The organism is Streptomyces sp. NPDC050263, assembly GCF_040655955.1.
In the GTDB taxonomy this organism is placed as follows: Bacteria; Actinomycetota; Actinomycetes; order Streptomycetales; family Streptomycetaceae; genus Streptomyces.
This window is the reverse complement of sequence record NZ_JBFAKW010000044.1, coordinates 1-57,671: the sequence shown is the minus strand read 5'-3', so window position 1 is coordinate 57,671 and position 57,671 is coordinate 1. Positions and strand designations below refer to the sequence as shown.

At 70.9% G+C, this 57,671-nt stretch carries 37 protein-coding genes (1 of these 37 running past the window's edge); 19 read left to right on the top strand and 18 right to left on the bottom strand.

Going from position 1 to position 57,671, the window contains the following annotated elements; translation table 11 throughout:
* The 3 genes from AB0J04_RS21070 to AB0J04_RS21060 all read right to left on the bottom strand — a co-directional run.
* A protein-coding gene (locus tag AB0J04_RS21070; RefSeq protein WP_363170044.1) for a TlrC/CarA/OleB/SrmB family ABC-F type ribosomal protection protein crosses the window boundary here: on the bottom strand, positions 1-394 show its 5' portion. Its footprint begins 1,319 nt before the window's first position; the window shows 394 of its 1,713 coding nt (coding positions 1-394); its start codon is at positions 392-394; its stop codon lies beyond the left edge, outside the window.
* A 482-nt stretch (positions 395-876) separates the two neighbouring features.
* Positions 877-1,941, bottom strand: coding sequence for a lytic polysaccharide monooxygenase (locus tag AB0J04_RS21065; RefSeq protein WP_363170043.1), 1,065 nt, complete (start codon positions 1,939-1,941; stop codon positions 877-879).
* Between the two features lie 142 nt (positions 1,942-2,083).
* Positions 2,084-2,488 (bottom strand): hypothetical protein, encoded by a 405-nt coding sequence (locus AB0J04_RS21060; protein WP_363170042.1) that lies wholly within the window; start codon positions 2,486-2,488, stop codon positions 2,084-2,086.
* A 140-nt stretch (positions 2,489-2,628) separates the two neighbouring features.
* Here AB0J04_RS21060 and AB0J04_RS21055 point away from each other — a divergent pair, with 140 nt between their 5' ends.
* The 3 genes from AB0J04_RS21055 to AB0J04_RS21045 all read left to right on the top strand — a co-directional run bounded on the left by AB0J04_RS21055 (position 2,629) and on the right by AB0J04_RS21045 (position 8,635).
* Complete coding sequence (locus AB0J04_RS21055; protein ID WP_363170041.1) at positions 2,629-3,372, top strand: methyltransferase domain-containing protein; 744 nt, start codon at positions 2,629-2,631, stop codon at positions 3,370-3,372.
* Positions 3,373-3,867: 495 nt separating this feature from the next.
* Positions 3,868-7,569, top strand: a complete 3,702-nt coding sequence (locus AB0J04_RS21050) for a S8 family serine peptidase (protein ID WP_363170040.1) — start codon at positions 3,868-3,870, stop codon at positions 7,567-7,569.
* Positions 7,570-7,633: 64 nt separating this feature from the next.
* Positions 7,634-8,635 (top strand): LuxR C-terminal-related transcriptional regulator, encoded by a 1,002-nt coding sequence (locus AB0J04_RS21045; protein WP_363170039.1) that lies wholly within the window; start codon positions 7,634-7,636, stop codon positions 8,633-8,635.
* A 79-nt stretch (positions 8,636-8,714) separates the two neighbouring features.
* On the opposite strand, the gene acnA is transcribed toward AB0J04_RS21045, so the two are convergent.
* Positions 8,715-11,429 (bottom strand): aconitate hydratase AcnA, encoded by a 2,715-nt coding sequence (gene acnA, locus AB0J04_RS21040; RefSeq protein WP_363170038.1) that lies wholly within the window; start codon positions 11,427-11,429, stop codon positions 8,715-8,717.
* Between the two features lie 437 nt (positions 11,430-11,866).
* On the opposite strand from acnA, the gene AB0J04_RS21035 reads away from it, so the two are divergent.
* The 8 genes from AB0J04_RS21035 (at position 11,867) to AB0J04_RS21000 (ending at position 30,343) form a co-directional block, all read left to right on the top strand.
* Positions 11,867-12,067 (top strand): DUF4236 domain-containing protein, encoded by a 201-nt coding sequence (locus AB0J04_RS21035; RefSeq protein ID WP_363170037.1) that lies wholly within the window; start codon positions 11,867-11,869, stop codon positions 12,065-12,067.
* Positions 12,068-12,131: 64 nt separating this feature from the next.
* The gene (locus AB0J04_RS21030) at positions 12,132-13,661 is read left to right on the top strand and encodes a UDP-N-acetylglucosamine 1-carboxyvinyltransferase (protein ID WP_363170036.1); all 1,530 of its coding nucleotides are present in this window, start codon (positions 12,132-12,134) and stop codon (positions 13,659-13,661) included.
* 842 nt (positions 13,662-14,503) lie between these two features.
* Positions 14,504-15,409 carry a sterol desaturase family protein gene (locus AB0J04_RS21025; protein ID WP_363170051.1) on the top strand — a complete coding sequence of 302 codons (906 nt, stop codon included), beginning with the start codon at positions 14,504-14,506 and terminating at the stop codon, positions 15,407-15,409.
* A 137-nt stretch (positions 15,410-15,546) separates the two neighbouring features.
* Positions 15,547-24,873, top strand: a complete 9,327-nt coding sequence (locus AB0J04_RS21020) for an amino acid adenylation domain-containing protein (RefSeq protein WP_363170035.1) — start codon at positions 15,547-15,549, stop codon at positions 24,871-24,873.
* Entirely contained in the window at positions 24,860-26,545 is a 1,686-nt protein-coding gene (locus AB0J04_RS21015) for an NAD(P)/FAD-dependent oxidoreductase (RefSeq protein ID WP_363170033.1), read from the top strand. Before AB0J04_RS21020 ends, AB0J04_RS21015 begins: the two co-directional genes overlap by 14 nt.
* 11 nt (positions 26,546-26,556) lie before the next feature.
* A complete protein-coding gene (locus AB0J04_RS21010) occupies positions 26,557-28,200 on the top strand; it encodes an NAD(P)/FAD-dependent oxidoreductase (RefSeq protein WP_363170050.1) in 1,644 nt (547 codons plus the stop codon).
* Positions 28,197-29,252, top strand: coding sequence for an NADP-dependent oxidoreductase (locus tag AB0J04_RS21005; protein ID WP_363170032.1), 1,056 nt, complete (start codon positions 28,197-28,199; stop codon positions 29,250-29,252). Before AB0J04_RS21010 ends, AB0J04_RS21005 begins: the two co-directional genes overlap by 4 nt.
* Positions 29,249-30,343: a Rieske 2Fe-2S domain-containing protein gene (locus tag AB0J04_RS21000; RefSeq protein ID WP_363170031.1), complete on the top strand. Its 1,095-nt coding sequence runs from the start codon at positions 29,249-29,251 to the stop codon at positions 30,341-30,343. Before AB0J04_RS21005 ends, AB0J04_RS21000 begins: the two co-directional genes overlap by 4 nt.
* 170 nt (positions 30,344-30,513) lie before the next feature.
* On the opposite strand, the gene AB0J04_RS20995 is transcribed toward AB0J04_RS21000, so the two are convergent.
* From AB0J04_RS20995 to AB0J04_RS20985, 3 genes are all read right to left on the bottom strand, one after another.
* Positions 30,514-30,684, bottom strand: a complete 171-nt coding sequence (locus tag AB0J04_RS20995) for a hypothetical protein (RefSeq protein WP_363170030.1) — start codon at positions 30,682-30,684, stop codon at positions 30,514-30,516.
* Positions 30,685-30,763: 79 nt separating this feature from the next.
* Positions 30,764-31,012 carry a hypothetical protein gene (locus AB0J04_RS20990; protein WP_363170029.1) on the bottom strand — a complete coding sequence of 83 codons (249 nt, stop codon included), beginning with the start codon at positions 31,010-31,012 and terminating at the stop codon, positions 30,764-30,766.
* A 1,237-nt stretch (positions 31,013-32,249) separates the two neighbouring features.
* Positions 32,250-33,023: a helix-turn-helix domain-containing protein gene (locus tag AB0J04_RS20985; protein ID WP_363170028.1), complete on the bottom strand. Its 774-nt coding sequence runs from the start codon at positions 33,021-33,023 to the stop codon at positions 32,250-32,252.
* A gap of 225 nt (positions 33,024-33,248) precedes the next feature.
* Between AB0J04_RS20985 and AB0J04_RS20980 the strand changes: the two genes are divergently transcribed.
* The 4 genes from AB0J04_RS20980 (at position 33,249) to AB0J04_RS20965 (ending at position 38,216) form a co-directional block, all read left to right on the top strand.
* Entirely contained in the window at positions 33,249-34,250 is a 1,002-nt protein-coding gene (locus AB0J04_RS20980) for a 4-hydroxy-3-methylbut-2-enyl diphosphate reductase (protein ID WP_363170027.1), read from the top strand.
* Positions 34,251-34,262: 12 nt separating this feature from the next.
* A complete protein-coding gene (locus tag AB0J04_RS20975; RefSeq protein WP_363170026.1) occupies positions 34,263-36,077 on the top strand; it encodes a 1-deoxy-D-xylulose-5-phosphate synthase in 1,815 nt (604 codons plus the stop codon).
* Positions 36,074-37,225 carry a flavodoxin-dependent (E)-4-hydroxy-3-methylbut-2-enyl-diphosphate synthase gene (gene ispG, locus AB0J04_RS20970; RefSeq protein ID WP_363170025.1) on the top strand — a complete coding sequence of 384 codons (1,152 nt, stop codon included), beginning with the start codon at positions 36,074-36,076 and terminating at the stop codon, positions 37,223-37,225. Before AB0J04_RS20975 ends, ispG begins: the two co-directional genes overlap by 4 nt.
* Positions 37,226-37,559: 334 nt before the next feature.
* Positions 37,560-38,216 (top strand): response regulator transcription factor, encoded by a 657-nt coding sequence (locus AB0J04_RS20965; RefSeq protein ID WP_363170024.1) that lies wholly within the window; start codon positions 37,560-37,562, stop codon positions 38,214-38,216.
* Here AB0J04_RS20965 and AB0J04_RS20960 read toward each other — a convergent pair.
* The 11 genes from AB0J04_RS20960 to AB0J04_RS20910 all read right to left on the bottom strand — a co-directional run bounded on the left by AB0J04_RS20960 (position 38,196) and on the right by AB0J04_RS20910 (position 52,430).
* Positions 38,196-38,981: a hypothetical protein gene (locus tag AB0J04_RS20960; protein WP_363170023.1), complete on the bottom strand. Its 786-nt coding sequence runs from the start codon at positions 38,979-38,981 to the stop codon at positions 38,196-38,198. The genes AB0J04_RS20965 and AB0J04_RS20960 overlap by 21 nt on opposite strands.
* A gap of 77 nt (positions 38,982-39,058) precedes the next feature.
* Positions 39,059-40,252, bottom strand: coding sequence for a hypothetical protein (locus AB0J04_RS20955; protein WP_363170021.1), 1,194 nt, complete (start codon positions 40,250-40,252; stop codon positions 39,059-39,061).
* A gap of 2 nt (positions 40,253-40,254) precedes the next feature.
* Positions 40,255-40,644, bottom strand: a complete 390-nt coding sequence (locus AB0J04_RS20950) for a limonene-1,2-epoxide hydrolase family protein (protein ID WP_363170019.1) — start codon at positions 40,642-40,644, stop codon at positions 40,255-40,257.
* A gap of 2 nt (positions 40,645-40,646) precedes the next feature.
* Positions 40,647-42,437, bottom strand: coding sequence for an FAD-dependent monooxygenase (locus AB0J04_RS20945; RefSeq protein WP_363170017.1), 1,791 nt, complete (start codon positions 42,435-42,437; stop codon positions 40,647-40,649).
* A gap of 42 nt (positions 42,438-42,479) precedes the next feature.
* On the bottom strand, positions 42,480-42,695 hold the full coding sequence (locus AB0J04_RS20940; RefSeq protein WP_363170016.1) for a ferredoxin: 216 nt from the start codon (positions 42,693-42,695) through the stop codon (positions 42,480-42,482).
* Between the two features lie 25 nt (positions 42,696-42,720).
* The gene (locus AB0J04_RS20935; RefSeq protein ID WP_363170015.1) at positions 42,721-43,890 is read right to left on the bottom strand and encodes a cytochrome P450; all 1,170 of its coding nucleotides are present in this window, start codon (positions 43,888-43,890) and stop codon (positions 42,721-42,723) included.
* A 37-nt stretch (positions 43,891-43,927) separates the two neighbouring features.
* Positions 43,928-45,382 carry an MFS transporter gene (locus AB0J04_RS20930; RefSeq protein ID WP_363170014.1) on the bottom strand — a complete coding sequence of 485 codons (1,455 nt, stop codon included), beginning with the start codon at positions 45,380-45,382 and terminating at the stop codon, positions 43,928-43,930.
* The gene (locus AB0J04_RS20925; protein ID WP_363170013.1) at positions 45,383-46,408 is read right to left on the bottom strand and encodes a polyprenyl synthetase family protein; all 1,026 of its coding nucleotides are present in this window, start codon (positions 46,406-46,408) and stop codon (positions 45,383-45,385) included.
* A gap of 127 nt (positions 46,409-46,535) precedes the next feature.
* On the bottom strand, positions 46,536-48,563 hold the full coding sequence (locus AB0J04_RS20920) for a tryptophan 2,3-dioxygenase family protein (protein ID WP_363170012.1): 2,028 nt from the start codon (positions 48,561-48,563) through the stop codon (positions 46,536-46,538).
* Between the two features lie 29 nt (positions 48,564-48,592).
* Positions 48,593-49,582, bottom strand: a complete 990-nt coding sequence (locus AB0J04_RS20915) for a polyprenyl synthetase family protein (protein ID WP_363170011.1) — start codon at positions 49,580-49,582, stop codon at positions 48,593-48,595.
* 112 nt (positions 49,583-49,694) lie between these two features.
* A complete protein-coding gene (locus tag AB0J04_RS20910) occupies positions 49,695-52,430 on the bottom strand; it encodes a LuxR C-terminal-related transcriptional regulator (protein WP_363170010.1) in 2,736 nt (911 codons plus the stop codon).
* 174 nt (positions 52,431-52,604) lie between these two features.
* Between AB0J04_RS20910 and AB0J04_RS20905 the strand changes: the two genes are divergently transcribed.
* The 4 genes from AB0J04_RS20905 to AB0J04_RS20890 all read left to right on the top strand — a co-directional run bounded on the left by AB0J04_RS20905 (position 52,605) and on the right by AB0J04_RS20890 (position 57,583).
* A complete protein-coding gene (locus AB0J04_RS20905) occupies positions 52,605-55,376 on the top strand; it encodes an AAA family ATPase (protein WP_363170009.1) in 2,772 nt (923 codons plus the stop codon).
* A 34-nt stretch (positions 55,377-55,410) separates the two neighbouring features.
* On the top strand, positions 55,411-55,566 hold the full coding sequence (locus AB0J04_RS20900) for a hypothetical protein (protein WP_363170008.1): 156 nt from the start codon (positions 55,411-55,413) through the stop codon (positions 55,564-55,566).
* Between the two features lie 936 nt (positions 55,567-56,502).
* Positions 56,503-57,021 (top strand): DUF5994 family protein, encoded by a 519-nt coding sequence (locus tag AB0J04_RS20895; protein WP_363170007.1) that lies wholly within the window; start codon positions 56,503-56,505, stop codon positions 57,019-57,021.
* 178 nt (positions 57,022-57,199) lie between these two features.
* On the top strand, positions 57,200-57,583 hold the full coding sequence (locus tag AB0J04_RS20890; protein WP_363170006.1) for a hypothetical protein: 384 nt from the start codon (positions 57,200-57,202) through the stop codon (positions 57,581-57,583).
* Positions 57,584-57,671: the final 88 nt, after the last annotated feature.

The window sequence follows — 57,671 nt, the reverse complement described above, 5'->3', positions numbered from 1 at the left end:
CCTCGGCGCGCCGCAGCTCCGCATCGAGCGCGCGCAGCTCGGAGAGCGCCAGGTCGACGGCGTCCTGGACCGTGGCCTCCGGGGGCAGGCCCAGAGTCTGGGCGAGGTAACCAGTTCCGCCCTGCGCGACCACGGCGACCTCCCCCGTGTCGGGATGCTCGTCGCCGGCGAGGAGACGGAGCAGCGTGGATTTTCCGGCCCCGTTGTCACCGATGACGCCGGCCTTCTCGCCGGGGGCGAGGTTGAAGGAGACCTGGTCGAGCACGGTGCGGTCGTCGTAGCGCTTGGTGACGCCGTGCAGGGCGAGCTGTGAGGAGTGGGAGGTGCGGGAGTGCGACGTCCGCCGGTCGGGCAGGGATCGGCTCGAGGACGACGAAGAGGTTGGCGCACGCATGTGGAAGCCCCTGTTCTCGGCCAGGCGAAGAAAGGCCGACGGAACGGATTCGAAAGGGAATCGGCGCGCCACGACGGCGGAGCGATGCTCTACAACTGCGCTGCGCGCTGTTGCTGTGCTCCACAGCTGTGCTGTGTGCAGCGGCGGAAACAGTGCGCGATGGCGGAGCCTTGCTCTACGCGGTCGGGCGGGGGGCGATCACAGAGTTCCCATGGGGAGGACGGTACGCGGCCGCGCGAGTACCGGGCAACGCGTTTTCGGCCGACCCTCGCCAACTCGGTTGGCCACTACACGGGTTGAGCCGATAGAGTCGGCACGCGACATCGAGACAACGTTGTCGCGCGTACGCACTCCCGACCCGTGGCACCGCCCGGGCGGGGACACCCCGGACCGCCCCACTCCCCCCTTGGGGCCGGCCCGGCTCGCGGACCCGGTGGGCACGCGGCTCGCTGCCCACCGGGTCCGCCCAGAGCGGCTGTCGCTCAACCGACCCTGCAGGGAAGGCTTGTGGCGCTGTCACCGCCCGAACCGGAGACGACGTATCCGAACGTCGCACTCTGGCCCGGACTCAACGAGCCGTTCCAGTCGGCGTTGTGGACCATCACCGCCTGCCCGTTGTACGTGGCGCTGCCGCTCCACAGACTGACCACGGACTGGCCGGTGGGCAGCGTCCAGTCGACCATCCAGCCGAGCATCGGGACGTCGCCGGAGTTGGTGACGGTCACTTCGGACTGGTACCCGCCGTTCCAGCTGTTGGTCGTCCTGCGCGTGGCGGTGCACGTGCCGGGGACGGGTTCGGTCGGGTTGCCCGGTTCATGGATACCGGTCACCTCTCCGTTTCCCCCGTCGAAGACGATGTCGGAGCAGGAGTAGAAGGTCTCGGCACTGTCAGAACGCTGCCAGACCATGTAGATGATGTGCCGCCCGGACTTGTTGGCCGGGAGTTGGCCGGTCCAGGAGTAGTTGGCCTCGACCGTGCCCGGACTGCCGTTGAGCGGCGGGTGGTCGACGGAGAGGAAGGGCTGGGCCTCCATGTCGTCCCAGGTGAGGGTCTGGGTCGGGTCGAAGCCGTCCTTGGTGACGTAGACGTAGAACCAACCCGGGTGCGCGGCCCAGGCGTTGTAGGAGAAGTCGACGGTCGCGCCCGAGGTGAGGTGGGTGAGCGGCCAGTCGCTGCGCGGCGCGTTGAAACCGGTGAAGTTGGTGTTTCCGCCACTGCACAGCTGTCCGTCCGGCACGAACCCGCGGGTGCGGCCCGCGCCGTCGGAGCGCAGCACGGAGAACCAGTTGTAGAACGGCGTGGTACCGCTTACCTGCTGCGCGTTCTTGCAGGCCGGGTTGACCGGCTTGATCTCACCGGTGTCGGTCAGCCCGTCCTGCCAGCACAGGAAGGTGCGGCTGCCGGGCTTCATGGGGGTGCCGTGAGCCTCGGCCTTGCCGCCGGTCGTGACGATCAGACCGAGGGCGGGGACCGTGGCCAGTAGGGCCAGGAGGACGAGGAGGAGGGCTCGGGTGCGTAACCTGGATTTCGGATCTGGCGTGATCATGACAGATGACATGGCGAATGAGTCCGCCTTCCGTGTACGGACCGTGCGTGCGTGGAGGCACTGCGGGTGCGGTTGCGGATGCGCGAAGCGGGAGCGTCCCCGGCCCGCACCCGACGGGTTCCGGTCCACCGGGCGCGAGTCGCTATGGGAGCGCTCCCACTTCACCTGTGGCGGAAGGTAGCGCCGTACGGCCCACTTGTAAACGGGCCAGGACCGTGTAGAGATTGTCGATCCGCTTGCCGTCGGTGGTGAGGCCGAAGAACTCCTCGGTGATGCCCTCGGTCGGCATCGCCCCGCCGGCCCCGCCGCCCGGTCCGCCGCTGGGCGCGCCGCGCGGGGAGGCGGAAGCGGTGGCGTCCGCCGTGGCGGTGGTGTCGTCGGCCATCGCGGCCCGGGCACCGGCGCCGCCCATGGTCGCGACGGCGGTGGCGCCGCCGGCGAGGAAGACCTTGCGCATGAAGTCTCGGCGGTCGGCGTGAGCGCGTCGGCCGGCGCCGGGCTGCGGTTCCGCCTGCGGTTCCATTTCCCCGGTGGTGGAATCGGTCATCTCCGCTGGCTCCCTTCGTCGTTGGCACGTCCGAGGCGGAGTGCCGGGCGGTGACGACTCTGCGAGCGAAAGCTGAGGGAAATCTGAAGACGTGCGCTCACCGAGGTGTGGTGAGGCGGCCGGTGCGCATACTCAGAGATATGGCCGTCTACGACGCGCTCGGTGGGACCTATGGCAGGACGCGGCGGCCCGACGCGCGGATCGCCGCGCGCATTCACGCCGCGCTCGCCGATGCCGTCGACGTGATCGACGTCGGGGCTGGAACCGGTTCCTACGAACCGCCAGGGACGGTCCTCGCCGTCGAGCCCAGCGAGGTGATGGTCGGACAGCGTCCGCCGGGGACCGCGCCCGTCGTGCGTGCGGTCGCCGAGCGGCTTCCGGTGCGCGACGACGCCGCCGACGCCGTCATGGCGGTGCTGACCGTTCATCACTGGACCGACCTGGAGACCGGACTCGCCGAGCTGCGTCGGGTGGCCCGGCGTCGGATCGTCGTCCTGACCTGGGACCAGTCGATCTACCGCGAGCGGTTCTGGCTCGTCCGTGAGTACGTTCCGCAGGCAGCCGCCCTCGACGACAGCCGCGCCGTTCCGATCGAACGGCTGGCCGCTCTCCTCGGCGGGGCACGGCAGGAGATCGTCCCGGTGCCGCACGACTGCGCCGACGGATTCGGTGCGGCCTACTGGCGGCGGCCCCACGCCTACCTCGACCCGCAGGTGCGGGCCGGGATCTCGATGCTCGCCCAGTCCGGCGAGGACGCCCTCGCGCCCGGTCTGGCCGCGCTGGCGGACGATCTGGCGACCGGCCGCTGGCATGAACGGCACGCCGACCTGCTCACTCTCGACGCGATCGACGTCGGCTACCGGCTCCTGGCAGCGGACGTCTGACGGCCACGGACAGCACTTCGGTGAGCGCGGGTTCGTCGTCGACGATCAGGACGCGAACGCGGTCGGATCGCAGCCCGTGGGTGCCAGTCATGTCCGGATTCTGTCCCGGTCGGCTGAGGGAACCCTGTGTTCCCACTGAGCCCAAGCCGTGGGACGTGGCGTGCGCGGCCCGACGGCACCCCACCCCCACGCGTACGGAAACCGTCGTCAACGCTTACGGAAACCCCCGATCGGCGCGTACGGAAACCACCGATCCACGCGTACGACACCGTCGATCCACGCGTACGACACCGTCGATCGAAGCGCCCCGACAGCGTCTGACACCTTGGCCGAAACAGCATCGCCGGCCGTCAACTGCCGTGGCCGATCCGGGCATTGGCACTCCCTGGCCACACGAATCCCTTGAGCCCCTTTCCGTGCAGCGCCCACTCTGATCACTGGCTTCCGCTTACCAGGCCGGAAGCGTTTTCAGCGTTCAGGGGAGGACGTCCACCCATGCGAAGACTCCATGCCCTCTGGGCCGTGGCAGGCGCGGCCGGGCTGGTCGCGGGCGCGGTCGCGCCCGCGACCGCCGGTTCCGTGTCCTCGGTCACCGAGCCGGGCGCCACCAGCCCGCAGAGTGTCACCACGCCCGACATACGGCAGGGCGCCACGAGCACCCAGACCGTCACTCTCATCACCGGCGACACCGTCTCCCTCACCAAGGGAGCAGACGGCAAGAATGCCGTCGACGTCCGGCGCGGCAAGGGCCGCGAGGCCGCCACCTTCCTGTCCAGCGAGAAGAACGGCGAGGTCAGCGTCCTGCCGGCGGACGCGATCCCGCTGATCCAGGCGGGCCGCCTGGACCCCGCCCTGTTCAACGTCACCCAGCTGGTGAGTCAGGGCTACTCGGACGCGAAGACCGGCGCCACCCCCGTGATCGCCACGTACAGCAAGGGCAGCGCGACCCCCGAGGGCGCGCGCCGGACGCTCGCGCTGCCCGGGATCGACGGCGCCGCGCTGAGCGCGAAGAAGTCGACCGCGTTCTGGGCGGACATCGCCCCTGCCCTCGGCACCGAGCCCACCGCGAAGGCCGCGAGGCAGCTCGGCGAGGGCATCGACAAGCTGTGGCTGGACGCCCAGGTGAAGGCGTCCCTCGATGTGAGCGTGCCGCAGATCGGCGCGCCCGAGGTGTGGCAGGCGGGCTACGACGGCAAGGGCGTCAAGGTCGCGGTCCTGGACACGGGCGTGGACGCCGGGCACCCGGACCTCGCGGGGAAGATCGCGGGGTCGACGAGCTTCGTACCGGACCAGGCGGTGCAGGACGGCCATGGCCACGGCACCCATGTGGCGTCCACGATCGTCGGTTCGGGCGCGGCCTCGGAAGGCAAGCGCAAGGGTGTGGCGCCGGGCGCGGAACTGCTGGTCGGCAAGGTGCTGGGCAACGACGGTAGCGGCCAGGCCTCCTGGATCATCGCGGGCATGGAGTGGGCGGCGCGCTCCGGTGCGAAGATCGTCTCCATGTCGCTGGGCGGTACGGCGACCGGCCCCTCCGACGTGCTCAGTGAGACCGTCGACGAGCTGTCCGCGTCCACGGGCGCCCTCTTCGTGATCGCGGCGGGCAACGCGGGACCGGGCGAGCAGACCTTGGGCACCCCGGGCATCGCCGACTCGGCGCTGACGGTGGGCGCGGTCGACAAGTCCGACAAGCTGGCCGCGTTCTCCAGCCGAGGCCCGCGCCCCGGTGACTTCGCGGTCAAGCCGGAGATCACCGCGCCGGGCGTGAGCATCACGGCGGCCCGTGCCGCGGGCACCACCATGGGCACGCCGGTCGACGCCAACTACACGACGGCGAACGGTACTTCGATGGCGACCCCGCATGTCGCGGGTGCGGCGGCGCTGGTCGCGCAGGCCCATCCGGACTGGACGGGCGAGCAGATCAAGCAGTCCCTGGCCAGCACAGCGAAGACGAACGCCGACAACTCCGTGTTCGAGCAGGGCGACGGCCGGGTCGATGTCGTCCGGGCGGTCGGGCAGAACGTCTTCGCGACCTCGGCGCTGAGCTTCGGCAAGTTCGAGGACGGCGACACCGGGGTCGTCACCAAGGACATCACCTACACCAACACCACTGACAAAGCAGTGGAGTTGAAGATCTCGTCGTCCCTCGCCGACGTCACGCTGGGCACCGGCGCGCTGACCGTGCCCGCGCGGGGCACCGCCACCGTCCCGGTCGGCGTCGACCCGGCGAAGGAGGCCGAGGGCCGGTACACGGGCCACATCACGGCGACCGCCGACGGCGTCCAGGTCACCACGGGCGTCGGCTTCAAGAAGGCCCCGAAGACGTTCGACCTCAAGGTCTCGCTCGTCGACCGGCAGGGCAGGCCGTCCACCGCCGCGTCGCTCTACACGCTCCAGGAGCTGAACGGCGCCTACCCCAACGACTACGGCTTCCTCGGCACCGGCTGGACCTGGCAGGTGCCGGCCGGCACCTACTCGATAGCGACCTGGATCCCGGACCGCGACGCGGGCGGGGCGACCGTCGGCACCTCGATCGTCGGCAACCCCGAGATCAAGGTCGACGGGGACACCGAGGTCGTTCTCGACGCCCGCAAGGCCGTGGAGATCAAGCCGAAGACGAAGCAGGACTCCGAGTTCCAGGGCTTCAGCACCAACTGGCACCGCGAGGGGCCGGGCAGCGCCTGGGGGCTCACCTACAGCCAGGGCTTCTGGACGGACCACGTCTATGTCGCGCCGACCGAGCAGGTCACCGAGGGCACCCTGGAGTTCTCCGCCAAGTTCCGGCTGTACGCGAAGGAGTTGACGGCGAGCGTCACCAGCCCGGAGAAGTCCGAGCTGTCCTCGCTCTACTACTCGCAGACGTACAACGACTTCCCGTTGAAGATCAGCGGTGACCACAAGGTCCAGGCGGTGGACGCGGGCGGCGGTACCGAGGCCGACTTCGCGGGGCTCGACGTCAAGGGCAAGGTCGCGGTGGTCAGGGTCGGCGCCACGGACCGCGCACAGAGCGCTCTGGACAACGCGACCAAGGCCGGGGCGGGTTACCTCATCGTGTACCGCGACAAGCCCGGTTTCTGGATCGAGGCCGTGGACCGCGCGACCACCGTCCCGGTGATGATCGCCACCGGCGAGGAGGGCGCGAAACTCACCGGCCTGCTGAAGACCGGCAAGAAGGTCACGCTGAAGCTGAGCGGCACGCCGGTCAGTCCGTACGTCTACAACCTGCTCGTCGCGCAGAGCGGTTCCATCTCCGCGGACCAGACGTACAGGCTGGACAAGACCAACACGGTGAAGCGACACGCCCGTTACTACGGGGCTACGGCCGGCGAGATCGGCGCGGACACCCTGTACACCTACCGTCCCTGGCAGCTCTTCGCCATCGAGAGCAGCGTGTACACACAGCTGGGCACGGAGCGCGACGAGTACTACTACGTCGACCCCGACACCCGTACCTGGCACGTCGTCTATCCCAACTGGAATACGTTCAGGGGCCAGTGGAGCCCGCTGCAGACCTTCACCAAGGCCGGCACGGAGAAGACCACGGAGAACTGGCTGCGCCAGGTCGTCCGCCCCGGAACCAGTGAGGAGTACGGCCTCTCCGAGCGCACCGGCGACAAACTCACCATGTCGGTGGCGGAGTTGACCGACTCCACACCGGGCCACTACGGGTACATCGACGGCGCCGACAACACCGCGAAGGGCAGGCTCTACGCGGACGGGCAGTTGGTCGGCGACTCGACGTTCGGCGGGTACGGCATCTTCGATGTCCCGGCGGGCAAGGCCTCGTACCGCTTCGAGCTGGATGTGCAGCGCCGGGCGGCCTGGGCGAAGTACTCCACCAGTACGCACTCCGAGTGGACCTTCGCCTCGGCGCGCACCGAGGCCTCGACGGCGCTGCCGCTGCTCACCGTCGGTATCGCCCCGAAGGGCCTCGACCTTCTCAACCGGGCCGAGCGCAAGGGGGAGTTGGAGGTCGCGCTGCCGGTCTCAGACCAGCTGGGGAGTGTGAAGGCGCGCAGCCTGAAGGCCTGGGTCTCCTACGACGACGGCGCCTCCTGGAAGGAAGTGAAGGTCAAGAACGGCACAGCGCGGTTCAAGGCCGCCAAGGGCGCCGAGACGGTGTCGCTGCGGGTGCGGGCCGCCGACCGGCACGGCAACGGGATCGACCAGACCGTGCTGCGGGCGTTCGGCCTGAAGTAACTACTGAAGCAACTCCCGTCGCCTGTGTCTCGGTCTTAACAAGGATCCTCTAGCGTGCCGAGTCATGGTTAACACGGCATATGGCACTGCGGGGCGGACCCCTGCCGCGAGCCCCTGGGCCGCGGTGGGGGTCTCCGCTTTCGACGAGGTGGTGTACCAGTCGGTCCTCCATCAACCCGATGCGGGCGCGGCCGGCTGGGCGCTGCTGACCGGCGCCGCTCCGGGCCGGGTCCGCGAGTCCTGCAACCGGCTGCTCGCGCTCGGTCTGCTGCAACCGCCGGACTCCATGGGCGGGTTACGCGCGGTCGACCCGCGGGTGGCGATCCGCGCGCTGATCCGGCAGCGGGAGACGGAGTCCGAACTGCTCGCCGCCACCGCCGAGGAGATGGCGACCTCGTACGAGGCGGGGCTGCTCAGAGAGGACCCGTCCCGGCTGGTCGAGGTGGTCTCCGGTGAGGGCGCCAACTCGGCCCGGCTGGAGGAGCTGTACGCGCGGGCCGAGCGCGAGGTGTGTGTGTTCGACACTCCCCCGTATCTGGCCCCGCGCACCCCGCAGTTGGACCTTCAGTCCGATCTGCTCAGCCGCGGGATCGTGTACCGCACGGTGTACGCGGCGACCGCCCTGGAGGATCCCGACGTCCTCTTCCACGCCTGGAAGATGGTCGAACTCGGCGAGCAGGCTCGGGTGTTGCCCTCGGTTCCGGTCAAGTTGCTGCTGGTCGACGGGCGTCGGGCGATGCTTCCGCTGACCTCGGTCGAGGCGGGCGGCTACTGCTCCGTGGTCGTCCGGCACTCGGCGGTGACCGATGCGCTGCAGAAGCTCTTCGACCTGGCCTGGCAGCAGGCGACGCCACTCGGCCAGGGCGTCGGCGAGGGGGAACTCTCCGAGGGCGAGCGGACGTTGGCGCGGCTGCTGGCGGCCGGGATGAAGGACGAGGCGGTGGCCCGGCATCTGGGGGTGAGCCTCAGGACGCTGCGGCGACGGGTGAGCGAGTTGCAGGACCGGCTGGGGGCGGCGAGCCGGTTCCAGCTGGGGGTGCGGGCCGCTCAGCTGGGCTGGGTGTAGCCGGGGTGTAGAGGTACGGGCACGCGAAGGGCCGCACCCCCGTCACCGGGAGTGCGGCCCGACTGCCGTACCGGATCGACTACTTGCGGATCAGGTTGCGCAGCACGTACTGCATGATGCCGCCGTTGCGGTAGTAGTCGGCCTCACCGGGGGTGTCGATGCGGACGACCGCGTCGAACTCGACGCCCGTGTCGGTGGTGACCTTGACGGTGCGCGGGGTGGTGCCGTCGTTGAGCTCGGTGACGCCCGTGATGGAGAAGGTCTCCTCGCCGGTGAGGCCGAGGGACTCGGCGTTCGCACCCTCCGGGTACTGGAGCGGGAGCACGCCCATGCCGATGAGGTTCGACCGGTGGATGCGCTCGTACGACTCGGTGATGACGGCCTTGACGCCGAGGAGGGCGGTGCCCTTGGCGGCCCAGTCGCGGGACGAGCCGGAGCCGTACTCCTTGCCGGCCAGGATGACCAGCGGGACGCCCTGCTCGATGTAGTTGCGCGAGGCGTCGTAGATGAACGACACGGGCGCGTCGGCCTGGGTGAAGTCGCGGGTGTAGCCGCCCTCGGTGCCCGGCGCGATCTGGTTGCGCAGGCGGATGTTGGCGAACGTACCGCGGATCATGACCTCGTGGTTGCCACGGCGGGAACCGTACGAGTTGAAGTCACGACGCTCGACACCGTGCTCGGTGAGGTACTTGCCACCGGGCGTGTCGGCCTTGATCGCACCGGCCGGGGAGATGTGGTCGGTGGTGACCGAGTCGCCCAGCTTGGCGAGGACGCGGGCGCCGGCGATGTCCGAGACCGGGGTGGTCTCCATCGTCATGCCGTCGAAGTACGGGGGCTTGCGGACGTACGTCGACTGCGGGTCCCACTCGAAGGTGTTGCCCTCGGGGATCGACAGGGCCTGCCACTGGGCGTCGCCCGCGAAGACGTCCTGGTAGGACTTGCTGAACATGTCCTCGCCGATGGCGTTCGCCACGACGTCGTTGACCTCGGCCTCGGAGGGCCAGATGTCGGCCAGGAAGACCGGCTTGCCCTCCTGGTCCGTGCCCAGGGCGTCGCGCGTGACGTCCACCTTCATGGAGCCCGCGAGGGCGTACGCGACGACCAGCGGCGGGGACGCCAGGTAGTTCATCTTGACGTCGGGGTTGATCCGGCCCTCGAAGTTGCGGTTGCCCGAGAGGACCGAGGTCACGGCCAGGTCGTGGTCGTTGACGGCCTTGGAGACCTCCTCCGGCAGCGGGCCGGAGTTGCCGATGCAGGTGGTGCAGCCGTAGCCGACGAGGTTGAAGCCGACCTTGTCGAGGTACGGGGTGAGTCCCGCCTTGTCGAAGTAATCGGTCACGACCTTCGAGCCCGGGGCGAGGGTGGTCTTGACCCAGGGCTTGCGGGTCAGGCCCTTCTCCACGGCCTTCTTCGCGACGAGCGCGGCGGCGACCATGACGTACGGGTTCGAGGTGTTGGTGCAGGAGGTGATGGCCGCGACCGTCACCGCACCGTGGTCGATCTCGTAGGTCGAGCCGTCGGGGGCCGTGACCGTGACCGGGTTGGTCGGGACACCGTTGCTGGCGGCCGGGGAGTCGGAGGCCGGGAAGGACTCCTTGCCCGCCTCGTCGTCGTCGGCGACGTAGTTGCGGACGTCGCTCTTGAACTGCTCGGCGGCGTTGGCGAGGACGATACGGTCCTGCGGACGCTTCGGGCCGGCGATCGACGGGACGACCGTCGACAGGTCCAGCTCCAGCTTCTCGGAGAAGTCCGGCTCGGCGGCCGGGTCCAGCCAGAGACCCTGCTCCTTGGCGTACGTCTCGACGAGCGCGAGCTGCTGCTCGGAGCGGCCGGTGAGCTTGAGGTACTTGATGGTCTCGCCGTCGATCGGGAAGACCGCGGCGGTGGAGCCGAACTCCGGCGACATGTTGCCGATGGTGGCGCGGTTGGCGAGGGAGGTTGCGGCCACGCCCTCGCCGTAGAACTCGACGAACTTGCCGACCACGCCGTGCTTGCGGAGCATCTCGGTGATCGTCAGCACGAGGTCGGTGGCGGTGGTGCCGGGGGTGAGCTCACCGGTGAGCTTGAAGCCGACGACGCGCGGAATGAGCATCGAAACCGGTTGCCCGAGCATCGCCGCCTCGGCCTCGATGCCGCCGACGCCCCAGCCGAGGACGCCGAGGCCGTTGACCATGGTGGTGTGCGAGTCGGTGCCGACGAGGGTGTCGGGGTACGCCTGGCCGCCTCGGACCATGACCGTGCGCGCCAGGTGCTCGATGTTGACCTGGTGGACGATGCCGGTGCCCGGCGGGACGACCTTGAAGTCGTCGAACGCGGTCTGACCCCAGCGCAGGAACTGGTAGCGCTCGCGGTTGCGGCCGTACTCCAGCTCGACGTTCTGCGCGAAGGCCTCGTGCGTGCCGAACTTGTCGGCGATGACGGAGTGGTCGATGACCATCTCGGCCGGCGAGAGCGGGTTGACCTTGTCCGGGTCGCCGCCGAGGGCCTTGACGGCCTCACGCATGGTGGCGAGGTCCACAACACAGGGAACGCCGGTGAAGTCCTGCATGATCACGCGGGCCGGCGTGAACTGGATCTCCTGGCTGGGCTGCGCCTGCGAGTCCCAGCCGCCGAGGGACCGGATGTGGTCGGCGGTGATGTTCGCGCCGTCCTCGGTACGGAGCAGGTTCTCCAGCAGCACCTTCAGGCTGTACGGAAGGCGAGCCGAGCCTTCCACCTTGTCCAGCCGGAAGATCTCGTACGACTCGTCGCCCACGCTGAGCGTGCTACGGGCGTCGAAGCTGTTCGCCGACACGACAGTCTCCTTCATTGATGTGCGCGTACCACCGCATCCTGCCGTCACACGGGCTTGGCCGATCCGCTGAGGTCAGGCTAAGTTAGGTAACCCTTACCGGGGTGGCGGCTGCGGTGCGCCTCGGCAGATATCTCGATGTCGAGATAACTCTAGTACACGAGGGCTGAATGGTCATGCCCGGGCTCGCTGCCACTCCCGGCGAAAGCCTGATTCCACGCTCCGTCCGGGACGGGCAAGCGTTCGCGATGAACCGCCGCGCGCTCACATCGGCGCGCCGTCCCGGTGTCATCCGGGGCGCCATGGACCCGCCGAGTCGGGGTAACCGAGACGAGAGCGGACGGGCTCACGTCGGCCGAAGAGTGTCGCCACTGCCGCTGGACACCTCGACGACGACCCGCCCGCGACTTCCCCCGACCCTCCCCGACGAAGGAAGCCCGATGCCTCTCACCTTCCGCAAGAGTTTCCGCATCCTCCCCGGCGTGCGGCTGAACATCGGCCGACGGTCATGGTCGATCACCACGGGCGGCGGACGGCACGGCCCGCGCCATACGCACAGCAGCACCGGACGTCGTACGACATCGGTCGATTTGCCCGGACCTTTCGGATGGCGTCGCACCCGTAACGCCAGGCGGCGTTGACGGGACGTCACCCGAACGGACCCCCCGAGAGGCGCAATCTCATATCTGAGATAACCTCAGCCTCATGGCAGACGACTACCTCGTACGCATCGGCAAGCTCATCCGTGACGCCCGACAGCATCGGGGCTGGACACAGGCGCAGCTGGCCGAGGCGCTCGGAACCAGCCAGAGCGCCGTCAACCGCATCGAGCGGGGCAACCAAAACATCAGCCTTGAGATGATCGCTCGAATCGGTGAAGCCCTGGACAGTGAAATCGTCTCTCTGGGGTACGCGGGACCGATGCACCTGCGTGTGGTGGGCGGCCGTCGGCTGTCCGGCGCGATCGACGTGAAGACCAGCAAGAACGCGTGCGTGGCCCTGCTGTGCGCCTCGCTGCTCAACCAGGGGCGCACGGTGCTGCGCCGGGTCGCCCGTATCGAGGAGGTCTACCGCCTGCTCGAGGTCCTCAACTCCATCGGCGTACGGACGCGTTGGATCAACGACGGCGTCGATCTGGAGATCGTGCCGCCGGCCGAGCTGGACATGGCGGCCATCGACGCCGAGGCCGCCGTGCGCACCCGTTCGATCATCATGTTCCTCGGTCCGCTGCTGCACCGCATGAACCACTTCAAGCTGCCGTACGCCGGCGGCTGCGACCTGGGCACGCGGACCATCGAGCCGCACATGATCGCGCTGCGCCGGTTCGGGCTCGAGGTCGCGGCGACGGAGGGGCAGTACCACGCCGTCGTCAACCGCGCCGTCCGCCCGGACCGGCCGATCGTGCTGACCGAGCGCGGGGACACGGTTACCGAAAACGCGCTGCTGGCGGCCGCCCGGTATGACGGTGTAACCGTCATCCGCAACGCGTCTTCCAACTACATGGTCCAGGACCTGTGTTTCTTCCTGGAGGCACTCGGGGTCCGGGTCGAGGGCATCGGCACCACCACGCTCACCGTGCACGGCGTGCGGAACATCGACGTCGACGTGGACTACTCGCCCTCCGAGGACCCGGTCGAGGCGATGAGCCTGCTGGCCGCCGCCGTCGTCACCGAGTCGGAGCTGACGGTGCGCCGGGTGCCCATCGAGTTCCTGGAGATCGAGCTGGCGGTCCTGGAGGAGATGGGCCTCGATCACGACCGCACGCCCGAGTACGCGGCCGACAACGGCCGCACCCGGCTGGTGGACCTCACGGTCCGGCCCTCCAAGCTGGAGGCGCCGATCGACAAGATCCACCCGATGCCGTTCCCCGGTCTGAACATCGACAACGTCCCGTTCTTCGCGGCCATCGCGGCCGTCGCACAGGGCAAGACCCTCATCCACGACTGGGTCTACGACAACCGCGCGATCTACCTGACGGACCTCAACCGGCTCGGCGGGCGGCTCCAACTCCTCGACCCGCACCGGGTGTTGGTCGAGGGCCCGACGCGCTGGCGGGCCGCCGAGATGATGTGCCCGCCGGCCCTGCGTCCCGCGGTGGTCGTGCTGCTGGCGATGATGGCGGCGGAGGGCACGTCGGTGCTGCGCAACGTGTACGTGATCAACCGCGGCTACGAGGACCTGGCGGAGCGGCTGAACTCGATCGGGGCGCAGATCGAGATCTTCCGGGACATCTGACGCAACAGCACCGCCGCACCCCCTCTGACGCGTAAATAGGTGCAGGTCAGGGCGGTGGTGGGCAGAGGGTGCGGCGCACCTGTGGGACCTCTGTGGGACTTTCGCGGGCTTTCTGGCCTCAGCAGCCCCGGCCGGGTCTCACCGAACACGGCGTCGATGGCGCCGCTACCGCGGGATCCGGCCCTGGGCAGGAAGTGGGCGTACTTTCTCACGGTAAACCCCGGGGCGGTGTGGCCGAGCCACCGCGTCAGGGAGAGCACCGATTCGCCGGCCTCCAGCTGCTCGGAGGCGTAGAAGTGTCGCAGGGCGTGAAACCCGTGCTCTCTGGACGGTTCCCACACGGGAGTCTCCGGCGGCCGGGGATCGTCCCTTGTTCGATCGCCTGCAACGTTGACGGGCCGCCAGGTTGGGTGGGCCTGTATACCCGGGCAATTCTCTCCTTGCGGGCTCCTGTGCGGTCCGGCCGCCCGAGTTGTACGGCTCGTGTTCCGCCCGTGGCCCCACACGCGCTGCCACGGGGCGATGGTTTCGGGCATATCCGCCGGGCCCGGGACCCCGCGGTCACCGCTCTCTACGCGGGTGGCGACCGGCATGGCCGGCGCCGCCCACGCGAGTGCGGAATCGTTACTTCCGGTCACTGGCACCCCGTGCCCTCCACCTCGCCCCACGGGCACCGAACAATGAAAAGAATTTCTTCTTATAAATTACCCTCGTGCGCCCCCCTTACCTCGCTGGCCAAAAAACGCCGTTCACTCATTCACGGCCCCTCACGTCCGCTGCTACTCTGCGAACTCCCTATTCGGATGTGATGGAGATATTCGGATGTGATGGAGATTCTCCGCATGGAAGATCGACCCGATACGGGGTCGCTGCCGGCGAATGCGTGGACCACCGGCGCGTGCGCCCGCGAGTGTCTCCGTTATGCCGCGTACCCGATTCTGCTCCTGTCCGCAGTCTGGCTCTTCACCTCGGTTCTGCGCTTCGACTGGGACCGGGGCCGGGCCGTCCAGCTCTTCCTGATCGGCACCATCGTCTATCTCGCGGCGCTGGAGCGGCTGATCCCGCACCGGACCGACTGGCACCCGAGCGGCCGGGAACTGTGCTGGTACGCAGCCTATTTCGGGTTCACCATGGCCGGCGCCGTGCTCGGCCAGTCGGTCGTCGCGGCCGTTCTGGCCGCGACCCCCGTCACGGGACCGGGGCTCGCGCTCGGGGCCGAGGTGCCCCTCGCACTGCTGGCCTCCTCACTGACCGGCTACCTCGCCCACCGCTGGGCGCATTCCAATCGGTGGCTGTGGAAGGTACACGGAATTCATCACGTCCCGGGAAAAGTGAACGTCGCCAATAACGGCGTCAACCACCTACTGGATGTCGCCTTCAAACAGGGCACGGTCCAATTGACACTGGGATTTCTCGGATTCTCCGCCGACTGCCTTTTCGCGGTGGCGCTCTTCACCCTTGTCCAAGGCTATTTCGTGCACGCGAACGTGGACGTCCGACTCGGTCCGCTCCACCACGTCCTGGCCAGCCCCGAGCAACACCGGCTGCACCACAGTGCCGACCTGGCCGAGGCCGGTCACTTCGGCGTGGACCTCTCGGTCTGGGACCGCCTCTTCGGCAGTTTCACCTGGCGACCGGACCGCCGCCCGGCGATCGTCGGTGTCAAGGACCCCGCCACGTTCCCGGAGACCGGCTCGATCGTCGCCAGCCTGCTCCACCCCGTGCGCCGCCCGCCCCACACCGCGTAGTCCCCCGTACCGCGCACACCCGCTCCGTACCGCGACCTCCCCGCCCCGTACCGCGCAGTCCCGCGCCGTACCGGCGTCGTGCCCCCATACGCCCCCGCCCGGCCCGTACCGAGGCGTCGTCTCCACCGGATTGGACCATGACGGACTCACCCAGCGCCGCCCACCGCGACAAGGTCGCCATCATCGGCATCGGCTGCCGGCTCCCCGGACACGCGGGTGACCACCGGTCCTTCTGGCGCAATCTGATCGAAGGCCGGGACTGTCTCGTCCCCACCCCGGCGGACCGGTACGACACCACGACCCTCGGCAGCCGCGACCGGGCCAAGCCGGGCCGGCTGACCGGCGGCCGGGGCGGCTACATCGACGGCTTCGACGAGTTCGACCCCCACTTCTTCGGGATCAGCCCGCGCGAGGCCGAGCACATGGACCCGCAGCAGCGCAAGCTCCTGGAGGTGTCCTGGGAGGCGCTGGAGGACGGCGGGCAGCGGCCCGCCGAACTGGCCGGGCGGGACGTCGGCGTCTTCATCGGCGCCTTCACCCTGGACTACAAGATCCTGCAGTTCGCCGACCTCGGCTTCGAGACGCTGGCCGCGCACACCGCGACCGGCACGATGATGACGATGGTCTCGAACCGCATCTCGCACTGCCTCGACTTCCGCGGCCCCAGCGTCTCGATCGACACGGCGTGCAGCTCTTCCCTGGTCGCGGTCCACCTGGCCTGCCAGAGCCTGCAGCGCGGCGAGAGCGAACTCGCCCTGGCCGGAGGTACCCTGCTGCACCTCGCGCCGCAGTACACCATCGCCGAGACCAAGGGCGGCTTCCTCTCCCCCGACGGACGCTCCCGCGCCTTCGACGCCTCCGCCGACGGCTACGTACGGGCCGAGGGCGTCGGCGTCGTGGCGCTCAAGCGCCTCTCGGACGCGCTGCGCGACGGCGACCCGGTGCACGCCGTGGTGATCGGCAGCGGGGTGAACCAGGACGGACGCACCAACGGCATCACCGTGCCCAGCGCCGACGCCCAGGCCACGCTCATCGAGCGGGTCTGCGCCGAGGCGGGAGTGACACCGGGCAGCCTCCAGTACGTCGAGGCGCACGGCACCTCCACCCCCGTCGGCGACCCGATCGAAGCGCGCGCGCTGGGCCGGGTGCTGGCGCAGGGCCGGGCACCCGGGGCGCGGTGCTACGTCGGCTCGGTCAAGACCAACATCGGGCACACGGAGGCCGCCGCCGGCGTCGCGGGCCTGATCAAGACGGCGCTGGCCCTCCGGCACCGCCGCATCCCACCGCACCTGAACCTCGAACAGCCCAACCCCGCCATCGACTTCGCCGCGCTGCCCTTCGAGATCCCGACCGCACCGGTCGACTGGCCGGAGCACGAGGGACCCGCGCGGGCAGGCGTCAACTCCTTCGGTTTCGGCGGCACCAACGCCCACGTCCTGCTGGAGGAGGCGGCGCCCCGCCCGCCGGAGGAGCCGCGCGCGACGGCCCGGACGCCCGCCCGCTCGGTCCTCCCGCTGAGCGCCCGGCACGCGTCGGGCCCGGCCGAACTGGCCGCGGGCGTCCGCCGCGAACTTGCCGCCGGAGTGCCCCTCGCGGACCTCGGGCACACCCTGGCCCACCGCCGCCAGCACTTCGAGGAGCGCCTCGCCGTCGTCCACTCCCCCCTCGGCCCGCCCGGCTCCCTCGACGAGGTACTGGCCGCCTGCGAGCGCGGGGAGCAGCACCCCCGGGCCGTGCGGGGCCGCCTCCGGGAGCCCGGGGCGCAGCGGCTGGTGTGGGTGTTCACCGGCATGGGGCCGCAGTGGTGGGGCATGGGGCGCGAGCTCCTGGACGCCGAGCCCGTGTTCCGGGAGGCGGTCGAGCGCTGCGACCGGGAGGTCCGGCGCCAGGCGGGCTGGTCGCTGCTCGACGAGCTGACCCGGCCCGAGGCGGAGTCCCGGATGGCCGAGACCTGGCTCGCCCAGCCCGCCAACTTCGCCGTCCAGGCGGGGCTCGCGGCGCTGTGGGAACACCACGGGGTGCGGCCGGACGCCGTCGTCGGGCACAGCACCGGCGAGATCGCGGCCTTCCACCAGGCCGGGGTGTACGGCCTGGAGGACGCCGTCCGGATCGCGCTGGCGCGCAGCGCCCTCCAGCACCGGCTCGCGGGCACCGGCGTGATGCTGGCGGCGAACCTGTCCGAGGAGGAGGCCGAGCGGCTGGTCCGCCCGTACCGGGACCACGTGTCGGTCGCCGCCGTGAACAGCCCGGCGTCGGTGACGCTGTCCGGGGACCGGGACACCCTCGGGGAGCTCGCCGGGCGGCTGGAGCGGGAGCAGGTCTTCGCCCGGTTCCTCGACGTCGAAGTGCCGTACCACAGCGTGCGGATGGACCCGATCGAGGCCGAGCTGCACGAGGCGCTGGCCGGGATCGCGCCGCGCGCCGCCGGTCTCCCGCTGTATCTGACCGCCCGCGAGGGGCGTGCGCGGGGGCCGGAGCTGGACGCCGCGTACTGGTGGGAGAACGTCCGGCGGCCCGTCCGGTTCCGTGCCGCGGTCGACCGGCTGGTCGACGGCGGGTACACGCTGTTCCTGGAGATCGGTCCGCACCCGGTGCTCGGCCACTCGATCCGGGAGTGCCTGGAGGGCCGGGCCGTCGAGGGGGTGACGCTGCCGTCGATCCGGCGCCGGGAGGACGAGCCCGAGCGGTTCGCCCGCTCCCTCGCGGAGCTGTACACGCTGGGCGTCGACGTGGACTGGTCGGTGCTCCAGCCCGTGGGGCGGCCGGTGCCGCTGCCGGGCTATCCGTGGCAGCGGGAGCGGTACTGGGTGGAGCCCGCGCCGGTGGAGCAGATCCGGCTCGGCCGGCTGGACCACCCGCTGCTCGGCCGGCGGACCTCCGCGCTGCAGCCGACCTGGGCGAGCCGCCTGGACACCGAGCGGCTGCCGTACCTGGCCGACCACCGGATCGAGGACAGCACGGTCTTCCCGGCCGCCGGGTACCTGGAGATGGCCGCGCAGACGGTCCGGGCGCTGACCGGCGGCGACACGGCGACCCTGGCCGACGTCGAGTTCTCCCGGGCCCTGTTCCTGCCCGACGGCGAGGCGACGACCGTCCAGCTGGCCTTCGCGCCGGAGGAGGCCGGGTTCACCATCGCCTCCCTCGCCGGTTCCGGGACCGGGGCTCCGGACCGTACGGTCCACGCGAGCGGGGTCGTCCGCACCGGGCAGCCACGCCGGCTCGCGGAACCGCTGGACACGGACGCGGTACGGGCGCGGGCGGGGCGTCGGCTCGACCGGGAGGCGTGCTACGGCGAGCTGGCGGCGCTCGGCTACCACTACGGCCCGGCGTTCCGGGCGATCGACGAGGTGTGGACGGCGCCCGGCGAGGCGCTGTCGCTGATCCGGCCCACCCCGGGCATGGGCGACGGGGCCGCGGACTGCCATGTGCACCCCGTGCTCCTGGACGCCTGCTTCCAGACCATGCTCACCGCGATGACGCCGAACGACGGCCGGTCCGCTGGGATCCGGCTGCCCGTCGGCATCGCGGAGCTGCGGCTGGACGCGGTCGGCGACCGGGCCCTGTGGGCGCACGCGACGGTGACCGCGGAGAGCGACGAGGAACTGGTCGGCGACCTCGCCCTGTACGCCGAGGACGGGACGCCGCTCGGCCGGATCAGCGGCTTCCGCGCGGCGGCGGTGGACCGGGTGGCCTCCTCGGTGAAGCTCGGCACCATCGACGGCTGGCTGGCCGAGGTGGTCTGGGAGGAGACGCTCACCGAGGCGCCGGAGGACGGCGGGACCGCCGAGGGGACCGGGGACGGTCCCGACGGCTCCCCCGCGCCCGACCTGGTGGTCTTCGCCGACGAGGGCGGGCTCGGCGCGCGGATGGCCGAGGCGGTCGTGGCGCGCGGCGGGCGGTGCCGGCTGGTCCGCCCGGGCAGCCGATACCGAAGCGGGGCCCGGCACATGACCGTGCGACCCGATTCGGCGGCCGATCTGCGCAGGCTGTTCGACGAACTCGGGCCGGGGTTCGGAGCCGTGGTGCATCTGTGGAACCTCGATCTGCCCCCGCTGGACACGGTCGGCGCGGCGGACCTCGACGGGATCGGCACGGTCGGCGGCTACTCGCTCGTCCTGCTCGCCCAGGTGCTGCCCGAGGCGTGCCCGGAGGGGCGCCTGCACATCGTCACCCGGGGCGCCCAGGCGGTGGTGCCGGGCGAGCCGGTGGAGCCGTTCGGCGCGCCCGCCTGGGGCATCGGCCGGGTGCTGTGGCAGCAGGAGCTCACCGGTCACAGCGGCAAACTGATCGATCTCGACCCGGCCGGGGGTCCCGGCGAGGCCGAGGTGCTGCTGCGCGCGCTCACGGCGGACGACGGCGAGGGCGAGATCGCGCTGCGGTCCGGGCGGCGGCACCTCAGCCGGCTGCGTCCGCCCGCGGGGCTGACCCGTCCGCTGCCGCTGCGGCTGCGCGCGGACGGCGCCTATCTGGTCACGGGCGCGTTCGGGGCGCTGGGGCGGCTGCTCTGCCGCACCCTGGTACGGCGCGGGGCCCGGCGCCTTGTCCTGCTCGGCCGCACCGGCGTGCCGGAGCGCGGCGCGTGGCGGGGGCTCGATCCGGGCGGCCCCGAGGGGCGGCGGGTCGCGTTCCTGCGCGAGCTCGAAGCGCTCGGCGCAGAGGTGCTGGTCGCCGCGGTAGACGTGACCGACGCGGCGGCCATGGAGGGCTGGCTGGCCGGGCGTCGGGTCGCCGGTCTGCCGCCGGTGCGGGGCGTGTTCCACCTCGCGGGACAGGTGCGGGACGTCCTGCTGCCGTCGTTGGACCGCGAAGCGTTCGACGCGGGCTACGGGCCGAAGGTGCACGGCGGGTACCTGCTGCACCGGCTGCTGCGCGACGAGCCGGTCGAGCACTTCGTACTGTTCGCGTCGGTCGCCTCGCTGCTGACCACGGCCGGTCAGGTCAACTACGCGGCCGGGAACGCGTTCCTGGACGCGCTCGCCCATCACCGCCGGGCGCTCGGTCTACCCGCGCTCAGCCTGGACTGGGGGCCGTGGGCCACCGGCATGATCGAGGAGCTCGGGCTGGTCGCCCACTACCGGGACGCGCGCGGGATGAGCTCGCTGGCGCCGGAGGCGGGCATGGCGGTCCTGGAGCGGGTGATCGGGCAGGACCGGGCCCAGTTGCTGGTGGCCGCGGTGGTGGACTGGCCGGTGTTCCTGTCCTGGTATCCCACCCCGCCGCCGCTGGTGTCGGCGCTCGCCGCCGCGGCGGCGCGGGAGGTCCCGGCGGGGCAGGGCGGCAGTCTGCTCGACGCGTTCCGCGCCGCCGACGAGGCGGCGCGTACGGCGTTGGTGGCCGAGCGGTTCGCGGCCCTTGCGGCGGGTGTGCTGCGGGTGCGGCCGGAGCTGGTCGACGCGGACGCCCGGCTCGGCTCGCTCGGTCTGGACTCGCTGCTCGCCATGGAGCTGCGGGCCCGGACCCACACCGAGCTGGGGGTCTCGCTGCCGGTGGTGGCGCTGCTCAGCAATGGGCCGGTGAGTGAGCTGACCGAGCGGCTGCACGCGGGGCTGACCAGGCTCGCGGCGGCCGGGGGTCCGGCGGCGGAGACGGCGGTGGAGTTGTTCACCGACGAGGCATGCTACCCACTCACCCACAACCAGCAGGCCCTGTGGTTCCTCCGGCAGCTCAACCCGGACGGCTTCGCGTACAACATCGGCGGCGCGGTGGAGGTGCGCGCGGAGCTCGACCCGGAGCTGCTGTTCGATGCCTTCCGGACGCTGATCGCCCGGCATCCGAGCCTGCGCGTCAACATCACCACCGAGGACAGGCGTCCGGTCCAGCGGGTGCGGCCCGAGGCCATCGCCGACACCGGTCTTCTCGATGTGTCCGGGCTGCCCTGGGACGAGGTCCGCGCCCGGCTGGTAGCGGAGTACCGCAGGCCGTACGACCTGGAGCGGGATCCTCTGGTGCGGCTGCGGCTGTTCCGGCGGGCCCCGGACCGCTGGGTGCTGATGAAGGCGGTCCACCACATCGTCTCGGACGCGATCTCCACCTTCACCTTCATCGAGGAGCTGTTCGAGGTCTACCACGGGCTGCGCACCGGCCAGCCGGCGGAGCTGGCCCCGGTCCGGGCCCGCTACCTGGACTTCCTCAACCGGCGGAACCGCTTCCTGGCCGGGCCAGAGGCGCGGCGGATGCTGGAGTACTGGCGGGAGCACCTGCCGCGGGAGGTCCCGGCGCTCGATCTGCCCACCGACCGGCCGCGCCCGCCGGTGCAGACCGACAACGGCGCCTCCGAGTTCTTCCAGCTCGACGACGAGCTCAGCGCCCGGGTGCAGACGCTGGCCCGGGAGCACAACGTCACCGTGTTCACGGTGCTGCTCACCGCGTACTACCTGCTGCTGCACCGCTGGTCGGGGCAGGACGAGATCGTGGTCGGCAGCCCCGTCACCGGGCGCACCGAGGAGGAGTTCGCCTCCGTCTACGGCTACTTCGTCAATCCGCTGCCGCTGCACGTGAGCCTGGCCGGGGAGCCGTCGGTGGCCGAGCTGCTGGGCCGGGTGCGGGACACGGTCCTCGGGGGCCTCGACAATCAGGAGTACCCGTTCGTGCTGCTCGTGGAGCAGTTGGGCCTCCAGCACGACCCGAGCCGCTCGGCGGTCTTCCAGGCGATGTTCATCCTGCTCACCCACAAGGTGGCCGTGGAGCGCTTCGGGTACACACTGGAGTACATCGAACTCCCCGAGGAAGAGGGGCAGTTCGATGTCACGCTGTCCGCGTACGAGGACCGGTCCGACGGGCGCTTCCACTGCGTGCTGAAGTACAACACCGACCTGTTCGACGCGGCGACGGTGCGTCGGATGGCCGCGCACTACCGGAACCTCCTCGACGGCCTGACCCGCGCGGAGGGCGAGCGCCCGGCGGGACGGCTGCCGATGCTGGGGGCCGGGGAACGGGAGCGGATCGTCACCGGGTTCGGCGGCGTCGGCCGACGGATCGACCACGACGTGCCGGTGCACGAGCTGATCGGGAAGATCGCCGCGCAGTTCCCGGAGGCGGTCGCGGTGTCCGTGCCGGGCGGGCGGCGGCTCGGCTACCGGGAGCTGGACCAGCGCTCGCGGCGCGTGGCGGCCTCGCTGCGCGAACGCGGCGTCGGCGCCGGGACGGTGGTGGCGGTGCGTCTTGCGAAGTCGCCGGAGCTGGTGATCGCGCTGCTCGCGGTGTGGCGGGCCGGGGGCGCGTATCTGCCGCTGGACCCGGACCACCCGGCGGAGCGGCTGGCCGAGCTGATGGAGAACGCCGGGGCCACGCTGGTTCTGACCGACGGGCGGCGGGGCCAGGCGGCCCGGCTGCCGGGACGGCCGGTCACCCTCGACGAGCTGGACCGGCCGGGGACCGAGGAGCGGCCGGAGCCGGCCGTGGGCATCGACCAGACGGCATACGTGATCCACACCTCGGGTTCCACCGGCCGCCCCAAGGCAGTGCGGGTCAGCCACCGCAACCTGGCCTCGGTGTTCGTCGCCTGGCAGCGGGAGTACCGGCTGGACACCGACGTCCGGGTGCACCTGCAGATGGCGGGCGTCTCCTTCGACGTGTTCACCGGGGACCTGGTCCGGGCGCTGTGTTCGGGCGGGACGCTGGTCCTCGTCGACCGGGACCTCCTCTTCGACACCGCGCGGCTCTACCGGACCATGCGCGCGGAGGGCGTGGACTGCGGCGAGTTCGTGCCGTCGGTGGCGCGCGGGCTGCTGGCGCACTGCGAGCGGGAGGGGCTGGGCCTGGAGTTCATGCGCCTGGTGATCGTCGGCTCGGACGCCTGGCGGGCGGGCGAGCACCGGAGGCTCGTCGCGCTGTGCGGGCCGGGGACCCGGGTGGTCAACTCGTACGGGCTGACCGAGGCCACCATCGACAGCGCCTACTACGAGGGGCCGGCGGAGGGGCTGGAGCCGGGCCGGATGGTGCCGGTCGGCCGGCCGCTGCCCAACAGCGAGCTGTACGTCCTCGACCGGCACGGCGAGCCGGTGCCGCCGGGGGTGGCCGGTGAGCTGTGGATCGGCGGCGCCGGCGTCGCCGACCGCTACCTGGGCGATCCGGAGCGGACGGTCGAGCGGTTCGTGACCCTCGAACCGGGCGGCGAACCCGTACGGCTGTACCGGACGGGGGACCTCGGGCACTGGGACGCGGAGGGGGTGCTGCACCTCCTCGGGCGGGCCGACGGGCAGGTGAAGGTGCGCGGCCACCGGGTGGAGACCGGGGAGATCGAGGCGCGGCTGGCCGCCCGGCCCGAGCTGGCGCAGGTGTGCGTGACGGTACGGCGGGACGAGACGGGCGAGAACGTGCTGTGCGCCTACTGCGTGCCCGCGCCGGGCGCGGTGGCCGACGCCCGGGAGCTGCGCCGCCACCTCGCGGAGCAGCTGCCGACGTATCTGATCCCGGCGCACTTCACGGAGCTGTCCGCGCTGCCGCTGACCGCGAACGGCAAGGTCGATCTCGGCGCACTGCCGGAGCCGCGCGCGGAGGCGGGACCGGAGAGGTACGAACCGCCGGTGACGCTGTACGAGACGCGGATGGCGGCGCACTGGCGGTCGCTGCTCGGGCTGGAGCGGCCGGGGCTGCGGGACGACTTCTTCGAGGCGGGCGGCAGTTCGATCAAGCTGATCGAGCTGATCCACCACCTGCGGACCGAGTTCAACGCGTCCGTGCCGGTCGGGCGGCTGTTCCAGACCAGCACCCTGCACGGCATGGCCCGCACCCTGGAGGACGTCGTCACCGGGCGGCTGCCCGGCGCCGAGCCGTACCTGTGGTTCAACCCGGGCGCGGACCCGGCGGCGACGGTGTTCTGCCTGCCGCCCGCGGGCGGGCACGGGCTGGTGTACCGGCAGCTCGCGGCGCGGCTGCCCGAGCACCGCTTCGCCGCGTTCAACTACCTGTCGGGTCCGGACAAGGCGGCCCGGTACGCGGATCTGGCCGAGGAGCTGCACCCGGGCGGGCCGTACACGCTGTTCGGTTACTCCCTCGGCGGCAACCTCGCGTTCGAGATCGCCGGGGAGCTGGAGCGGCGGGGCCGCGCGGTGGACCTCGTGCTGATCATGGACTCGTACCGGATCGCCGAGGCCGTCACCCTCGGCGAGGAGCACCTGGCCGAGTTCGAGGCGGAGCTCGCGGAGCACCTGCGGCGGCACACCGGTTCCGAGATCGTCGCCCGGGAGACCGTGGAGCAGGCCCGCGAGTACCTGGCGCACTGCGGTGCTCACCCGTCGCTCGGTGTGCTCGGCGCGCCGATCGCGGTGATCTCCGACCAGGACAAGCTGCTCCGCTTCGCGGCGGACGAGCCCGGCGGCTGGCACGGGGTCACCGCCGCCGGGTGCACCGTACGCGAGGGGCACGGGCGGCACGCCGAGATGCTCGACGGCTCGTTCCTCGACGGGAACGCGGAGCTGGTCCGGGCGCTGCTGGCGGGAGGTGCCGCGGATGGGCGTGCGTGACGGCGGGCCCCGTTGGGAGGCCCGGCCTCCCGGCGGGCGGTCCCGGGTGATCATCATCGGCGCGGGCATGTCGGGTCTGGCCGCCGGCTGCTACGCGCAGATGAGTGGGCTGGAGAGCCGGATCTTCGAGAAGCACGTGCTGCCAGGGGGCTGCTGCACCGCCTGGGCTCGGCAGGGCTACCTCTTCGACTACTGCATCGACTGGCTGATCGGCACGGCACCCGGGACCGGGGCGAACGACGTGTGGCGCGAGCTCGGGGCGCTGGACGGGAAGCGGATCACCCATTTCGACCAGTTCAACCGGGTGGTGACGGAGGACGGCCGGTCCGTCACGTTCTACAACGACCCGGACCGGCTCCAGAGGCACCTGCTGGAGCTCTCGCCCGGCGACGAGCGCCTGATCCGGGCGTTCTGCCGGGACCTCAGGCGCTTCGCGGGGCTCGCCCCGCACTGGGAGCTGAAGCCGCCGCCGCTGAAGTCCCTGACGGAGAAGGCGCGAACGCTGCTCGCGATCCTGCCGGCGTTCCGGCTGTACTGGCGCACCGCGGCCACGCCGATGCGCCGGTTCGCGGACCGCTTCGAGGACCCGCTGCTGCGCCAGGCGTTCCCGAACATGTTCCTCCAGGAGCTGACCGGCTTCCCGCTGCTCCCCTTCCTCTTCACGATGTCCTGCGCCTTCAACGGCAACGCGGGCTTCCCGGAGGGCGGTTCGCTGGGTCTGGCCCGGTCGGTGGAGGAGCGGTACACGGGGCTCGGCGGGCACATCGGCTACCGCGCCCGGGTGGAGCGGATCCTCGTCGAGGACGGGCGGGCGGTCGGCGTACGGCTGCGGGACGGGCAGGAGCACTTCGCCGACCATGTGATCGCCGCCTGCGACGGGCCGACGGTGCTGGACCGGCTGCTGGAGGGGCGGTGGAGCAGCCCGCGCACCGAGCGGCTGTACACGGAGCTGCTGGACCGGCCGGACAACCTGTACCCGGCAGTGGTCTCCGCGTTCGTCGGGATCGACGGCCCGCTGCCCGCCGGTGAGCCACACAGCACCACGTACCTCCTCGGTCCGGAGCGGGGCGCGGCGCTGCCGGGGAGCCTCCAGCACAGTCTGGTGGTGCAGCGGCGGTCCGACTACGCCGACGGCTTCGCGCCGGCCGGGAAGTCGGTGCTGCACTGCACGTACTTCACCGACCACCGGTCCTGGCAGGATCTGCGGAAGGCGGACCGGCGGGCGTACCGGGAGCGCAAGCAGGAGGTCGTCGACTTCCTGCGGGGCTTCCTGGCCGAGCGTCATCCGGGCCTCGAGGAGCGGATCGAGCTGGTGGACGTGGCGACGCCGGCGACGACGGAGCGGTACACCGGCAACACCTACGGCAGCATCCTGGCCTGGAAGGCGTTCTCCGAGGCCGACGACGTGTCGACCGCGCTGGTGGACCGGGACCGGATGCGGCTGCCGGGGCTGAGCGGCTTCTCGATGGCCGGGCAGTGGACCGGGATGGGCGGCCTGATCCGGGCCGCGACCAGCGGCCGGTACGCGGTCCAGTTCCTCTGCGACGAGCTGGGCCGGGAGTTCCGGGCCTGGCCGAGCGAGGGTGCCGGGCCGTGGCATCCCGGGAAGCTGGGCCGGCTGCCACGACTCGAACAGCGGGGCGACGCCGGGAAGGCGGCGGTGGCCGAATGACCAGAAGGACCATGCTGATCGTCGGCGGAGGGCTCGGCGGGCTCTCCACCGGCTGCTACGCCCAGATGAACGGCTATCGCAGCAGGGTGCTGGAGATGCACGAGATCCCGGGCGGCTCCTGCACGGCCTGGGACCGGGGCGACTTCACCCTCGACTGCTGTGTGAGCTGGCTGCTCGGCAGCGGGCCGGGCAACGAGATGCACCAGATCTGGCTGGAGCTCGGCGCGCTCCAGGGCAAGCGGATGCGCAACTTCGACGTGTTCAACACGGTGCGCGGCCGGGACGGGCGGGCGGTCCACTTCTACTCCGATCCGGACCGCCTCGAAGCGCACCTGCTCGCCCTCTCCCCCGGCGACGCCCGGGTGATCCGCGACTTCTGCGCCGGGCTGCGGACCTTCCGCAAGGCACTGGCCCGCTACCCGTTCCTCACCCCGGTCGGGCTCATGGGCCGCCTGGAGCGCTGGCGGATGCTGGCGTCCTTGGTCCCCTACTTCAACGTGATCCGGCGCTCCATCGGCACGCTGATGCGGGACTACTCGCAGCGCTTCCGGGACCCGCTGCTGCGCGAGGCGTTCAACTTCATCCTGTACGAGAAGCATCCCAACTTCCCCGTGCTGCCGTTCTACTTCCAGCTCGCGGCGCACGCCGACGCCTCGGCCGGTGTCCCCGAGGGCGGCTCGCTGGGCCTGGCCCGCTCGGTCGAGGAGCGCTACCGGGGGCTCGGCGGCGAGGTCATGTACAACGCCAGGGTCGTGGAGATCCTGGTGGAGAACGACCGGGCGGCCGGGGTCCGGCTGAGCGACGGCACGGAGCTGCGGGCGGACATCGTGGTCTCCGCCTGCGACGGGCGCACCACGCTCCTCGACCTGCTGAAGGGCCGCTACCTCACCGACACGTACCGGGAGCTGTACACCCGGACCATCACGGAACCCGACATGGTCTTCCCCGGCTACCTCACGGTCTTCCTGGGGCTGCGCCGGCCCTTCCCGGACGGCGAGCCCTGCACCACGTACCTCCTGGAGGACGCGGTCGCGGAACGGCTCACCGGCATCCGGCACCCCAGCGTCAACGTGCAGTTCCGCAGCCGCCACTACCCGGAGCTGTCGCCGCCGGGCACCTCCGTGGTGTACGCCACGTACTTCTGCGACATCGAGCCGTGGCGGGAGCTGAGCACCGGTCCCGAGCAGTTCACCCGGATCCGCCGCGGCGAGGAGCTGCACACGCTGCCGGTCGGGCGCGGGCGCGACTACCAGCGGGCCAAGCGGCAGGTGCGGGACACGATCGTGGACTTCCTCGACGAGCGGCACCCCGGGCTGCAGGACGCGATCATGGTGCGGGACGTGTCCACCCCACTCACCCAGGTCCGCTACACCGGCAACTACGACGGCACGGTGCTCGGCTGGCAGCCGTTCGTGGACAGCGGCGAGACCGTGGAGCAAGAGGTCAAGCGACACGGTCCGGGACTGCCGGGGCTCGCGGACTTCTATCTGTCCGGCGTCTGGGCCACCACCGGCGGCCTGATCCGGGCCGCGGCCTCGGGACGGCACGTCATGCACTTCGTCTGCCGCGACGACGGGCGGCCGTTCACCGCCTCCGTCGACGAAAGCGCCCCTCTCCCCGTACAACTCATCGAACCCGCAGGAGCGACCCCGTGAAGACCGAGAAGTGGATCGTCAGCGAGCACAACGACGGCGTGCCGGACGTGGACCGGATGTACGTGAAGGTGGTGGAGGAGCTCGACACCGACCTGGCCGAGGACGAGATGCTGCTGCGCACGCGGTACGTCTCCGTCGACCCGTACCTCCACGGGATCGCCCTGGACACCCCGGTGGGCGACCACATGGGCGCCGACTCGATCATGGAGGTGCTGGCGGCCGGACCGCGGGCGATGTTCGGCGTCGGGGACCTCGTGCAGGGCTTCGGCGGCTGGCGCACCCACCTGGTCAGTAACGGCGCGGGGGCGCTGTGGCAGACCGGCACGTTCCCGATGGTCTTCCCCGCGTACCGGAAGCTGGACCCGGCCCACTACGACGAGGCGCTGCCGCTGAGCACCGCGCTCGGCATCCTCGGCGGCGCCGGGATGACCGCGTGGGGCGCCCTCACCACCTTCCTGGCCGTACGGCCCGGCGACACGGTCCTGATCAGCGGCGCATCCGGCGCGATCGGCATGCTGGTCGGGCAGCTGGCGAAGCGGGCGGGCGCGCGGGTGGTGGGCACGACCGGTTCGCCGGAGAAGGCGGCGCGGCTGACGGCGCTCGGCTTCGACGCCGTCGTCGTCTTCCGGCACGGCGGGGACCCGGCGCAGCTCCGCGAGGACCTGGCGAAGGCGGCTCCTGGCGGCGTCGACCGGTACTTCGACAACCTCGGCGGGGTCATGACCGACACCGTCTTCACGATGCTCACCGTGGACAGCCGGGTCGCGGTGTGCTGGCAGTGGGCGAGCCAGGTCGGCGGCGAGTGGACCGGGCCCCGGCTGCTGCCGTACATCATGTTCCCGCGCACGACGATCCGCGGGATCTTCGCGCTGGAGTGGTTCACCGAGGACAACTGGGCGGCGCTGCACGCCGAGCTGGGGCCGCTGGTGCGCGCCGGCGAGATCCGCTACCAGCAGACCGTGCACCACGGCTTCGACTCCATTCCCGCCGCCTACCGCAGCCTGTACACCGACCGCGCGGCGTCCTTCGGCAAGGTGCTGGTCGAGCTGTGAGGCGCGGCCACACCCGGGCGCTCACGGAGGGCCCGAGCCCGGCCGACGCGCACGAGCCAGTCCTGCCGTACCCCGACGGCTGGTTCTCGGTGGCGTTCTCCTCGGAGGTGGTGCGGGGGGCGCTGCTGACCCGGCCGCTCCAGGGCGAGGACGTGGTGCTCTACCGGCTCCGCGACGGCGAGGTGCGGGCGGTCCGCCCGTACTGCCCGCACCTGGGGGCGCACCTCGGGCTCGGCGCGCTGGAGGGCGACGCACTGCTGTGCCCCTTCCACCGCTTCGCCTTCGGCCCGGACGGCGCCTGCACGCGGACGGGGTACGGCACGCCCCCGCCGCCGTCCTCGGACCTGACCCTGCTGCCGGTGCGCGAGGTCGACGGCGCCGTCTTCGTGTGGCGGCACCACGACGGGCGGGCGCCGGACTGGGAGCTCACGCCCTGGCACACGCTCGGGACGCGGGCGCCGCGGTTGGCCGCGTGGGAGATGGCGGGGCACAGCCAGGACGTGGTCGAGAACACGGTGGACATCGGGCACTTCACGCCGCTGCACGGCTGGGGCGCGTCGGAGGTAGCCGAGCCGGCGGTCTTCGAGGGGCGGTCCTTCCGGATCTCGGTGCGCTCCGAGGAGCGGGTGCCGCTGCTGGGCGCGAGTCCGCTGGAGGTGACGCTGGAGGGCAACGGGATCAGCCGGGTGCACGTGTGCACGGCGCTCCCTCGGTTCGGGGTGCGCACCTGTGCCGTATACACGACCACGATGATCGCGCCCGCGGCTTTCCAGCTGCGCCAGACGAGCCGCTTCGAGGTGGCCGAGCCGGCCGCCCTCCCGGCCCCGCTGGCCCGCTGGGTGAGCGGCTCGGTACACCGGCTGCTGGCGGGTGTGATGTTCCGGGGCAACTGCGCTTTCGTGTCCCAGGACTTCCCGGTCTGGGCGACGAAGCGGTACGTGTCGCCGCCCCGGCTGGCCCGCGGCGACGGCCCGATCGGCCCGTTCCGCCACTGGGCCCGGCAGTTCTACCCGCCGGACCGGCTGCGGGCGCGGGTGCCGTCGTCGGTGATGCGGGGAGCGGCCGGGGAAGCGGAGAGCAGGGTGACGTAGCCTGGCCGCTCCGAGAAGCCGGGGGCGGGGGCTTCGCCGGACGGGAAGACGGGGCGGTTCGGATGACGGCGGGGCGTCAGGCGCTCCGCCGCGCCTGGTGCTCTTCGAGCGCGAGGACCTGAGGCACATCTCACCGGCGCGGAGTGGACCGACGACGAAGCCTTCGCCGCCTACGGGCTCGATGACTCCACCATCACCGCGCTTCGCACCTGAGCCCTGGAATGGGCCGACGAGAGCTGACGGGCGGTCCCGTTGACCCGCTGCAGGTCCAGGGTGCCGACCGCCGACCCGCGGTCACCGGCCGCTCGGTGCTTGCACTGGATGACCCAGGTCCGGCCCATGGGGTCGGTAGCCAGGACGTCGGCGCCGTTGTCGCCGGCCCGCCGATCTGCCGGGCGTCGGTGCCTCCGTCACGGCGCATCAAGTCACGGATGGCGTACTCGAAGTCCTGGTGATGCAGGGCATCCAGCTGCGGCAGCGCGTGGCGCAGGGCTGCTGCTGCACCCGCTCCCAAGCCTGTTGCTGCTGGAACCGGTGGAACCACCAGGCCCCGCCCACCGCAGCGCACGCTCCCAGTACGACGAGCACCCACCAGTTCGTCACCAGCCAGGAGAGCACCGCCGACACCGCCGCTATGGCCATGGCCTCGCTCACGACGAGGAGCAGCAAGTCTTCCTGCCGCCGCTGTCTGCTGCGCCTCCGCTTCCGCGGCCGCCACGCCGACAGACGCCGCGCGGCACAGCCCGCATGACCTGGAAAGAACGCCTGGTCTTCTTGGGAGCCCTCTGGGACTTTCCTGGGACTTTCGGCCGCATCAAGGGGCACAAGTGTGAAACAATCGAAAGGCCATTTCCCCAGGTCAGAGGCTGATGATCGATCGTTCCTGCAGGTCAGCTGAGCGACTGGTCTCTTCCGGGACATTTGATGTGAGGATGCCGCCGCACCCTGTCTGACCTGCGATGAATCGGGTCGGGGAGGGGTGCGGCGGCTTTCGTGTAACTCTTCCGGGACCTACACGGGCGCCGTTGGTGCTGCCGTCCTCCAGTGGAGCGATCACGCCTGCCGTGGCCGGAGCGAGCTTCCACACAGAGGAGTTGCGGTGGTTCCGGTTGCTCCATGTGCTGCTGGATGGCCCGAGCCACGCTTGACGGCAGCGGCACGTCCCGGGCCTTACGGCCCTTGGGGAGCGCGAAACACCGCTTCGCCCGCACCGTCTTGACCTGCCGCCGGACGTGGCGACTTCCTCGGCGAAGTCGATGTCGTCCGCGGAGAGCCCGAGCGCAGGGCCTGGACGCGGGGGCCGAACGCTCGGCCTGCCCCGTGCCGGTAGAGGCGCTGCAGGAGCCGGACGGCGCCATCGCCGGTGGTATTGATCCTGGTCTTCGGCTCGTGGGGTTCTTGCCTAAGGGCTGTCCCGCAATCCCTGGTGGATCAGCGCGCGGCGTCAGATGCGGTGCATCGCAAGGCGGAGGCACGTCCGCATACTGGATGTATTCGGGCGTTCCGACAACGCGGCGAGGTGCCGTAGCTGCCGTCGCGCGCCCGCCAGGGATTGCGGGACAGCCCTTAGGCGGATCGGTCGGCTGGCGGCGCCCCCGCTCCTCGTCGACCAGACCATCCAGCAGGTGCGGGGCAGTGCCGACGCCCTCCTCCAGCTCGGCGCGTATCGCCTCGTTGATCAGCTCCAGCCGGGTCAGGGGCTGTCGTTGGGATCAGGCCGGCCTGGAAGTGCGGTGCCCTCCTGGCCGGGCCGAGCGGGGTGTGGTGCGTGCAGCTGCAGGGCGGAGGAGGGAGTCGACGCGATGGGGGTCCCCCCGCGCGAGCGAAGTCGAGCGTGGGGGGGGAGTCGGCGACCGACGACAACGCGGCTGGGGGGGCACCCCCTTAAGGACGGACCGGTTGCCGGTCAGCACACGGCTACGAGGTCCTGTTCGATGGCGTCCACCGTTTCCAGCAGAACCCGCGCGACGGTGCGCAGATCCCGGTTCCTGACCGTGTCGCCCACCACGATCGCGGCCATCGGGCCGGCCTTGCCCAGGCGGACCGGGGCGGCCAGTTCGACCAGTTCGGGAATGTGCTCGCTCCTCGCGTACGACAGTCCGGTCCGCCGGATCCGGTCGAACTCGCGCCGCAGCGCATCCGTTCTCGCCGAGATCACGCGTGAGCCGGGCATCGTGGTGGCGAAGAGGTCGGCCGGGTTCCGCTCGGCCATCGCGAGCAGAAGCCTGCCCGCCGCCGAGCCGTGTGCGGGGACCGGCTGCCGCAGCGCCATCGCCAGCCGGACATGCTCCTGGCCATAGAGGGTGCCGACGTGCTGGACGCTGGTGCCCGACAGGGTGCCGAGGCTGACGATCCTGTTTGTCAGCTGGAACAGTTCGATCAGGAAAGGAGTGACCGGATAGTTGAGCCACTGCACCGGCGCGGGACCGCTGGTGGCCGCCAACCGAGGCAAGTAGGTGCCGAGTTCGTAGTACTTCGACTCCTTCCGTGCGGTGAGGCCGATGTCGGTGAGCACCCGCATCAAGCGGTGCAGCGTGGACTTGGGGAGGTTCACCAGGTGTGACAGTTCCGACAGGGTCAGCGGCCGCGACGCTTCGGCCAGGGTCTCCAGGACGGCGAGCGCTTTGCGCAGCGGGCCTCCTGCGGGTCCGGGCGCCAGAGGACCTCGCTCATCGTCCACGCGATACTCCCGTCGCAGAAGCGCATCCAACTGATCCATGCCTACCTGCACGCGCACGGCGAACTCAAGATCGACCGGAGGTACTGTCCCGAGGAACCATGGCATTGGGCCCCTTCTGACATTCGTGGCCCATGCCCGGCGGCCCAGGCCGCTGTTGCCACGGTCGTTCCGGAAAGTGGAAACGGCTGTTGAGGGCGTGACCTCACCCTCCCTAGTCTGCCGGGCGTGGCTAACGTGAGCTCGGATGAGTATGCGGACGGCGGCGTGCCCCGCCGCGTCCTACTGGCCGGTCCCCGATCCTTCTGTGCGGGTGTCGAGCGGGCCATCGAGATCGTCGAGCGGGCGCTGGAATCCCGCGGCGCCCCTGTCTACGTCCGCAAGCAGATCGTGCACAACACCACCGTCGTCGACGACCTCGCGGAACGTGGCGCGGTGTTCGTCGACGAACTGGACGAGGTACCCGACGACGCGACGGTGGTGTTCTCCGCGCACGGGGTCTCGCCCGCGGTGCGCAAGGAGGCGGCCCGGCGCGGCCTCGACGTGATCGACGGAACCTGTCCCCTGGTCGCCAAGGTGCATGCCGAGGCGCGTCGTTTCGCGGCCCGGGGCGACACCGTCGTCCTTGTGGGACACGCGGGGCACGAGGAGGTCGAGGGCACCCTCGGCGAGGCACCGGAGTCCATGGTGCTGGTCCAGACTGCCGACGAGGTACCCGGACTGTCCGCAGCCGACGGACGGAACGTGTCATACCTCACTCAGACCACGCTGGCCGTCGACGAGACCGCGGAGGTCGTCGAGGCCCTGAGGGAGAAGTTCCCGCTACTCCAGGAGCCGCCGTCCGACGACATCTGCTACGCCACCACCAACCGGCAGGCCGCACTCAAGGCGATCGTCCCGGAGTCGGACCTCGTCCTGGTCATCGGCTCGGAGAACTCCTCCAACTCGGTCCGCCTGGTGGAGACAGCGCGCCGCGAGGGCACCCGCGCCGAGCTGATCGACCGTGCCGCCGATATCCGGCCGGAATGGCTGGATGACGTGCGGACCGTAGGACTCACGGCCGGCGCCTCGGCACCGCCCGCCCTGGTGACGGAGGTCGTGACCTGGTTGAACACCTTCGGCCCTGTCAGTGTCGAGGAACGTGAGATCGCCCGCGAAACCATATATTTCGACCTTCCTTCGGCGGTGCGCGGCGACGCGCGGCGGCCGGCGGACGGCCGTCCCAGCTGAGCGAGGAAAGACGTGTCATTCTCTGTGCTCGGCCGTATCACCGGCCTTGAGGACCTCAAGAGGCTGCGTCCGGATCAACTGCCCGTGCTGGCAAGCGAGATCAGGGAGTTCCTGGTCGACAAGGTCTGCGCGGCCGGCGGGCACCTCGGCCCGAACCTCGGTGTGGTGGAGCTGACCATCGCGCTGCACCGGGTATTCGACTCACCCACGGACCGGATGGTGTTCGACACCGGACACCAGTCCTACGTCCACAAGATGCTCACCGGCCGACAGGCCGCCTTCGACTCGCTGCGCACCGCCGGGGGCCTGTCCGGTTATCCGCTCCGCGAGGAGTCCGAGCACGATCTCGTGGAGAACTCGCACGCCTCCACGGCGCTGTCCTACGCGGACGGCTTGGCCAAGGCCCGGCGGCTGCTGGGTGAGGACCACCGTCGCGTCGTCGCGGTCACCGGGGACGGCTCGCTGACCGGCGGCATGGCCTGGGAAGCCATGAACAACCTCGGCCGCGGCACCGAACGGGTGGTGGTCGTCCTCAACGACAACGGCCGCTCCTACGACCCCACGATCGGCGGGCTGGCCGAGCACCTGACCGCCCTGCGTGCCGGCCTGCACCAAGGGCCCAACCTCTTCGAGACCATCGGCTTCACCTACCTCGGCCCGGTGGACGGACACGACATCGCCGCCGTCGAGCAGGCGTGCCGACAGGCGACGGACCTGGACGGTCCGGTCCTGGTCCACTGCGTCACCGAGAAAGGCCGGGGGTACGCCCACGCCGAGAACGACGAGGCCGACCGCATGCACGCTGTCGGCGTCATCGACCCCGCCACAGGCCGGTCGCGCGGCGGCTCCGCACCCTCGTGGACCAGTACGTTCAGCGCCCGGATGGAGCGGATCGGTGAAGCGCGGCCCGACGTCGTCGCGCTGACCGCCGCGATGCTGCAACCGGTCGGTCTGCTCCGGTTCGCCCAGCGCTTCCCGGACCGGGTGTTCGACCTCGGCATCGCCGAACAGCACGCGGTGACCAGCGCCGCGGGGCTGGCCATGGGCGGCCTGCACCCGGTGGTCTGTCTGTACGCCACGTTCCTCAACCGGGCCGTGGACCAGATCATGATGGACGTGGCCCTGCACGAACTGCCGGTGACCTTCGTCCTGGACCGTGCCGGCGTCACCGGTCCCGACGGACCCAGCCACCACGGCATGTGGGATCTCGCCCTGCTGGGTACGGTGCCGGGCATGCGTGTCGCCGCGCCGCGCGACCCCGTCCGGCTCGCGGAACTGCTGGACGAGGCGCTGGACACGCAGGACGGTCCCACCGCGCTGCGCTTCCCGAAGGGCGGCGCGGGCCCGGAGATCCCCGCTCTGACCCGTATGGAGGGCGTGGACATCCTGCACCGCACTCGGTCCCGGCCGCTGGACGTCCTGCTCGTCAGTACCGGGGTACTCGCGGGCACCGCGCTGCGCGCGGCGGAACTGCTGGCCGACGAGGGCGTCGGGGTCACGGTCGTCGACCCGCGCTGGGTGCTGCCGGTCAGTCCTGTCCTGGTCCATCTCGCCTCCCGGCACCAGCTGACGCTCTCCGTCGAGGACGGGGTGCGCACCGGGGGTGTGGGCGCGGCGCTGGCTCAGGCGTGCGCCGATGCCCGGGTGGCCACGCAGGTGCACGCCCTGGGACTGCCCCGCAGCTTCCTCCGCCACGGTGACCGACCGGGCATCCTCGCCGAACACGGTCTCACCGCACAGTCCATCGCCGAAACCGCGCTCGCCCTGCACAACGCCGCGGCGACACCCCACGCACCCGCACCTCGTCGGGAAAGGACACCACGGTGACCCAGGTAGCGCTCGGTATGCCCGCTTCGCCGCCCGCCACGCTCGCCGACCGCCGCAAGACCCGCCAGTTGCAGGTCGGTTCGGTCGGGGTGGGCAGTGCGCACCCCGTTTCGGTGCAGTCGATGACCACGACCGTCACGGCCGACGTCAACGCCACCCTGCAGCAGATCGCCGAACTCACCGCCGCCGGCTGCGACATCGTTCGCGTCGCCTGCCCGAGCGCCGACGACGCCGAGGCGCTGTCCGCGATCGCCCGGAAGTCGAAGATCCCGGTCATCGCCGACATCCACTTCCAGCCGAAGTACGTCTTCGCGGCCATCGAGGCCGGCTGCGCCGCGGTGCGTGTCAATCCGGGCAACATCAAGAAGTTCGACGACAGGGTGGGCGAGATCGCCCGCGCGGCCAAGGACCACGGCGTCCCGATCCGGATCGGAGTGAATGCCGGGTCACTGGACGCACGCCTGATGCGCAAGTACGGGAAGGCCACCCCGGAGGCGCTGGCCGAATCCGCGCTGTGGGAGGCATCGCTCTTCGCCGAGCACGGCTTCCACGAGCTGAAGATCTCGGTCAAGCACAACGACCCCGTGGTCATGATCCGTGCCTACGAGATCCTCGCCGAGCAGTGCGACTACCCGTTGCACCTGGGCGTCACCGAGGCGGGGCCGGCGTTCCAAGGCACCGTCAAGTCCGCGGTCGCCTTCGGGACGCTGCTGCGCCAGGGCATCGGTGACACCATCCGCGTCTCCCTCTCGGCGCCGCCGGTGGAGGAGGTCAAGGTCGGTTCCCAGATCCTCCAGTCGCTCAATCTGCGGCCTCGCAAGCTGGAGATCGTTTCCTGCCCCTCGTGCGGCCGGGCGCAGGTGGACGTCTACAAACTCGCCGACGAGGTCACCGCCGGCCTGGAGGGCATGGAGGTGCCCTTGCGAGTCGCGGTGATGGGGTGCGTGGTCAACGGACCCGGGGAGGCGCGCGAGGCCGACCTCGGAGTGGCGTCCGGCAACGGCAAAGGCCAGATCTTCGTCAGGGGCGAGGTCATCAAGACCGTTCCCGAGCACCGCATCGTGGAGACCCTCATCGAGGAGGCCATGAACCTCGCCGAGACGATGGACCCGGAGGCCGGGGGATCCGTCACGGTCGTCACCGGCTGAATGAGGGATTCCCCCTGGGGGAACACGAACAGGTCGATCGCCCGACTCCCCGGAGTGGGCCACTGTAAGGTCATTGACGTCGCCTTTCCGACTGTCAATGACCATATAGGGCCACATTCGGGGAGTTTTGTTGTAGTCACTCGATCCGCCCTCCGAGCCCGTCCCGCGGCCGACCAGCCCCGTTTCGCCATCCCCCAGGACACACCGAGCGGGCGATGCCGCATACGCGAATGAAGAGCGCAAAACGACCCTCGGTCCGAGGCGTCATGCCCGAAACCCGGCGCAGAGACGAATCCCCCGGCTGCCGCGCTGCTTATTCCTTGGAGGCTTTGCCATGATCACCAAGGCCACGAGTGCCGAAACCACCATACGTCCGGTCAAAGCACTGGTCCGGGCGACGGATCCGCTGACGCACTCAGCGATCAAAGATCAGCTCGGCGCCGCGCCGAACATAGAAGTCGTCACGGGGGAGCGCCCCGGCCCGGCCGACGTGGCCGTGGTCGTCATCGACCGCATGACCGTGGGAGTGACGTCGTTGCTGCGCCGGCTCAAGGATTCCTTACAGGTACCGGTGGTGCTCATCCCCTCGGAGATCGACCGTGCCGACCTGTTCACCGTGGTGGAGTGCAACGTGGTCGCGGTACTGCCACGGGTCGCCGCCACCAGCAACCGTATCGAGGAGGCGGTGCTGACCGCCGCGTCCGGCGGGGGCGTGCTGCCCGCGAAACTACTGGGCGAACTGCTCCGGCAGTTCGAGCGGATGCAGCGTGAGGTCCTGTCACCGCACGGCCTGCACACCTCCGGGCTGACTCCCCGGGAGATCGATGTGCTGCGGCTGATGTCGGAGGGCCTGGACACCGCCGAGATAGCCACCAGGATGTGCCTGTCGGAACGAGCGGTCAAACGCGTCGTCTTCGGGGTCACCCAGCGCCTGAATCTCCGCAACCGGCCTCACGCGGTGGCGTATGCCTTACGAAGCGGCGTCATCTGACCGAGTTCCGGCGCCCGCAAGAGACGCCGACCCGGTCCCGGAACCCGTGGCCGCGGATCCTGCCGGAACCACGCTGACGGCCGTCGGCGCGCGAAACGCCCACGGCGGCCGCCCCTCCCGGCGCATCGCCCTGTGCAGCAGCACCACATAGGCGACGTCCAGAGCGACATAGGTCGGCACCAGCACCTGGAGCAGGTGGTGGGAGGGGTAGACGACGAAGGCGGTCAGTCCGGCGAAGAGGGACCCCACGGTCTTCGCGACGGCGATGTACATCGACTGTCCCACACTGGACCCGCGGCGCCTGAGCAACAGGATGAACGAGGCGCTCAGCGGTACCTGGATGATCATTCCGGTGTACATGCCGTCGCGGTCGTGGAACTCGTTCGCGCCGACCATGACGATCACCGACGCCCACACCAGCACGCCGGCGAGTGTCCACCGGAAGATCCGCGCCGGCAGACCGGGGTGATCGCGCGGCCCGTACCGCAGTGCCTGGTACAGCAGGACGACGTTGAAGATGACCCAGAGCACGTTGATCAGTCGCTGGGTCGGTGTCTGTTCCAGCAGAAAGGTCAGGCTGAACTCCCAGGCGAAGTTCACCGCCACCAGGTAGGCGGGTATCCCCACGCGCCCGTCCTGACGTCCCTGCCGGATAGCCAGAACGTACGTCACTATCCAACCCAGCGCGGTCGGCCCGGCGACCGCCGCGAAGAGTCCGTCCGGAACGTCGGCCGCCCCCACCGAGACCGGTGCGACCTGTGACATCGGGAAGAGAGGAGGGGGCAGCCAGACCATGGGGATCCTTCGTGGGTCAGGGCGGGGTGAGACGGGCAGGAGACCGGTCAGAGGCTGGGCACGATGGGTTCCAGGCCGAAGAACGACCCGCCGTACAGTTCGTGACCGACGTGAACGTTGAGCATCGCGTGACGGGCCGCGGTATTGGCGTCCCGCCAGTACTGCTGCAACGGGTTCGACTCGGCGAAGGACGCCGCACCGTGCGCCCACAGCAACTCGTCGAGCGCGGCGGTCACCAGGCTGACCGCTTGGCCGACATCGCCACGGATGCGCAGAAGCTCGCTCTCCGGCAGCGAGGCGGCCGCGCGGGCGGCCTCGTCGATCGCGTCCGCGGCCCGGTTCACATGCATCTCGGCGGCGTCGATCGACAGAGCTGTCCTGCCGAGCGAGGACACGAAGGTCCGTGACTCCGTCTGGCTGGTGTACTTGGTGGGCGCGATGCCTCGATGGGGCGCCTTCTCCACGACGAAGGCGCGGGCTGCCTGGCCGGCGCCGACCACCACGGAGGCGCAGACCACGGCCAGGGCCGCGATCGCCGCTGTGCGGAACAGCGGCGGCAGGCCGACATCGGTGGCGTTCTCCCGCCCGCGCTGCACCTCGGCCGGGATCACCCGGTGCTCGGGGACGAACGCGTCCCGGAGCACGACGGTGTGGCTGCCGGTGGCACGCATGCCGACGGTGTGCCAGGTGTCCTCGATGGTGAGGTCCGCGGCGGGCACCAGCACGGAGTGCCCGCCGACGGGCTCCCCGTCAGGATTCAGCTCCCGGGCGACCAGGATCGCCCAGTCGTCGTGCAGGATGCCGGTGCCGTACGGCCAGGTGCCCGTGAGCAGATAGCCGCCCTCGGTGCGTACTGCGGTGCCCGCGGCCGCGAAGATCGAGGCCAGCTTGGCGCCGGGGTTGTCCCCGAACACCTCGTCCCGCGCCGTCTGGGGGAACTTCGCGGCCAGCAGGTTGGAACCGTTGATGTTGTTGACCACCCACGAGGTGGACGGGCAGTAGTGGGAGAGGGCCTTGGCAACCTCGCTCATGGTCCGGACGTCGGTCTCGAGGCCGCCGTAGGCCCTCGCGGTCCAGAGCATGCCCAGCTGCGACTCGTCGATGGCCCGGACCGTGGCGTCGGGCAGCCGCCGCTCCCGCTCCCCCTCGGCGACGCCGTCCGCGAAGACCGGCCCGAATTTGTGGACCCTGTCCACCAGTTGGGTCCGCAGTTCCATCGGGTCCGTTCCGATGTTTGTCATGGTCACCATTCCGGGCTTTCGGTGATGAGGTTGGTGAAGTCGAAGTAGTCCCGCCAGGCACTGATCCGGCCGGCCCGTAGTTCGAAGGCCGCCATCACCTTCAGGTTCAGTGCGATGGGGGTGCCGTCGACGCGGAGCATGTTCTCCATGCGCTCGGCCAGGACGGTGCCCCCGGCCGTGGCCATGTGCCGGAACCTCACCTCCAGCCGCGCGAAGTCGGGCGGCATGAGCTGGAGGATCTCCGCCTTGCCCCGGCATACCGGGGAGCCGGGGTTCTCCCACACACAGTCGTCGGTCAGATAGCCGTCCACGGCCGCCCGGACGTCGGCCGGGGTCGGCCCCATCGACGTCAGGAAGTCATGGACGAGACGCTCGCCGTCGGTGGAAGGCATGGTCAGGTCCCCCTGTTCGTCGCGTCGGGCCGGCCGAGGAGCCGGTCGAACACCTCGCCGAGTTCCTGGTCGGCGTGCCGGCCCTGATGGACACCGCGCCAGGCGACGTGCTGGTCCGGCCGCACCAGGACGGCGCCGTCGTCGTCGATCTCCCGCACCGCGGCCCAAGCGCCCTCCGCGTCCCAGTGGCCCATCGCGTCGGGCTCGCTGCCGATGGGCACCACGGTGAGGTCCACCCCGTGGGCATCCGCGGCCTTCTTGGCGGCGGACGCCCATCCCTCGCCCAGCGGCCCGGTGATCAGTACGAAGCCGCCGTCGCCGCCGACCAGGTCGTGTGTGGAGACCTGGGCGCCGCCGTGCCGCAACCACACGTGCGGGAGCCGGTGCCCCGGCCGGGTCGTCGGACGGTAGACCGCGCCCATCGGGTCCCGGGGCGGCGGCGGGGTGCCGTCCGGGAGCACCGCGCCGGCCACGTAGTGGTGACCGAGTTCGATGTCGTGCGCCTGGTACTCGATGCGCTGAGTGCCGAACACCTCACGCACCAGGGACCGCCGGGTCTCGCCCATCGGTGTGTCGGCCAGCAGTTCGCGGATGCCGGCCTCGGTGGCTGCCGGCTTCCCGTGCGCCATGCCGAGAACCGCGAACAGGGTGCCGTAATTGAGCAGACAGCCCATCGCCCAGCCCACGTTGCGCCTGGCGACGGGCAGCCGCTCCGCCTCGTAGGAGTCGAGCAGCGCGTCGTCGGCCCGGCCGTCGAGCACGGCCTTGAGCTTCCAGGCGAGGTTGTGCGCGTCCTGGATCGCCGTGTTCAGGCCGCCGCCTGCGGCGGGTGGCTGCCGATGCGCGGCGTCGCCGGCGAGGAAGACGCGGCCGGCCCGGAACGACCGGGCCACGACGGCCTCCGGCCGGTACTCGCCGGCATGGTGGATCTGTATGCCGAGGTCCGCCGGCAGTTTCAGCAGTTCCCGCACCCGGCCCGCGAGCGCCTCCGCGCCGAGGTCGCCCGCGGCCGTGCCCGGCGTTACCCGGAAGTGCAGTGCCCACTCCTCGGACGCCGAGCCCCAGTGGGGTCCGGACGCGACGAGGACCGAGACCTCGCCGTCGAGGCCGAAGATGTGGGTCATCAGCAGCGAGTCGCTCCACCAGGGCGAGAGGTCCGCGCTGAAGTGGACCGAGATGATGGTGAACCCGCCGCCGGCGCCGTCCATCGGGATGCCGAGCGAACCGCCGACGCTCCTGCCGCCGTCGGCGCCCAGCAGGTACCGGGCACGGACCGTGGCGACCTCGCCGGTGGCCCGGTCGGTCACCCGTGCCCGGACCCCGTTCTCGTCCTGGGTGAACTCTTCCATCTGATGGTTGAACAGCAGGCTGGACGGAGCCCGTTGCTCCGCATGCCGCCGCAGCAGCGGTTCGAGCCGGTGCTGCGGAAGGTTGGTCGAGGGGCCCGTGCTGTCGGCGGCGTAGGGTCCGGCCGTGCTGCCGCCGCCGAAAGCGTCGGTCCGGTACAGCTCCCGCCCGTCCACGGGGCCGTCGCCACCCAGCGAGGTACGCCAGGCGACCTCGCTCATGTTCGGGAGCGGGCAGCTGATCCGGTAGATGTCGTCGGCGATGCCGTGCTGCCGGAATATCTCCATGGTGCGCTGGTTCAGATAGTGCGCCCGGGGCAGGACCGAAGTCGACTCGCGACGTTCCACCACCAGGTGGCGCACCCCCACGTCGGACAGGAAGACCGACGCGGCGAGTCCGCAGCCGCCACCGCCGACCACGAGAACGGGCACTTCTACGTCAGACATTGCGCTTCCCCTGAGCTTCGGACGAACTACTGGCAGAGCGGGTCACTCTTCGTGAGCCGACTTGTTCTCGTGCAGGACGATGACCGCGGCCGGGCACCGCAGGGCTGCTTCCCGGACCTGTGCGTGCTCTCGCTCCGGCGGGTCCGGCGCAAGCAGAACCACCCTGCCGTCGTCGTCGTTCTGGTCGAAGACCGTCGGCGCGTGCCGCGCGCAGTTCCCGACGGCGTAACACCTGCTGTCGTCGACTTCGACCTTCATGGTCGTCTCCCCCTCTCGCCGCCGGTCACCAGGTGACCGGCAGGGCGTTCGCACCGAAGACCAGCGCGTTGGTGCGGTACTCCAGTTCGTCGTGCGGGATCGCCGAGCGCAGCGTGGGGAACCTGGTGAACAGGGCCGGCAGAGCGACGCGCAGTTCCATACGCGCCAGTTGCTGGCCCAGGCACTGGTGCGGGCCGAAGCCGAAGGTGAGGTGGCGCTGCGGGGGCCGGCGCACGTCCAGGCTGTCCAGATCCTCACCGGTCGTGCCGGGGTCCCGGTTGGCGGCCAGTACGGACGCCACGACGTGCTCACCCTCCTTGATCTCCTGGTCGCGTACGCAGATGTTCCCGGCCGCCTGCCGCGGCACGATGGTGGCCGGCGCGGTGTACCGCAGCAGTTCCTCGACGGCGCCGTCGGTCACCGAGGGGTCGTCGCGTACCGCCGCGAGCTGCTCGGGATGCTGGAGCAGCAGGGCGATGCTTGCCGACAGGGTGCTGGCGATCGTCTCGTGCCCGGCGATGAGCAGCATGTTGCCGATGCCGGCCAGTTCCTCGTCGCTCAGCTGGTCGCCGAAGTCACGCACCACACGGCCCAGTACGTTCTCGCCCGCGCTTTCCCGGTGCCGCGCCACGAGTTCGGCCATGTACGCCATCATCTCGGCGGCCTTCTCCATCTGGACTTCGCGGCTCTGGCCGAAGTCCAGCGCGAGAGCGGTACGGCGCTGGAACCCCTCGCGGTCGGTGTAGGGCACACCCAGCAGCTCGCAGATGACGAGCGTCGGGATCGGGGTGCAGAAGACCTGCACCAGGTCGGCGCCCGGACCGGCCTCCTCCAGCGCGTCCAGAGCGGAACCGACGACGGTCTCGATACTCGGCCGCAGCTCGCGCGCCCGCTTGGTGGTGAACGACGCGGTCAGCATGCGCCGCAGCCGGGTGTGCTCGGGGCCGTCGTAGCTCAGCAGGTTGCCTGGCTGGTACGGCATGGAGCCGCCCATGTGCAGCCGGTCGTCCGCGAGTACGTTCTTGACGTCCTCGTAACGGGTGACGACCACCGCCTCGAACTCGCCCAGCATCGGGCTGGGCACCTTGACCCGGCTGAGCTCGTCGTCCTTCTGCGCGGCGTACAGCTCGGCGACCGGGGCGAACGGGCATTGGGCGGCCCGTCCGCCGATGGGGATGGTGGTCGACTCGGTCATGAGATGGCCCTGCTTTCTTGTCGTGGGGAGCGGACGTTCAAAGAGCGGAACGCGGAGCCGTGCGCGGCCGGCCGGGGATCGCGGCGCCGGTCAGCAGGGCGAACGCCGCGCCGGTCATGCCGACCACCGCGACGAGCACGAACGCCTCGCGTGAGGGGACCGACGTTGTGCCGAGCGACCCGCTCAGCCCGGCGAATATCGCCCCGACCACGGCGCCGGACAGTGATGTGCCGATGGAGCGCATGAGTGTGTTGAACCCGTTGGCGACCCCGGTCTCGGCGGGCGAAACGGCTGTCATGATCAACGCGGGGATCGCGCCGTAGGCGAAGCCGACGCCGCCCTGGGTCACCACAGTGCCGATCACCAGCACCGGGACCGAGTCCATCCGGGCCAGGCAGGCCACATATCCCAGGCCGATCAGCACGGTGCCCAGCAGCAGCGAAAGCTTGGGGCCGCGTGCCGCGGACACCTTGGCACCGACCGTGGACGCGCCCATCATCGCCAGCCCGGCCGGCAGCATCAGCAGACCGGCCTGGACCATCGAGCGGCCCAGTCCGTAGCCCGTGCGGGTAGGCAGCTGCAGCAGCTGAGGCACCATCAGGAGCTGGGCATACAGGGCGAAGCCGACGACGATGGAGGTGATGTTCACCAGCAGGACCGGCCGCCGTGCCGTGGTGCTCAGGTCGATCAGCGGATCGGTCACCCTGCGTTCCCAGACGCCCCACAGCACCAGTACCACCACGGAGGCCACCGCCAGGCCCACGGTGGAGGCGCTGAGCCAGCCCCACTCGCCGCCGTAGGAGATCGCCACGAGCAGCGCGGTGAGGCCGACGACCAGGCCCGCCGCCCCGACGCCGTCGAAGCGCCCGCCGGCCGGCGCCGGGGTCGGCGGCACCAGCCGGGCCACCAGCACGACCATCAGCGCCGTCAGCGCACCGGTGGCCCAGAAGAGCAGGTGCCAGTCGGCGGACTGGGCCACCAACGCGGCCAGCGGCAGCCCGGCCGCCGCGCCGACCCCCAGGACGGAGGAGGTGAGTGCGATCGCCGAGCCGAGCCGTCGCTCGGACAGCACATCGCGCAGCAGGCTGATGCCGAGCGGTATGAGCCCCATGCCGACGCCTTGGAGGCCGCGCCCGACTACCATCGGGGGCACCGAGTCGGCGACCGCGCACAGCAGCGAGCCCAGCGTGACCACGCCGAGCACACACAGCATCAGCCGCCGCTTGCCGTAGAGATCGCCCAGCCGACCGACGACGGGACTGGTGACGGCGCCGCCCAGCAGCGTCGCGGTGACGACCCACGAGGTGCCCGTCACACCGGAGTGCAGCAGCCTGGGCAACTCCCCCAGCAGCGGCACCATGGTGGTCTGGGCCATCGCGGCAATCCCTGCGGCGGAGGCGACGACCACGACGGTCCCGCGTTCGGTGAAGGGGGCGAGCGGCTGCGCCTTTGGCCGTGCGACGGCCGACAGGCCGGGGCGTGACTCCCCCATCTATATCCGCCTGCCCACGATGAAGTCGGCGACCTCCTGGAATTCGCCGCGCACATCGTCCGGGATACCGACGGTGGTCAGGCACTCCGCCGCCGCGGCGATCTGACGGTCCGCCTCGTTCCGCGCCCAGTCCCGTCCGCCTGCTCGTTCCACGAGCTCGGTCACGCGTCGGATGTCGGATTCGGCCAATGCCTCCGGTCGCAGATACAGGGCGCGCAGCTCGTCCGTCCCGGGCGCCTCGAGCGCCGCCACGACGGGCAGGGACTTCTTGCGGACCCGCAGGTCGGCCGCCACCTGTTTCCCGGTGCTGTCCGGGTCGCCCCAGATGCCCAGCAGGTCGTCGACGAGCTGGAAGGCGAGCCCGATGTGTTCCCCGAAGGCACCGAGCCGCTCGACCAAGTGCCGTTCGGCGCCCAGCAGGTCGGCGCCCAGCGCGCAGGCGCTGCCGAGCAGGGCGCCGGTCTTGTCGCCGGCCATGCGCACACACTCGGCGAGGGTCACGTCCTCGCGTCGTTCGAACTCGACGTCGGCGGCCTGGCCGTCGATCATCCGCTGGGTTGCGGTCATCAGCGCCAGGGTGGCGGAACGGGCGCCCGCGCCCGGCGCGCTCATCAGTACGGACGTGGCCGCGGTGACCATGGCGTCGCCTGCCAGGATGGCGCCCGGCATCCCGAAGACGGTCCAGGCGGTCGCCCGCCCCCGCCGGGTCTCGTCGCCGTCGATGATGTCGTCGTGCAGCAGCGAGAAGTTGTGCACCAGTTCCACGGCCACCGCGGCGGGCAGGCCGTCCGCGGCCGCCGCGCCGGCCGCCCGGGCCGACAGCAGCGCCAGGGCGGGCCGGACCATCTTGCCGCCCCAGGTGCCGGTGGGCCGCCCGTCGGCGTCGGCCCAGCCGAAGTGGTAGTGGGCGATCCTGCTCATCTCCGGACCCAGGTGCCGACCGATGGCGTCGCGCAGGGCGGGTTCGAGCAGCGTCCGGCCGGTGTCGAGAACGGCGGACAGGCTTCGGATCGGCGTCGTCGTCATGAGGTCCACCGGCCGCCCGCACCACGGAGGGGGAACCGGGGCCCGGTTCGGCACCGGTCCCTTCCCGGACGGTCCGGGAGCACGCTGGCGTGTCGCATGGTTCACCTTCGCTGTCGGCTCGTGATGGTCACGGAGTGGGTAGGTCGGGCGAGGCCGGCCCGGGTGGGCTCAGCAGGGCCCGCCGCAGCACCTTGAAGGAGGTGACGAGCGTGCGGGGCGGGGCCAGCAGGAAGAGGACGTCACGGTTGGCACTGCACACGACCGGGTCGTGGGGCACGTGATCGCGCACTCGGTCGAGGTACCGGGTCAACAGCCGGGCGACGGGCCCGGACCGCACCGCGTTGCCCGCGACGCCCGGCATCGGGCTGTCGGCGCCCGTCGCGACCTCCCACGCCGAGCGGGAGGAGCGCAGCACCGCCCGTTGAAGGGCGTTGGCCGAGGGGGTGCGGTCGCCGGCCAGTGCCTTTCCGAGGGCGACGGCGTTCAGGGCGGCGACGGACAGGCCCTGTCCGTAGACGGGGTTGAGCGCGCACAGCGCGTCTCCGACGACGAGCAGTCCGGTGTGGTGCCGTCCCAGGCGGTCGTAGCGGCGACGCCGGTTGGATGTGTGCCGGTAGCCCACGGGCCGGCCGACCGGACGGGCCGAGCTGAGCCACTTGTGCGGGGCGGAGTGCGGCAGTTGGCCGGCGAAGTCGATGAAGTCCTCGGTGCCGCCCGGCGGCGCCTGGTCGCGCGGCCCGGACAGGGTGACCATCCAGCGGTCGCCCTCGGCGGGCAGGATGATCGCGCCGAGCGGCTGGCCGGCGTCGGGCACGATGTAGAAGCCGCTGAGGTCCTCGGGCCCGTCCTCGGCGTGGAAGACGCAGGTGGCGTACGCCCGCCCGGTCTCCACGAGTTCCTCGGCGGGCGGCAGGGCGCCCATCTCGGCCAGCCAGGCCGGGGTGCGGCTGGCCCGTCCGGTGGCGTCCACCACGAGGTCGGCTTCGATCTCCTGCCGGGCGTGGTGGTCGCCGCCCCGGTCACGGACCGCGACGCCGGTGATGTGTCCGGGCCGGCCGAGCAGGCCGGCCACCTCGACACCGGTGCGGACGTGGATGCGGGAGCCGTCCAGGACGCGTCGGCGGATGTGGTGCTCCAGGAACGGACGGGACGGGGTCATGATGGGCTTGGACGGATTGCGGCGGGATATCCACTGCCCCGCCTGCCACACGCCGAGGTCGCCGGGGACCGCCAGCCGCGGTGCCCCCGAGTCGACCAGTGCGGGCAGCAGCCCGGGCAGCAGTTCGTCCAGGGCGTTCATGCCGCTGGTGAGCAGGACATGGGTGTGGCGTGACTGCGGCACGCCGGCGCGGGGCCCCGGGGCGTCCTCGTACTGGTCACGCTCGAGTACCGTCACCCGTTCCGCGTGGCCGGCCAGGACGTGTGCGGTCAGCAGCCCCGCGACGCTGCCTCCCACCACGACCACATGCCCCAGCCCGGACCGCCCGGACCGCCCGGACGGTGCGGGCAGCGGCCGGCTGTCGGTGACGTGCGCGGTGTCCGCCGGCCGCGGCGGCACGACGCGTGCCCCGTCGGCGCCCGCCGGTTCGTCCGCGGAGGTGTCGTCCAGCCGGGCGGCCAGGAAGCGCATCCCGGAGGTCTCGGCCGAGCCCGGCTGGTCGCCGAGCATGTGGCCGACCAGTTCCAGGTGGGTGCGCCGCCAGCGCCGTACCGCGTCGTTCAGTCCGGTCAGCCGCCGGGAGTCCGCCGGCGGACGGTCCTCAGCGCCACGTTTCACCAGCTGTCGGACGAGGCCGAACAGTTCGTGGAACTGCTTCGACTGCAATCCGCTCGCCGTGCCGAACCGGTCCCGGAAGAGCATGAACTCCTCCCGCAGCAGCGTGTGGCGCAGCAGCGTCAGCTGTCCCTCCAGGGAGTCCACCAACCGCGTCGCCCGTTCCAGGCGCTGGGCATAGCACTCCTGTCCGCACTGGCCGGTGTCGATGTGCCGCAGGTCGACGAGAACCTGGCTGAGCAGGGTCTCGGACGCCTGATGCACGACAATGAATTGCCGTTCGCTGTCCCTGAGGTCCTGCTGCTCGACCGGTGTCAGCGGGTGCTGCAGGGTGAGCAGTTCGTCGAGGTGCAGATACGTCGCATAGGTCGGGGAGGTCATCAGCACAGCTCCTCGGGTTCGGTGGCGCGCTATACCAGGCGCCCCGGCACGGTGAGATCGGCCAGCGCGTCCCTGTGGACGCTGGGGGGAAGGTTCTCCAGCGCCTTCGCAGCCAACTCCACGTGACGGTGCGACGCCTCGCGCGCCGCCGAGACGCCGTCGTAGGCGTGGACCAGTCCCGCCATGGCCTCGTAGCGCTCCTCGACCGGTATGGCGGTGTCGGCGAGCAGTTGCTCGATGTGCTGCCGCTGTGCCGCGGGGGCGCGTTCGTGGGCGAGCAGCACGGGCAGGGTGGGCCGGCCGTTGCGGACGTCGGAAACATTCGGCTTGCCCGCCCTTGTGCCGTCGTAGGCCATGAGGTCGTCGCGTATCTGGTAGGCGACGCCGAGCTGGTCGCTGTACTGGCTGAGCGCCTCGAGCTCCGTGTCGTCCGCGCCGCCCAGCGTGGCGCCGACGCCGCAGGCCATCCACAGAAGGGCGCCGCTCTTGTCCGCGATCATGCCGAGATAGTCGTCGACGGAGCAGACCTCCCGGCTCATCCGGATCTCTCGGATGGCCGCGTCCCCGATGCGGAGTCCCGCCCTGGAGAGCACCACCAGCGCTTGGGCCACCCGTTCGGCGGGCGCGCCGGCTTCCTGGCATTCGGCGAGGGCGGCGAAGCCGTGGAAGAACAGTCCGTCCCCGCCGACGATCGCCGTCGGCTGCCCGAACACGGTATGCGCGGCGGGCTTGCTGCGCCGTTCCCCGTCGAGGTCGATGATGTCGTCGTGCATCATCGCCCCGACCTGGACGCACTCCACGGCCACCGCGGCGGGAAGGACAGTCGCTCTGTCACCTCCCACGGCGAGACTGGAGTGGGTCACCAGCCAGGGCCCCATCATCTTCCCGAAAGGCACCAGTCCGTAGCGAACGATCTCGTCGAGGCCCGAAACGTCGTCAGGCCACCGGCCCTCGACCTCGGCCCCCACGATCGCTGCCAGTTCGCGATCGGCGACCTGAGGCACATCGATGTCGGTCATGGGCAAGACAGTAGGCACGCCGTATCCGGCTGTCGTCACCGTCGGTCCGCATCGGCCCGAGTGGGACCATACGTTGGCATCTTCGGCCCCGGCAGCCGTGCCACGGCGGCTCTCAGGTCGCGGTCAAGGTGAGCCGGCCGCTCAGGCTGGCCGCGGCCAGCTCGACCCGCGAACGGCAGCCGGTGCGGGCGAACAGGCGGGTCAGGTAGTTCTCCACGGTCTTCTCACTGAGCTGCAGGCGCAGCGCGATCTGCCGGTTGGTCAGGCCCTCGCCGATCAGCTCGATGATCCGCTGCTCGGTGACGGCCAGGGCGTCACGCCGACCACGGGTGCGCGGGGCGGGCACCCCGCGTTCACGGGTCATCTGGCGGATGCGCTCGAGGAGCACCGACGCACCGCACTGCGTGGCCAGTGTGTGGGCCTCGCGCAGCCAGGGCCGCGGGTCCTCCGCGAACCGGGCGATGGCCAGGCAGGATTCCAGCAGCGCGGGCCGATCCCCCCTCGCGCGCGTCAGGTCGGTGGCCGACCGGGCCCACCCCAGGTCGCGGCGTACCAGGCCGCGCGCCAGCAGAAGGCTCTCCCGTGTGTCCGCGCGGTCCTCCTGGGGCAGCAGCTCGATCTCCGCCAGCAGTTCCGCGGCGCCCTCGTGGTCGTCACCCGACACCGCGATCCGTATCGCCCGCGACAGCAGAAAGTACAGCCCCGCGTGCAGCCCGGCCCGGCGCAGCCGCGGTCCGGCCAGCAGGGCCAACCGCACCGCCCGGCCGTCGTCGCCCATCCTGTCGGCCAGGCCGACGCGCACCCAGGTCCGCATCACCGCGAGCCTGGGGGCCGGGGTCACGGCGGCCAGCCATTGGGCCGCCTGCCCGAACTCGCCGCGGACGGCGCACATGTCCGCGGCGAAAAGGCGCGCCGCGTGGTGCGCCAGCGTGTCCTCGGCGCCCGACAGTTCCAGTTCCCGGACCGCGGACATGGCCTGTGTCCAGTCGGCGTCGGCGTAGCCCTGTACCACCCGGTGGTAGGCACCGAGCACACCGGTCACCGGCACCTGGTAGCGGGCACCGAGCATCAGTCTGGCCACGTCGGCCATGTCGGCCATGTCGGCGACCGAGGCGGCGCAGAGCAATTGGTCCAGCTCCGGGGAGGGCACGGTGCCGCCCGAGCCGCGCCAAGCCCACTCGCAGGCGTCGACGTCACCGGAGAACGCCGCGCTGAGCAAGTCCATCCGCTCGGCCCCGGCCCTGTCCGCCCGCACCGAGGCCGGGCGGAGCGGCTGCCGCGCGCCGGGGGCGAGGCGACAACCGAACCACCACTCCGAAAAGCCGGTGGGCCTGCGGCCTGAGAAAGGTGCGTCCAGCAGCGCCCGTACGGCACGTTCGGCGGGCCGCTCGCCGGTGTGCAGGGCGACGAGAACGGCGGCGAGGCGGATCTCCGGCAGGGCGTCCTCGGCGCAACCCTGCTCCGCGTACCGGGTGAGCACCTCGCGCAGCAACTCGTACTGGCCGGTACGGATGACCAGGGCGAGCAGTCTGGTCAGCGTACGGGTGTGTTCGGGCCCCTTCGGCGGCAGGTGGCGCAGTGCGGCCGAGTACCACAGGGCGGCGCGCTCCGGCTCGTCGGGCTCGGCTGTCGCGCTCAGGTCGATCAGCCGGCCGACCGTGTCGTCGTCGAGCGTCACAGCCGCTCCGCCGCGCGCGATGTGGTCGGCGAGCGACACGAGGTCGACCCCGCCGTGCCGCCGGTGCCGGGCCATCAGCCGCTCGGCGATCGACGCGTGCAACGCGGTGCCGTGGCGGGCGCCGGAGCGGCCGGCCACGGTGGCCGCCAGGGCGGGGCACCGGCAGGAGATCAGGCCCGCCGGGTCGGCCGTCAGCACCCCCGCCTCGATCAGCAGGTCGAGCAGCCGGCCGCACTCGGCGGGGTCGGTCCCGAGAGTCTCGGCGAGCAGCGGCAGGTCGTCCACGGCGAGGCCGTTCAGGGCCGCGACCGCGACCAGGAGCCGCATGGCCGGATCGCCCAGTGAAGCCGCCCGGCGCAGGAGGGGGTGGTCGGCGGGCAGAGCCACCGGCTCCGCCGGCGTGCGCAGGCACAGCCGGCCGCGGAAGGCGACGAGCCGGCCGCTTCTGCGGAGTTCGTCGAGGGTGCTCAGGACGGTGCCCGGGCTGCCTGACAGTGGTCCCAGCGCCGTGCGCAGAGCGGTCGGCACCGCCTCGTCCAGGCGTGCTCCCATCGCGCGACGGACCAGGGACTCCGTGACGTCGTCGGCCAGCGGACCGATCGTCATCACCTGGTCGGCGGCGGTCAGCAGTTCGGCGAGTCCCGGGCCGCGCTCGGCGCCCTCCTCGCAGGTGGCCACGACCAGACAGCCGGACCGGCGGGCCGCGGTCAGCACGGGGGCGGGCTCGGCGACCGCGTGGACGTCGTCGGCGAGGACCGCGACGCGTTCCTGACGGCCGATGGTGTCGAACAGGCTGCCCAGCGCGGCGACCATGGACGGCGTCCATCCGCCGCTGCCCTGTCCCGCCGCGTCGCGCAGCCGGGCCACCGTACTGAGCGCCTCGGTCAGCCCGGCCTCGTGGAACTGCTCGAACCGCTCGCGCACGGTGCGCACCAGCGCGGTGAGCGCGAACGCGTCGCCCTCGCTGTCCGGACCGGCGCCCAACCGCAGCGGCAGGACCCGTGTCCCGTCCGAGGCCAGCATCCGGCCCAGCGCGTCCAGCAGCGTGGTCCTGCCGATACCGGCCGGTCCCCTGAGGACGATGAGGCGTCCGCCTTCGGGCGCCAGCGCCGTGCGCAGCGCCGTCAGTTCATGATCCCTGCCCCGCACTGCGGCACGCGCTCGGGCCACTGCCTGCCTCCTCCTGTGACGCCTCGCGCGGCAACAGCCCGCAGGCCTGCCGCCGTACCCGGTCTCCGCGGTCAACTCCGAGCAGCACACCGCTCGTTCACAACGGAACCAACGTTGCCCGCATATCGTATTACTTTTCAACAACCTGTCGGGCGCGGCGGGCATACTGGACGGGTGATCGATCACTGGCGCAGTGCGCCCGACACGGCCCGGCCGGCGGAGGCACCGGTCGGCCGTGACGACGTCGTGGCGAGCGTCGTCGACATCGCCGTCTCACCGGAATCGGCACCGCTCGTCCTGATCACCGGCCCCATCGGCATGGGCCGCAGTACAGTACTGGCCGCCGTCCGGGACGAGCTGGCTGCGCGGGGCTTCACTCCCCTGTCGCTGCGGGTGGCGCGCAACGAGCGGGACCGCCCCTACTCCCTGGCCTCCCGGCTCTCCGCCGAACTCGCCGCCCTCCACCAGGGCGGCGACGTCAGGCGTACGGCGAAGGACACGGCGCCACTCGCGGAGGCCGGGCGGCAGGTCGCCGCCGAGCTCCGGTCGGCCCTCACCGCGAGCGACAAGATCACGGTACTCATCGACGACGCGCACTGGACCGATCCCGCCTCCCGCGCCGTGTTGCTGCCGCTCGCCCGCACGCTGGCCGGGGGCACGGTCACGTTCGTCTGCACGGTGCGCCCCTCACCGGCCGACGCGGCGGGCGACCGGGCCACGCTGGAGCAGCTGCAGGCCGCCTCGCTCGCCGAGGTGGTGCCGCTGCGTCCGCTGCGCGAGCCGGAGATCAGCGCGCTGATCGCCAGGAGGCTGCAGGCCCGGCCGACAGCAGCGCTGCTCTCCTATCTGCAACGGGAGTGCCGCGGCAGGCCCGCCGCCGTGCTCGCTGCCGTGGTGGGGCACCAGCGCACCGGAGGGCTTTACGTATACGACCGGCACGTCTACCTCACCTCGCCGGACCGGCCGCCCGAACTGCCCATCGACCTGCCGCCGATCGAGTACCTGCGCCGACTGGGCGGCCTGGTCTGGCCGGTGGCCAAGGCAGCGGCGGTGCTTCTTCCCTTGGGCGGCGCGGCGACCGGGCTGATCTCCGAAGCGGTGGGCCGGGGCGAGGACGAGGTCCGTGGCGCGCTGTCGACGCTGTGCGCCGAGGGTGTACTCCGGCAGGGTCCGGAAAAGGGGCACTGGCGGTTCCGGCTGCCGCTGCTCACCTCCGCCCTGACCGGCTGCCTCGGGCCCTACGAGCGACGCAGGCTCGCCCAACTGGCGGTCACCGCGATCTGGGCAGGCGACGCCAGAGCGGATGACCGGTATCTGGCCGAGCAACTGGTCACCGCAGGACGGTTCGTGGACTCCCGGCGGGCGTCCGGAGAACTGCTCGCCCACGGCACAGCCGCGATGCTGGACGACGGATACTCCGCAGAGCGCTGGCTGCGCGCCGCCATCGAGCTGATCACCGAGCCGCAACAACGCGCCTGGGCACTGGCCACGCACGCCACCACCTGCCACGTCCATCTGCGGTACGCCGAGGCCGTCGACAGCGCGTTCAGAGTGCTGTCCGAACATGCCCATCTGGTCAGCTCCGAGGCGCTGTTCGAGATGGAGATGGTCTACACCGTCGCACTGGCCGGAACCCTGAACACGGCGGCACTCACCGAGATCTGCGACGGCGGCTGGCGCTCACTGCCGGTCGGGGAGGGGCACCGCATCCTGGTCCGGTGTGTCGCGCTGTGCCATCTGGACCGGTGGCGGGAAGCCGACGAACACCTGGTGTCCCAACGACACGTCTGGCGACGAGACAACGATGTCGTCGCCGCGTTGGGCCTGCTCATCAGTGAGTGCGTCGACGCGTACCTGGGCCGGACCAAGCCGCTCGACCAGGCCGTCGCGGATCCGCCGGAATGGGCCCTGTGGACGTTGGGGACGCGACACCGCTTCGAGCGGCTGAGGCAGCTGGCCCGGACGTTGATGGCCTTCGGCGAGCTGGACCGCGCGGACCGGATGCTGACGGCCTACGAACTGCCCGCCCAGTACCGGACGGTGCCCGACCAGGTGATCTCCGACAGTCAGAGCGGGCACTGGGACCGGGCACTCGATCTGGCCCGGCTGGGCCTGGCCACCGGCTTCTCCGTCGGCGAACTGCCCAGCCACACCCTGGTGTCCCGCGAGACGAGCATCCTCCTCGGTGCGCGCGGCCGGCTGACCGAGGCCCGCCTGGTGATCGAGCGGGCGCGCACCGTGCAACCCGTGATGCTCCACCTGCTGGCCGTGCCGGAATCGCTCCTGGACGAGGCCCTGGGCGATACCGAACGGGCCGGCCGCGTCATCGCCGACGGCCTGGCCCAGGCCGTCGAACGAGGTCTGGTGGTCGGCATGGACGTTCTGTGGCTGAGGACGGCCGAGCTGGAACTGGCCCGCGGCGACCGGGCGACGGCACAGCGGTGCGTGACCGAGGTGCGCAGGACAGCCGAGCTGATCGGCACCGGCCGGGCCCGCCTGTGCCACCTGCTCGCCACCGCGATGGTGCACCGCGACCGCGCCGCCGCGGCGGAGGCGGTCCAGCTCGCCCGGCAGCGCGCCCAGCCGCTGGAGCTGGCCGACACCATAGCCACGGTGGTCCGCCACGGAGTGGCCGACGCCGAGCTACTGCTCGAGGCATACGCGGTCTACGGCGGCCTGGATGCGCTGCTGCGCAGAGCACAACTGCGGAACCTGATGCGCGAACGCGGTGTCGCCGTACCGCACAGAGGCGTCGTCATCGCAGAGAACGAGCGGCTGCTGGCCATCTTGGTGACCGAGGGCCTGACCAACCGCGAGCTGTCCGCCGTGCTGGGCGGCAGCGCGAAGAGCGTGGAGAGTCGGCTGGGCAGACTCTTCAAGCGCACCGGCTACCGTTCCCGCGTCGAGCTGGCCTCGGCGATGCTGACACACGAGTACCGCGCCTGAACCGACCATCCCCTCGAATCGTGGAGACCTGTCGGTGCTCCAGGTCGACCAGATCGCGATCCGGATCCGGGCCTCGGCACCGGTGGCGAAGGTGCGCCGGTGGACGTACTCGACCTTGAGCACGCTGTTGAACGCCTCGCTGGTCACAGCGCTGCCTGGTCTCTTCCGGGAGCATCTAGGGGGCTTCTGATGGATCTCCGATGCCCGGGACTTTGGGCCGAGAGCGGGCTGTCCCCGGTCGATCGGGGCTACAGCTACGCGAAGACCGCGTCGATGACGGCGCTGTCGCGTGCTCCCGCTCGGGGCAGGAAGTGCGCGTACTTCCGGTGCCGGATAGACGGGCGGCGATCGTAGGACGTTCGGCACGCACTGAGGTCCAAAACGACGTCGATCCCGCGTTGCGGAGACCGCCGTCGGAGTGGCCCAGCGATGCACGGCCCACAGTCCACACCGCAGCCCCGGCCCTGTGCAGAGCCGAAAGGGCGAGGATTGGGCGTGGGAGTCTCCACGGACTTTTTTCTGGGACTTCCAGCTGCATCAACGGGCACGAGCCTGAAAGAGCCGAAAGGACATACGCGCAGGTCAGCGACATACAGCAGCCCATCACAGCAGGCCACGGGATCGGCTGGTCGCTTCCGGGACATCTGAGGGACCCTTCGGAGGAGTGTCGTCGCAACCCCTTTGACCTGCACGAATGTTGGACCGGAGGGGGTGCGGCGGCACCTGGGGGACTGCTCCGGGGCTCAGGGCCGCAGCCGCGAGCTGCTTCCGGTCGGCTGGGGGCTACGACGAGAGGTGCGCGAGGACCTGCCCGTACGGCGACCGCCGCGCGGCAGGGCGCCCACCCGGAACGGCTGCGCGCGGAAGTCTCCACCGCCCTGGAGAACCCGAAAGCGACCACCCAGAAGCGGAAGCCGTGGCTTGTGTCCACACCGCAACGAAGCACAGGGGTCGGGCTGCTTCTCAGCCGCCGAGGTCCGGACGCGGTCCATTCGGCCTGTTCGGGGAGTAGCGTGAACTCATCGGGAGTAATTCGCACACCGGCCACCGATGCCGATGTCGTTCCCGGTGCGCAACAACACCGGCCGGCTGTCCACGCGCAGAGGTCCGGAGACGGGTTCGCGCGATGTCCGCGACCACCGACCATCCCCCGCTACAGAACCTGCCCTTCAGGGCCCCGACCGCACGCCTTGCCCTGAAACCCGTGAGTCCTGCCCCAAGGCGCGTCGAGCTGCACGGCGCCTGGTGGCCTCGGTCACGTGACCTGACACACGAACTCTCCGCTCTGGCGTACGTACTGGATCCGCTGTGGGGACGGATCACCCGTATCGCCGTCAACCCGCGCCAGTGGCCGATCATCCCGCGCAGGATCCTGGTCGACGGCCATGTGGTGAAGGTCGATTGGTTCACGTCGGAGCAGGATCCGTACAAGATCATGCTGCTGTCCTGTACGGCGGGTCGCTGGGACCTCCTGGTGGTACCCCCGGAGGCCGGTGCCCCCTCGGCAGCCCGGCTGATGGCCGCCGCGAGCGCGAGCACCGGGCCGCCGCTGACCGCGACCGCCCTCATGGCGGCGGAACAGGCCGCCTCCTCGTCGTGCGAGGCCGCCACCGGCCGGCCCGGGCGACTGGTGGTGGGGGTGTGACGGGCGTCGTCTCCCTGGCCGTCGGCGCCCTGCCGATTCGGCGGGCAGTCCTCGACCGGGTCGCCGGAAGCGGAAGCCCAAAGCCTGAAACCTGAAGGCTGAAGGCTGAAGGCTGAAGGCTGAAGCAGGACGTCGAGAAGACCAAGGAAGCCTTCGGGCGGAACGGAAGCGGCACCCGATGATGTACGACCAGACACGCGCCCAGCAGCCCGCGGACCGGCCCCGGGGGCCCGACGAGCTCCCCCCGCGCACGACTTCGCTCGCACGGGGGACCCCCATCGCCCCGGGCTCGGAGCCGCTGCTCCCGTCGGCCGATCGGGACGAGATCGTCCTGCGCCTCCGACGCGTCCTCAACACCTTCGCCGACACTCCGCGCGAGGCGCTGGAAGAGGCCGAGAGCGCCTACGACGAAACCACCGCCCAGCTCGTGAACGCCCTCGCGGAACGGCGGCGTCTCCTCCGCGCCGGCTGGGAGGAGCAGGACCCCGAGACCCGGTCCGACGAACTCCGACACGCGCTGAGGCAGTACCGGGAGATCATCCAACGGCTGCTCCAGCTCTAGGTGACTGGTGTTAAGCGGGCTTCTCCGAGTTGCCGGTTCAGGGCCGAGGGCGTCACATCGCCTCTGTCCGTCTGCGGTTTGGGCCGTC

Coding starts and splice junctions, on each gene's coding strand:
- AB0J04_RS21065 (WP_363170043.1), bottom strand. CDS start 1,941: ATGATCACGCCAGATCCGAAATCCAGGTTACGCACCCGAGCCCTCCTC.
- AB0J04_RS21060 (WP_363170042.1), bottom strand. CDS start 2,488: ATGACCGATTCCACCACCGGGGAAATGGAACCGCAGGCGGAACCGCAG.
- AB0J04_RS21055 (WP_363170041.1), top strand. CDS start 2,629: ATGGCCGTCTACGACGCGCTCGGTGGGACCTATGGCAGGACGCGGCGG.
- AB0J04_RS21050 (WP_363170040.1), top strand. CDS start 3,868: ATGCGAAGACTCCATGCCCTCTGGGCCGTGGCAGGCGCGGCCGGGCTG.
- AB0J04_RS21045 (WP_363170039.1), top strand. CDS start 7,634: ATGGTTAACACGGCATATGGCACTGCGGGGCGGACCCCTGCCGCGAGC.
- AB0J04_RS21035 (WP_363170037.1), top strand. CDS start 11,867: ATGCCTCTCACCTTCCGCAAGAGTTTCCGCATCCTCCCCGGCGTGCGG.
- AB0J04_RS21030 (WP_363170036.1), top strand. CDS start 12,132: ATGGCAGACGACTACCTCGTACGCATCGGCAAGCTCATCCGTGACGCC.
- AB0J04_RS21025 (WP_363170051.1), top strand. CDS start 14,504: ATGGAAGATCGACCCGATACGGGGTCGCTGCCGGCGAATGCGTGGACC.
- AB0J04_RS21020 (WP_363170035.1), top strand. CDS start 15,547: ATGACGGACTCACCCAGCGCCGCCCACCGCGACAAGGTCGCCATCATC.
- AB0J04_RS21015 (WP_363170033.1), top strand. CDS start 24,860: ATGGGCGTGCGTGACGGCGGGCCCCGTTGGGAGGCCCGGCCTCCCGGC.
- AB0J04_RS21010 (WP_363170050.1), top strand. CDS start 26,557: ATGCTGATCGTCGGCGGAGGGCTCGGCGGGCTCTCCACCGGCTGCTAC.
- AB0J04_RS20995 (WP_363170030.1), bottom strand. CDS start 30,684: ATGGGCCGGACCTGGGTCATCCAGTGCAAGCACCGAGCGGCCGGTGAC.
- AB0J04_RS20965 (WP_363170024.1), top strand. CDS start 37,560: ATGATCACCAAGGCCACGAGTGCCGAAACCACCATACGTCCGGTCAAA.
- AB0J04_RS20960 (WP_363170023.1), bottom strand. CDS start 38,981: ATGTCACAGGTCGCACCGGTCTCGGTGGGGGCGGCCGACGTTCCGGAC.
- AB0J04_RS20955 (WP_363170021.1), bottom strand. CDS start 40,252: ATGACAAACATCGGAACGGACCCGATGGAACTGCGGACCCAACTGGTG.
- AB0J04_RS20950 (WP_363170019.1), bottom strand. CDS start 40,644: ATGCCTTCCACCGACGGCGAGCGTCTCGTCCATGACTTCCTGACGTCG.
- AB0J04_RS20945 (WP_363170017.1), bottom strand. CDS start 42,437: ATGTCTGACGTAGAAGTGCCCGTTCTCGTGGTCGGCGGTGGCGGCTGC.
- AB0J04_RS20940 (WP_363170016.1), bottom strand. CDS start 42,695: ATGAAGGTCGAAGTCGACGACAGCAGGTGTTACGCCGTCGGGAACTGC.
- AB0J04_RS20935 (WP_363170015.1), bottom strand. CDS start 43,890: ATGACCGAGTCGACCACCATCCCCATCGGCGGACGGGCCGCCCAATGC.
- AB0J04_RS20930 (WP_363170014.1), bottom strand. CDS start 45,382: ATGGGGGAGTCACGCCCCGGCCTGTCGGCCGTCGCACGGCCAAAGGCG.
- AB0J04_RS20925 (WP_363170013.1), bottom strand. CDS start 46,408: ATGACGACGACGCCGATCCGAAGCCTGTCCGCCGTTCTCGACACCGGC.
- AB0J04_RS20920 (WP_363170012.1), bottom strand. CDS start 48,563: ATGACCTCCCCGACCTATGCGACGTATCTGCACCTCGACGAACTGCTC.
- AB0J04_RS20915 (WP_363170011.1), bottom strand. CDS start 49,582: ATGACCGACATCGATGTGCCTCAGGTCGCCGATCGCGAACTGGCAGCG.
- AB0J04_RS20895 (WP_363170007.1), top strand. CDS start 56,503: ATGTCCGCGACCACCGACCATCCCCCGCTACAGAACCTGCCCTTCAGG.
- AB0J04_RS20890 (WP_363170006.1), top strand. CDS start 57,200: ATGATGTACGACCAGACACGCGCCCAGCAGCCCGCGGACCGGCCCCGG.